The following is a 57,671-nucleotide window of genomic DNA, read 5'->3' on the forward strand; positions in this document are numbered from 1 at the left end:
ACGGAAAAAAACGGCACACGCTTGTCGACCAAATGCTACGTTGAGTTACTCCCAGTCATTTTTGGTCGACGTGCCGTTTTGTGAAGTGGAGACGGCCAGTCCAGCTCCCCCGCTGGCGTGCCACGAACGAAGCGAGCCCATTTTTCTCGGTCTCACGGCCTATGTTTACCATAAGCCAAAAACAAAAAACGCGAGGTGCAAAACTGAACTGCACCCCGCGTTTTCACATTTCAACCACAACTATGCCGACCGCTTTTCCGGCCGCCCCGGCCGCTGCCCTCTCCATTGCCTGACCCAAGCGTTGATCGGCAGCTCCGCCAGGATCATCCCGCTGAGGATTAAAGCGCAGCCCACCAATTGCGTCGTCGTAAGAATTTCGTTGATCCACAGATAAGAGGTGATTGCAGCGAACACCGGCTCCAAGGAATAGATCAGCGCCACGCGGGTCGGAGACGTCTTCTTTTGCAGCGTCGTCTGCGCCAAAAAGGCCAAGGCCGTACCAGGTATGGCGGTGACGAACAAGCCCCAGGCTACTTCCGGTTTCGCCAGCGTGCCGATGTCAAAGGCCAGATGCCAGTCTTCAAAGCAGAAAGCGTACACGAAACTGAGCGCGGAAACTGTCAAAAGCTGCACAATTGCCAGCAGAAACGCCGAATAGTGCGGGGCGTACTTGCCGGTGAAGACGATCTGCAGGGCAAAACAGATCGTACAGCCGAAGACCAGCAGATCCCCCAGGTTGATCGTCAGCGAGTCGCTGAGCGTCAAGAAGTACAAACCGCACGCCGCCAGCACCACGCCAAACACTGCCGGCAGCTTTACCTTCTGCTTTAACAGCAGGAAGGCCAGCAGCGGGACGAGCACAACCGACAATCCCGTGATAAATCCGGCCTTTGACGGAGTCGTATAGAGCAGGCCGACGGTTTGAAATGCGTAGCCGCCGAACAGCCAAACGCCGAGAAAGGCGCCTGCTCCGACAAGCCGCCACGAGATGGTCGACCAGGCATTGCGGAAAAACAAACTCATGATAACGATTAAAAAAATGGAGGCAACCAAAAAGCGAACAGCGTTAAAGGTATTGGGGGGCAAAAGTCCGATGGCGTTTTGCACGACCACAAAAGTCGCACCCCAAACAAGTACGACCAGCCCCAGAATCATATCGGCAAGGATTGAATTTTTCAACGTTTTGCACCCCATGTTCCACAGTTAATAGAGCCATTTTATCACTTTTTTGCCAGAATGGTTACTCCCTTTTTTGTGGTGCCGGGTTCGAACTGCCGGGCTTGACAATCCCCAATCTGCAAGCTTAATAAACTTTTCACATTTGAAAGTGGCCTTCTCGGGACATAATGTTATAATAAGAGTGCATTTTACGAGAAGAAAACGCATGGAAATCTGGGAGGAAGCTATGGAAATTCTGCTCTTAGGCCTTAATTATAAAACGGCACCTGTTGAAATCAGGGAAAAGTTCACGTTCAATGACGACAGCACCCCAAGGGCTTTGCATCTCCTCTCCCAGACAAAAAGCGTTGTGGAAAGTGTCATCCTCGGTACCTGTAACCGCACGGAAATCTACGTTATCTGCGATCAGCTGCACACAGGCCGTTTTTACACGCGCAATTTTTTGGCGGAATGGTTTGGCGTCGACAAAGAAGCAATCCAGCCGCATTTGTATATAAAGGAAAACGATGAAGCGATAGAGCATCTGTTCCGGGTCACCTGCGGACTTGACTCCATGGTGATGGGCGAGACGCAGATTTTGGGGCAGGTGCGCGACGCTTTTCTTCTGGCCCAGCAGAACGGCACGACCGGGACCGTGTTCAACACGCTGTTCAAACAGGCCGTCACCCTGGCCAAGCGGGCTCACACCGAAACGGAGATCGGCCAAAACGCGGTATCTGTCAGCTACGCCGCAATCGAACTGGGCAAAAAGATCTTCGGATCCTTCCAGGGCAAGGAAGTCCTGATTATTGGGGCCGGCAAGATGAGCGAGCTGGCGGCCAAACACCTGCACAGCAACGGCGTGTCTCGCGTCCGTGTCGCCAACCGGACACTGGAGCGGGCTGCCCAGCTGGCGGAGAAATTCCACGGACAGGCATGCGGGCTGGATCAACTGCCCGACTTGCTGCAGTCGGCCGATATTGTGATCAGCTCTACCGGAGCCAGCGGCTACGTCGTGACCAAGGAGCAGTTGAAGCCGATCATGAAGCAGCGAAAGCAGCGCCCGCTGTTTATGATCGACATCGCCGTGCCGCGTGACTTGGATCCGGGACTGCACGAGCTGGACAACGTTTTCCTCTACGACATCGACGATCTGGAAGGCATTGTCGCCAGCAACCTGGAGGAGCGGTCCAAGGAGGCGGTGCGGATTGAAGCGATGATCGGCGAGGAAATGGTCGCCTTCAAGAGCTGGTTCCAGACGCTGGGCGTGGTGCCGCTGATCTCGGCGCTGCGCGAGAAGGCGTTGGACATTCACAGCGATGCGATGCGCAAAATCGAGAATAAGCTTCCCGACTTGACCGAGCAGGAGCTTCACATCATTCGCAAACACACTCGCGGCATCATCAACCAACTGCTGCATTCGCCGATGGTTCGCCTGAAGGAACTGGCGGTGCAAAAACGCGCAGACGAGGTCTTTGAGATTTTCTCCTCGATTTTTGCTCTGGAAGAGATCATGGAACGCCGTGAACAAGAGGCGGCATGGGAAGAGAGAAAGAAACAGGCTGCAGGGCCTGAACATGGGTTGGCGACCCAAACGGGCAAACAGTTTTAGGTGATACAAGGGGGAGGGTGCGATGGCGGAAGCGAGATGGATCTACGATCTGACGATCTTTCTCTACGCAGCGAGCGTTCTCTTCTACTTTAACGACTTCTTGCTGAGCAACCGGAAAGCGAACCGTATCGCTTTCGGGTTGCTTGCTGTCGTTTGGGCGCTGCAAACCGTGTTCTTCGTTTCGCAAATGGCGGCGAAACCTTACTTTCCGGTGCTGACCCTATTTGAGACGCTCTTTTTTTATTCGTGGATACTGGTAACGGTTTCCTTGGCAATCAATTACTTTTTCCGCATCGATTTGCTGATATTTTTTCTCAACGTGATTGGCTTTGTCGTCTTGACGGCTTCCATGTTCTTTCCGGAAACGTCAAGCGCTGCCCACTCCAAAGTGATATCCGAGCTGCTGTTTATCCACGTTACGCTGGCTATGTTCAGCTATGCCGCTTTCGCGCTGTCGATGATTCTGTCGGTGCTGTACCTCCTGCAAAACAAGCTGCTCAAGCAGAAGCGCTGGACGCCTCTCTTGCGGCGGCTGCCCAGTTTGGATAAGCTGGAGCTCTTCTCGTACTGGACCAATATGGTCGGAGTTCCGCTCCTCTTGATGTCGCTGCTGCTGGGGGCGATTTGGGCCCAGTTGGTGGAAACCGGGGGGTTCTGGACGGACGCAAAAGTTTGGATGTCGCTTTTGGTACTGCTTGCTTACTCCATTTTGCTGTACAAACGGTTTACCGAGGACTGGCTGGGACGCAAACTGGCTTGGGGAAATCTCGTCGCATTTGTTATTCTACTCTTAAATTTTGTTTTTACTGATGTCATTTCCAACTTCCACCGCTGGATGTAAAAAAGAGGTGACAGCGATGAAAAAACAGTATCCTTTGATGATCGATCTGACGGGGCGTGACTGCCTGGTGGTCGGCGGCGGTGGAGTTGCCCTTCGCAAAGCAGCTTCACTGGCTGCAGCTGGCGCGATTGTCACGCTGATCTCGCCGGAACTGCATCCCGATCTTGCAGAGATGGTTGCATGCGGTCAGGTACATTGGCGAAAGGAGCCTTTTGGCGGCCAGGATGTGAGCGGCTATGACCTGGTTGTGGCGGCGACCGATCAACCGGAGGTGAATTTTGCCGTCTACCAGGCAGTGGCGGCCAACCGGGGCTGGATTAACATCGTCGATCGTCCCGACTTGTGTAATTTTATCGTCCCGTCTTCGGTGCATCGCGGGAAGCTGGTCATCTCCGTTTCTACATCGGGAGCCAGTCCCGCTCTGGCCAGAAAGATCAAACAGAAGATCGAGCAGGAGTTTGGCCCGGAGTACGAACAGTATCTCGACTTTCTCGCACAGATGAGACGGCGGGTGCTCGCCGAGGTGGAGAATCCCGAGAAGAGAAGACAGCTTTTTCAACAGCTGCTTGACGACGCGTTTTTACACGCGTCCAAGGAACAACAAAATCAGATGGCAGAAGCCTTGCTCGAGCGATGCAAGACGGGCGGGGCGCAGGGAGGCAACGATGAGACAGTGGAAAGTAGGTTCGCGTAAAAGCATGCTGGCCTTGACCCAGACCAACTGGGTGATCGATCAGCTGAGGAAGCTTGCGCCAAGCGATTCTTTTGAGATACATGAGATCGTGACCAAAGGGGACGTCATCCTGGACGTCACGTTGTCCAAGGTAGGCGGCAAAGGGCTGTTCGTCAAGGAAATCGAACAGTCGCTGCTGGACAAGAAAACCGACATGGCTGTCCACAGCATGAAAGACATGCCGTCGGAACTGCCTCCCGGACTTGTGATCGGGGCCGTTCCGAAGCGTGTCGACCCCAGGGATGTGCTTCTGTCCAAGGAAGGCAAAACGCTGGGCGAATTGCCGCAGGGGGCGCTGGTCGGGACAAGCAGTTTGCGGCGGGCCGCCCAACTGCTCGCTTACCGTCCGGATCTTCGAATCGAGCCGATTCGCGGCAACATCGACACCCGCATGCGAAAACTGCGGGAAGGCCATTTTGACGCGATCGTACTGGCAGCAGCCGGACTGGAGCGGGTCAACTGGGAGGGGACGGTCGATCAGTTCCTCCCGGTCGAGATCAGTCTACCCGCCGTGGGCCAAGGGGCCCTTGCCATTGAATGCCGCGAGGACGACGAAGAGATGCTGGCGCTCTTGTCCCACTTCGATCACGCGCCCACCCGGCTGGCAGTGACGGCGGAGCGAACGCTGCTGTACAAACTGCAGGGCAGCTGCCAGGTGCCGATCGGCGGGTACGCAACAGTGGAGGAGGGTCATGCCGAAGGCGGCGGGCCGCTGATCCGCTTGACCGGCTTGGTGGCCGATCCCTCGGGCAAGGAGGTATACAAAGAGACGCTGGTCGGCAGCGACCCGGCGGCATTGGGATTGCAAGTTGCCGAGCGGTTGCTGGCAAGCGGTGCTGGCGACGTGCTGGCAAAGGTGACGGAGGAGAATCAGCAATGAGCAGAAGCAAAGTCTTTTTGGTCGGAGCGGGTCCCGGTGATCCCAAGTTGATCACGGTGCGCGGATTGGAAGCAATTCGGCTCGCTGACTGTATCGTTTACGACCGGTTGGCCAGTTCGCAGCTGCTCTCCCATGCCAAGCCGGCCGCTGAACTGATCTACTGCGGCAAGCTTCCCGACCGGCACACTTTGACACAGGAAGAGATCAACCAGTTGCTGGTCGAGAAAGCACAGGAAGGAAAAGTGGTGACACGGCTAAAAGGGGGCGACCCGTCCGTCTTTGGCCGTGTCGGCGAAGAGGCGGAAGAACTGGCCAAACACGATATCCCCTTTGAGATCGTGCCGGGGATTACTTCCGGCATCGCCGTCCCGGCATACGCGGGGATTCCCGTCACTCACCGCAATTTCAATTCCGCTTTCGCCTTCGTCACCGGCCATGAACGGCCGGAGAAGACGGCGTCGAGCATCAATTGGGAAAAATTGTCTACTGCCGTCGAGACGATTATTTTTTACATGGGCGTTGCCAACCTGCCGTTCATCTGCGAGCAATTGATCAAGTACGGACGCTCGCCGAAGACCCCTGTCGCCCTGATCCGCTGGGGCACGACTGTCGATCAGGAGACGCTGGTCGGCACCTTGGAGGACATTGTCGAGAAGCGTGAAGCGGTCGGGCTGACGAATCCGGCGATCATCATCGTCGGCGAGGTCGTCCGCTTGCGAGACAAGCTGCAGTGGTTTGAGAAAAAACCGCTGTTCGGCAAGCGCGTGTTGGTGACGCGCGCCCGCAGCCAAGCGAGTGAATTGAGCGAAAAGATCGTCGAGTTGGGCGGAGAGGCGTACGAGTTTCCGCTGATCAAAATGGTGCCGCCCAAAGAGAGCAGGCCGCTTGACGAGGCGCTGTCCAACCTGGGATCGTACGACTGGGTGATGTTTACCAGCGTGAACGGGGTATCCTTTTTCTTCCAAAGGATGCGCGAGCTGGGCATTGACATTCGCACGCTTTCGGGAAAAGTGGCGGCAGTCGGTCCCAAGACGGCGGAAGCGCTCCGCGAGCGGGGGCTGACAGTCGCCGTGCTGCCGGGCGACTTTACCGCTGAAGGACTGCTGGAGAGTCTTGAAGGCCAATTGAATCCCGGCGAAAAGGTGCTCCTGCCGCGCGCAGACATCGCCCGGAAGACGCTGCCGCGCGAGCTGCGCAAGCTGGGGCTGGAAGTGACGGAAGCCGATACTTATGATACAGTGATAGATGCGGAGAATGCAGCGGAAATGGCGCAATTGCTGGAAAAAAAGGCGATCCAGCTGATCACTTTCGCCAGTTCGTCCACTGTGAAAAACTTTGTGAAGGCGATGGCCGGACACGACTTGACCCGCTTGCTTGAAGGGGTTCAAATCGCCTGCATCGGCCCGATAACGGCGGGGACGGCAAAAGATTTGGGTCTGCCCGTTCACGTCGTCGCCAAGGAATACACGATTCAGGGACTGCTTGACGCTGTCCTGCAAAATGGAGAATAAACAACCTGATAACCGTTTGGGGGGAGAGAATATGGCTATACAGTTTGATCGTCACCGCCGGCTGCGCACCAGTCAGGGAATGCGCAGCCTCGTCCGCGAGCACTACGTACGGACAGAGGATTTGATGTATCCGCTATTCGTCGTCGAAGGGGAGAACATCAAGGAAGAGATTCCGTCAATGCCGGGAGTCTTCCACTTCTCGTTGGATCGGCTAAAAGAGGAAATGGCGGAGGTGGCCGCTCTTGGGATTCCGTCTGTGATGCTGTTTGGCGTCCCGAACCACAAAGACGCCTGCGGGTCGGAGGCGTACGCTGACACGGGAATCGTGCAGCGGGCGATTCGCCAGATCAAGGCCGACCATCCGGATATGATCATTGCCGCCGACAACTGTTTGTGCCAGTTTACCGATCACGGCCACTGCGGCGTGCTGACTGACGACGGACAGATCGACAACGACGAATCCTTGACCTTGCTCGCGAAGACGGCTGTCTCCCAGGCCAAGGCCGGTGCCGATATCATCGCTCCGTCCAACATGATGGACGGCTTCGTGGCAGCGATCCGCGAAGCGCTGGATGAGGCCGGATTGGTTCATGTTCCGATCATGTCGTACGCTGTGAAGTACGCTTCCTCGTTCTATGGTCCATTCCGCGATGCTGCTCATTCGTCGCCGAAGTCGGGGGACCGCAAGACGTATCAGATGGATCCGGGCAATGCCCGCGAAGGGCTGCGCGAGGCGGCGTCTGACGTCATGGAGGGGGCCGACTTCCTGATGGTAAAACCGGGGCTCGCTTACCTCGACATGGTGCACCGCCTGAAGGAAAGCTTTGATTTGCCGCTCGTCGTCTACAACGTCAGCGGCGAGTACTCGATGGTCAAAGCGGCGGCCGAAAAGGGCTGGATCGACGAAGAGAAGATCGTGATGGAAATGATGACGGGATTTAAGCGGGCCGGAGCGGATATCATTATAACGTATCACGCCAAAGACGTGGCCGGTTGGCTGCAAGGAGGGAAATAAGATGTCTGTTGAAGTATTGGACGCGTTGGACCGTGAGATTCTCGATGTGGTACAAAAAGAGATTCCGCTCGTCGCCCAGCCGTTCAAGGTGATCGCCGAACAGATTGGCACGACGGAGGACATTTTGCTCGAACGTCTGCACAAGATGAAGGGCGACACGATCCGACAGACATCGGCGATCTTTGACACCAAGGCGCTCGGTTACAAATCCAGCCTGGTTGCCGCCCGCATCACACCAGAGAAGCTTGATGAGCGGGCGAAGGTGTTCAACCAACATCCGGGTATCACCCACAACTACAAACGCAACCACGACTATAACCTCTGGTTTACGATCGCTGTCCCTCCGAACAGCCGATTCGGCTTGGAAAAGACGGTAGACATCCTGGGCGAGCTGGCGGAAGTGGAGTCGATCCGCATCCTGCCCACCTTGAAGCTGTTTAAAATCGGCGTCCAGCTTGATGTGAAAAAGGAAGCGGCAGCAGCAGACAAAGCGGCTCCCACCTACAGCGAGGAAATGCGCCAAGCGGCGATGCAGATTCCCGTGAACGATCAGGATATCGCCGTCATCCTCGAACTGCAGAAGGACTTGCCGTTCATCAAGCGGCCGTTTGACGCGTGGGCCGAGAACATCAACATGACGCCTGACGAGCTGTTTGCCCACGCGCAAAAACTGGTTGACTCCGGCAAAATGCGCCGCTTCTCTGCCGTTCTGAACCACCGCAAAGCTGGATTCAGGGCAAACGGAATGGGCGTCTGGAACGTACCGGTTGAGAAAACAGACGAAATCGGCATGAAGATGGGATCGTTCCGCGCTGTCAGCCACTGCTATCTGCGCCCGACCTATCCGGATTGGAAGTACAACATCTTTACGATGGTGCATGGACGGGATCTGGAGGAGTGCGAATCGATTCTGCAGGCGATCGAAGACGAGACAGGCATTACCGATCGGATCACCTTGTACTCGACCAAGGAGTACAAAAAGACCCGCGTCTCTTACTTCACGCCGGAAATTTACGAGTGGGAAGCGGAAGTGGCAGAGCGCCTCGGTTTGTAAGGGAGAAGTGCAAAGCGCTTGTTTGGAAAAACAGGCGCTTTTTTCCACATTGGGAAGTGCAGGGATTATCGATCATACTTTTAGAGGTGGTCAGGATGAATATCAATGTAGAGAATTCGAAACAGCTTTTTGACGAAGCGAGGCAGTACATACCAGGCGGAGTCAACAGCCCTGTTCGGGCGTTTGGCAGCGTCGGCGGAACCCCTGTGTTTATTCAAAAAGGGGAAGGCTCCAGGATGACCGATGTCGATGGAAATACGTATATCGATTACATTGGTTCCTGGGGTCCGCTCATCCTCGGCCACTCGCATCCGCGTGTTTTGGCTGCGATCCAAGAGGCGGCAGTGCTTGGAACCAGTTTTGGTGCGCCGACGGAGCGGGAGACACAGATGGCGAAGCTGGTCTGTGAAATCGTCCCGTCGGTCGAAGTGGTGCGCATGGTCAACTCCGGTACGGAGGCGACGATGAGCGCGCTGCGGCTGGCCCGCGGATACACCAAACGGGATAAAATCATGAAGTTTGAGGGCTGCTACCACGGCCACGCCGACAGTCTTTTGATCAAGGCCGGTTCCGGCGTGGCTACGCTGGGGCTGCCGGACAGCCCCGGTGTCCCGCAGTCAACGGCAGTCAACACGATCACGGTGCCGTACAACGATCTGGACAGCGTGCGGCTGGCATTTGAACAGTTCGGCGCAGAAATTGCTGCGGTGATCGTCGAACCGGTCGGCGGCAATATGGGCGTCGTTCCTCCGCTTCCGGAGTTTTTGCCGGGACTCAGGGAAATCACCCAGTCTTACGGCGCGCTGCTGATCTTCGACGAAGTGATGACCGGATTCCGCGTCGCCCGCGGCGGAGCGCAGGAACTGTACGGAATCAAGCCGGACTTGACGACGATGGGAAAAGTGATCGGCGGCGGCTTGCCGGTCGGTGCGTACGGCGGCAGACGGGAGATCATGGAGCAGATCGCTCCGGCAGGTCCGATCTACCAAGCGGGAACGCTTTCCGGAAATCCCTTGGCGATGGCAGCCGGACTTGCTACGCTGCAGGAGCTCGGCAAACCCGGCGCTTACGAACAGCTGGAAGCGCGCTCTGCCCGCCTGGCAGAAGGGCTTGGCGACAATGCCCGCAAACTGGGGATCGTCCATACGGTGAACCGCGTCGGATCGATGGTCTGTCTCTTCTTTACCGATACGCCGGTGGTCAACTATGAAACGGCGAAAAAGTCTGATGTAAAGCTGTTCTCCGCTTACTTCCACAACATGCTGGCAGAAGGCGTCATGCTGCCGCCGTCCCAGTTTGAGGGAATGTTTGTCTCGCTCGCTCATACAGAGGAGGATATTGAGCGGACGATTGACGCCAGCTACAAGGCGATGGAAAAAGCAATCAGCAGACCGTAGGAAAAAAAGGGCTGAACCCTGAAGCAGAAAATCTTCTACTTCAAGGTCAGCCCTTTCAGTTTGTTCCTGGCCCGATTGCCGTCGTACAGTCCGCCTCTTGGCCCTCTCGCCTGCAGCAGGCAATACAGTCCTTCCAGGTGATCGCCAAGGATCCGCTCTACGGCAGGGGGGTAGCCTGCGGCTGCAAAGTGCTGGTCCGGACGAATCCGGTTGAGCCGATCCGCCTCGACGCGATGAACGCAGCGAACAGAGAATCCGGCCAAGGCGGCCATGACCTGTGCCGCAACGGGCGTGAGCAGCAGCTCCCAGCCGATCTGCCGGACGGCGCGGCGGCTCATCGCATGAGGTACGGCAATCATCGAGCCGGCCCCGAGATCCTGGCGATCCAGAGCCAGATTCACCGCGTATTTGCAGGCTGTCACGATATGCAGCGGGAAGCGCAGGTCCAGGTAGTAGCTCAAGTCGTTCAAAGCGACATCCACACCTTGGGCGACAAAAGCGGCAAACGGGTAGAGATCGGCTGGAGGGATCGCGAAGTCCCCGTCGATGAAGAGCAATATATCGCCAACAGCCGCCTTTGCGCCGACGGCCCGGCCCACGTCATTGCCCAAGGCTTCTTCAAACAGGATCGTTTTTGCCCCGAGCCGGGCGGCAATCTGTGCTGTCTCATCGCCGGAGCCGTTGACCACGACGATGATTTCTTTCGGTTCGATTTTTCGCGCTTGGAGGATGACCTCTCCGATGGCGGCTGCTTCGTTTTGCGCCGGGATGATCACGGACAGGCTCCGCCCGCCGTACAGGGATGACTGTACGCCCCACCCGGGCGATACCACCGGAATGGACCGGCTGCCCGAGCTAATCTGCCGGATGAGGTCCCTTTGCCTGTTGCCGTCGGAAAATCCTCCGCGCGGTACGGTTAAAAACTCCGCCAGCGCCGCCAGATGATCGCCTACCATCCGCTTCTCGGCCCGCGGCAGGGTATGATCATACCGGCCGTGCTCATTGGGGCGGAACCGATTCGGGGTGATGACGTCGATCGCATAGCGGTGGGCGATGCGAAATCCCGCCTGGACCAGCCGCAGATGGGCGACGATCGGATCAGCCAGGGTCTCTACGCCTATCGTTCGAAGGGCCTTTCTGGTGATCGCATGGGGCACTGACAGCAGAGAATCGATCTTGAGATCGCGGCGTCCGATCAGTTCGTTCAACACCTGGCGCCAGACGGTGGCAGAATGCGGCCGGCGGTTGGCAGTGAAGAGGTCATCCAGATCATTTAGAACCACATCGGCGTGTCCGTACCGGATCGGTTCCAGAAAACACTGCAAACTTTTGGAAGGAATGACAAAGTCAGCATCGACAAAGAGCAGGATTTCACCGGTGGCTGCTGCCGCGCCGACAGCCCGCCCCACGTCGTTTCCGAGCGGCTTCTCTTCTTCGATTACGATACACCCGCCCGAGCGGCGGGCAATCTCTGCCGTGTCGTCTGTACAGCCGTTGGCGACGATGATAATCTCATGAGGGCACAGTTGTTTGATGGAGCAAATCACTTCAGCGATGGCATCTGCTTCATTGCAGGCCGGAACAACGACGGAGATCAACTTCGTTTTCCGCCTCCTTGCGCCCGGTACCAGTCGATGGTTTGGGCCAAGCCTTCTTCTAAGCCGATCCGAGCCGAAAAACCGAGTAGCCGCTTCGCCTTCCGCATATCCGGAAACCGGTTGGGAATCTCTTCAAAGCCGGACGGATACACCTGCTCAAACGGCACATGGACTATCTGCGATGGCGACCCCGTCAGGCGTTTGACCATAACGGCCAGCGCGCCGATACTGATCGGATGGGCGGAGCCGACGTTGAGAATTTCCTGATCGGCTTTGGGATCCATGGCACTGGCGGTCGCACGGACGGCGTCGCCGACATACGTAAAGCATCTCGTTTGCGTACCGTCTCCGTAGACCGGCATGTCGTCTCCCTCAAGGGACGCGCGGATAAATCGGGGAATGACCCCGGCATATGGGCCTTCCTTGGCCCGCGGCCCATATATGTTAAAATACCTCAGGATGGTGACGGGAAGCCCCTTGGCACCGTATCCCAGGCATAGTGTTTCCTCCAGAGTTTTTGCAACAGCGTAGCTCCAGCGCAGTTTGGCAGTTGCGCCATACACCCTGTCATTCTCTTCGGCAAAGGGAGGTGCTCCCTTCCCGTAGACCTCTGAGCTGGATGCGAATACGACCTTGCAGCCGGAACGGTACGCTGCTCTCAATACGTTGCGGGTTCCTTCGACATTGGATTCAATCATCTCGACAGGCCGGGTCATGGTCGTCTTCACCCCCAAGATCGCCGCCAGGTGAAAGACGACATCAAACTCGGGGATAATCGCGTCCATGAGCTGTTTATCTGTCGTACTTCCCCCGATCAATGGTATTGGTCCCTGCTCCTTGGGCCGATCGCAAGGGACTTCTCCGTAAAAACTGTCTACGACGACCACCTCATGGCCGAGTTCCAAAAGATGCTCTGCGAGATGAGATCCGATAAATCCGGCACCGCCGGTCACCAAACAGCGTTTCCGGTTCATGCCCATCGAACCACCTTCTCGTGGGATTCCGGATAAATTCCCCTCGTATCCAGGATGAACCGGGAGTGCCGACCGATAAAATCCCAAGGAAAGGAAGAGTGATCCGTAATGACGACGACCAGATCCGCCGCTCTGAGCCGTTCGGCTGTAAGCGGAATGGAGGTGTACTTCTGTCCGGCCAGCTCCATTTCAGGGATGAGGGGATCGTGGTAGGCTACCTGAATGCCCGCTTCCTGAAGCAGGGCAAAAATATCGAATGCAGGTGATTCGCGAAGATCGCTCACGTCTTTTTTATAGGCGACGCCGAGGAGAAGAACAGACGGTTGGCTGTTCGGACCGTCTTTCCGCTTCAACAGCTCAGTGACCAGAGAGACGATCTCCTTGGGCATTTGCTCGTTGACCGTTTTGGCGGCTTCGATCATGCGGCTCGACAATCCGAACTGGGCGGCCCGCCATTGGAAGTAAAGCGGGTCGACAGGGATACAGTGTCCGCCGATGCCTGGTCCCGGTTTGAACGGCGTAAATCCGAACGGCTTGGTTGCGGCCGCTTGCAGCGTCTCGCGGAAGCTGATGTTCATCTTCCGGCACATAATCAGCATTTCATTGACGAGCGAAATGTTGATGAAGCGATAGATGTTCTCGAACAGCTTGCACATCTCGGCTACTTTGGGCGAACTGACGGGGACGACGGTATCGAACAGCGTGACGTACAGCTCTTTCACCTTCTTGCAGCAGGCGGGTGTGAGTCCGCTGATGACTTTCGGAATCTGTCTGATACCAAACTGCCTGTTTCCGGGATCGATCCTCTCCGGCGAATACCCCAGGAAAAAATCCTTTCCCGCCTGTAAGCCCGACGTAGCGAGAATCGGCAGGATCACTTCCTCCAGCGTTCCCGGATAGGTGGAACTCTCAAATACCACAGTCTGACCCCGCCGCAAGTGCCGGGCGATATATTGTGCAGCCGAAACCAGCGCTTCAAGATCGGGTTTCTTGTTCTGCTCATCCATTGGCGTGGGCACGGCAACGATAACGTAATCGGCTTTGCCCACTTGTCCGGAAGGCAGTCCGGCGGAAAAGCGTTTTGCTTGCACCACCTCTTTCACACGGTCTGACGGCACGTCAGGGATGTAACTGTGGCCGAGATGGAGCTTTTCAATTTTATCAGAATCCATGTCAATGCCGAGGACGATGCAGTTGCGCCGGGCCATATGCACGGCAAGCGGCAGCCCGACAAAACCAAGTCCGACGACCGCGACATTGACGGAAGTACTGCCCAAGTTAATTCCTCCTTTGTAAAGTTTCAATCAGCTGCCGATCCCGTCCTCCATCGTGAAATCCGCCTCGTGCGTCAGTTTTGGACAGGAGGTAGTGCAGCGCCTCTACGTGGTCTCCGTAAATCCGGTCGAACGCAGGCAGCCTGCCGTTTTGCCGTTGGTGCTCCGGGCGCAAGCGATTGGGCCCGACGACATCCACATAGTGGACGGCTGCGATGCTGTACCCGGCCAGAATGGCCATTACCTGTGCCAACGGAGGCAGCATCAGCATCCGGTAGCCGAGCCGGTCAATCACTCGGCGATGGATCGCATGTGGGACGGCAGTCAATGAATTGTTCAATAGATCCGGCCGCTTAACAGCCATGTTGAGAAAATACTTCACGCTGCTGACCGCATCGATGGGGTGGAATAAGTCCAGGAGCTTCTGTAAATCGTTTAATGCAATATCTGTCCCCTGTTCGGCCGCTTCCACGAAGGGGATGAGATCCTGCGGCGGTATGACAAAATCACCGTCGACGAACAGCAGTACCTCGCCGCTGCTGTGGGCGGCGCCAATGGCCCTGCCGACGTTGTGGCCGAGACGCTTCGCGAACCGCAGCACGGTAGCGCCGGCTTCCAGCGCTTTGTGGATCGTCTCGCGATCCGCACCATTGGCGACGACGATGATTTCATCTGCGACGTTTCTGACGGAAGCGACCACTTCAGCGATCGTCGCCCTTTCCTCGCCAACGGGAACAATCGCGCTTCGTCTGACCCGCCTGCTGCCCGGGGCAGGAACATACGTCTCCAAAAATGGGCGGTCGCGCCAGCCGTCGGTAAATCCGCCGCGAGGACCGGCTGTCTTCATCACCCGATCGATCGCAGCCAGGTGATCGCCGAGAATTCGGCTGGTCGTACGAGGAAAAGGCGAGCCTTCTTCGGCTGAAAGGTGAACGGGGCGCACTTTGTTGCGATTGATTACATCGATTGAAACAGGGGCACTGATGGAGAGGTTTTGCTCGAGAGCCGCGGCCATCGCGACCACGGGATCGGCCAAGTTCTGCCAGCCGATCGCCTCTAGCGCCCGCCTGCTGAGCGCATGCGGAACCGCGAGCAATGAGTTTACATCAGGGGTCATTTTCTTCAGTAAATAATGAGTGGCGATTTTACTAACCGTCGTGTAGTGCGGACGAATCGGCAGTCTGGCCGACCAGTTGAGATCGTTTAGCGCAATCTGGCTTCCCTGCCGGACCGCTGTGACAAACGGCAGGAGCTGCTGGCCGGGAATCGGGATATCTCCGTCCAGGAAGAGGAGGATTTCGCCTTTTGCATGGTACGCTCCAACAGCTCTGCCGACGTCATTCCCCAGAGCTTGCGGATACTCAATGACGAAGCAGCCCGTGTCTTTGGCGATCTGCCCAGTCGCATCCCTGCTTCCGTTGACGACCACGATCACTTCGAGGGGATCGAGCTTTTTTGCTTCGGCAATCACTGCGGAAATCGTCTCTTCCTCATTTTGAGCAGGGATGATGACGGATACCGTTTGCTCTCGGTTCATTGATCTCACGTAAAAAGCCTGACGTAGGCGATAGAATTGGTGGGAATGGCGACATCCTTAGGGTTTCCGTAGCCGACACCGGGCGTTCTCACGGTGACAGATCCCTCTGATACGGACATCAACACTCCTGCAGTCATCTCCAGCGGCGTAATAACTTCAACGGGCTCTCCCACATGGGTTCGCAGTGCGTTTTCAAACATATTCTTTTCTCCTTTCTACTTGCTTGCCCGAATCGACAAAAGACTTCGATACGGGATTAAAAGATACGAAGTGGCAGTTTCTTGCAGGCGAAAATAGTCTTCGAAAGCGCCTGTCACCGTACCTGTCAGCGTTCCTGCCGTCGTCGTTACTTCAACACTTTTAAATACATACTGCTTGACTACCGCCCGCAGCGGATGTTCATTTGCCTGCTCGATTACATCGCGAAGAAATGAGGCGAACTCACTTGAGAACAACACTTCTCTTACAGCGTTTTTCACTATGCCCTTCCATCTGTAACTGAACCACATGGCTGTCTCTCTCCTTTCTTCGTTGTGATTGGGTCGACAGCTCGTTTATTTGTTCAAGCTCTCTAACAGCAATATATATTTTCATTTCTGATATGGTGAGTACTAGATACCTATTTTCTCTTTCACTTAACAAAATTATATTTTTTAACCAGATAATCCGTCCCAGCTAAAAATGCTTGGATGTTAGCCAGCAGACGCTTGACTGATGAATCCAAATGGTCTAAACACTTCCTTCTGTCCATATAGTAATAGGGAAAAGTTTTTACCTGAAAGGAGGAGCAAGTGTGTCGTTACAAGATGGCATGTTGACGTTTCGCATTAAGGAGACCATCTTCCTCTCAGCAGATAAAGCAGGCATCGGGGAGTTAAAAGAATTGGAACTGCTTCCTGATGTGGAAATTATAGAGAATACCCAGGACATCTCCATTACAGGCTGCCTGCATCTTCAGGGAAAGTATCTGGTGGCGAAGGAAGGCCAGGAAACAGAGGACGAAGGGGACTCCTTGCTGACAGCGATGAAATTTCCCCCCTTCCATCTGGAGACCGGATCGGAGCTGCCGTTTCTCTATGACGCCGAACAGGAGCTGACCCACAGAATTCCGCTCAATATTACCATCCCTTTGTCGCGCGTTGCGGAAGTCGGGGAAATTTTTGCGGTTGTGGACGGATTGGACTACGAGTTAAAAGCGAACAATCAGCTTCAGATTGAAGCCGAATTAAAGCTTACGGGAATCACCTTGATTGAACCGGAGGCTGCGAGAGCGGCCGAGGAAGAGTGGGAGTTTGTCCATGTCGCGAACGAAGATGACGAGCGGGGAGAGCAGGATGTTCCAACCTCTTCCCTGGAGGAAATTGAAGAGAAACTGGAAGCGTTGGAGCGGGCGGTAGAGGCGCACGAGGAGTGGCAGACGGAGCCGATCCAACCACCACCGCCCCCTTTTCTGCCGGTTTGGGAGAAGTTGAACAGGATTGAATCTTCCGACATTCGTCCTGTTTTTGGCGGATACTCTCAAGCGGATTCGGATGAGCCAGAAGAGCAGGAGGGAGGCGCTAGTCGAGAAGCGCAAGCTACTGCATCCGCAGCGGGTGGCTCCGTTGGCGATGCGGATGAGGAATTGGCCTATGATGTGTCGGGTGATCAGTCAGAGGCGGAGCCGACAACCGCTCGTGAAGAGGAGCCGGCAATCGAGGTCCTGGCAGAAAATGCAGCGGAGTTTGCAGTACAGGAGATGAATGAGGAAGAAACTGTTCAGCAGGAGGCAGCCGAAGCGGCAGTGATTGCGGAGGCGGACGCGGAAGAAGTGAGCACCGAAGAAGTGAGTGCCGAAGAGACCATGACACAGCCGGACGCCCCGCAAGAGGCGGAACTGCGGGTTGCGATCAGCGGCAAACCGGCCAGGGAGAGCGGAGAGGAGCTCAATTTGACCTCGATCTTTACCCAGTCAAAACGCCAGTCTGCACCTTCCCCCGAGGCGACCGAACAGGTCTTCCAATCCGACGTGCAGGACAGCGAGACGGCAAGCAGTACATTGGCAGCGGTCGGCAGTCTCAGCTCGTTCGTCCGCGAAGAAGAGCAGCCGTTCAGCCGGCTGAAGATGTGCATCATTCAACGAGAAGAGACCCTGCAGTCCATTTCCGAGCGTTATTCCGTGCCCATCTCCCGTTTGATGGAGGCCAACAGCCTCGAATCAGACCGCATCACAGAGGGGCAAGTTCTATACATTCCCCAATGAGGGGGGAGTGAAGACAAGTGCTAACGGATGAAAGAGAGTTGAACCGGATTTGCCAGCGATACCGCATGCGGGTGATCCGCATCCAGCCGCAGAAGGATTTCTATCTGTTGGAAACCAATCGCGGCCCGAAGGAACTGCGGGTTTGGCCGCGGGTGGATGTGCTGCGCTGGTCATTTATGTGGAGGGAGCAGCTTGCCAGGCAGGGATTTCGCGATGTGGAACGATTTATTCGGACGCGCGATGCAAAACCGTATGTCGTATCAGGCAGAAAGGGATACACCTTAACCGATCATGTCCGCTCCTGGGTCCCGCTGACGCCGACAGTAGAGCAAGCGAATCTCAGCGGACAATTGGTCGCTTCCATGCATCTAGCGCAGAGCAGCCAATCTGCCCCGGCCGCGGTAGAACTGTTAAACCGGGAACAGGCCCAGGTTGCGGCGGAAACAGAGCGGGTTCGCAACCTTTACGATGCCTTTACCAGCCGTTCGCGGCTATGGCGGCCTGAAGACAAATGGGTTGCCAGCCAATTCAGACCGCTGTTGGAGAGGATGGAACGCGGCACCAGGCTGCTATCGCCGGAAGCGTTCGACGTGACGTCACTGGCTGTGTCACACCGATTTATGGATCGGGGGAACCTCGGTCTAAACAAGGAGCGCATTTATCTGCGCGGCTTTTACAGCCCCTCCCTCTCGGTTCAGCAGCGGGATACGGCGCATTTTTTGCGAGATTTGCTGTTCTGCGGGGACGGTGCCGAACGGGACCGAATTGACGCTTTTTTGGACGGATACGAGGCGGTAAAGCCGCTTGCACATTCCGAGTACCGCTTGCTGCTCGCGTTCATGGTTCCGCCGCAAGAGCTGTGGCAGACATTGCAAGAGTATGTCCATTCCGCTTCGGCAGGGCAGCTGGAGGAATGCGACACAGCCCAGATAGCCGAGTCCATCCGCCGGCAGCAATTCGTCGATGAACTGCTTGCCCACATTGCCCAGCGAGCGGAAGGCGCGCAAAGAGGTCATGTCGTATGAGCCGATTTGACGATATCTATCCGTTGTTTCCTGAATACGACATGTTTGCCCAGACGATCGACGTGTTAAAGGCGCCCAATGTATATAAAGTGATGACTCCGTACGGATCTTATGTAGTCAAGCGAACCTCGGCTTCGCCGGGACGTTTGTCGTTTGTTTCAGGGCTGCTGCGCAACTTGCAGCAGCGCGGTTGGGACGGAGCTGTTCCGCTTGCCTACACCAAGTACGACGAACCTTACGTCCAACGAGACGAACAGTACTACTACCTTACCGGGTGGCGGCCATCTGCGGCGATTGGCGAAGAGCAAATCCCCGTCTGGGGGAGGGCCGCCTTGGTTCGTTTAGCAGAGCTGCACCACTTGACGCAGAATTATCGCTTTGACGATCCCCGTCAAGTAGAACCGTTGGTTGATTCCCTGCTGGCCCGCTGGGAAAAATGGCTCGGGCTGTTGGAGAAGAACGCCGCCATTGCCAGGGCTCGAAGCTACCCTTCCCCCTTCGACACCGTTTTCCTGGCGAACCAGGGGTATCTCAGGGAAACTGCGGCCACAGCGATCTCCTCCTTGCGCCGGTGGGGGGAGCAGCACCGCACGTATGCCCACTTTCGCTTGAGCCTGGTTCACGGTGCGCCATATCCGGCCCACACGCTGCTCGACTCTTCCGGAAATGTTCAGTTCATCAATTTTGACCGGGCTGTTTTTGATACCCCAGCTCGTGACGTCAGCACGTTTTACCGGGCGTATTTTCACTTGGGAGGAGAAGGTGCGGCAGCGTCTGAACTATTTTCAGCGTATCAGTCAGTTTTCCCCTGGCGGCCGGAGGAAGTGAACTTGCTCAAGGTCTTCCTCTTTTTTCCCGAGCGGATCATGGGCGACCTCGAACTGTATTACAGGGGCGCGAGGGATTGGTCAGAACTGTATGCCGTCCGCCGCCTGGAAAAAGATCTGGACCGCTACATGCGGATGCAGCGGTGGATGCAGCAAGCTTTTTGATGTTACTGGAAGGTAAGATCCCCCTTCTCTGGCGTGCGGCATCGATCCAGCTGCAAGAGACGGAAGGGGGATTTTTTGACGTTCTCTTCATATCCAGTCAAAGGTAATGGCTAAATGAACCGCCGCCAACAGGCCGAGAATGATCACGTCAAACGTGGTGGGAAAGATGATGGTGCGTACGAATTGGAAGATGATCAGCGGTACGATAATCTGACGGCAAACGTTCTTGATGCGGTACAAATGGTGGTTAAACTTCCAACGCTGATTCACGGTCATCACCTCATTTCAGCTTATGCACGCGTACGGATACCGGTACCTTAAAGCGAAATATGCCCTGCAGAGAGTTCAAGTTTAGCGCTAGGCGGAAAATTACGGTATAATGGTATTATGTAATCTGGAGCAGGAGGAGTGTTTCTTGGAATGTCAGAAAATGGTATTAGAGACTTAAAAAAACATCACCCGCATACGATTGCCTCAATTTTCAGACGTGCCGTTTTTATTGTAATTGGCGCAATCTTGTACTCGGTCAGCCTGGAGGTTTTCCTGGTTCCCAACAACATTATTGACGGCGGGATTACCGGCATCTCCATCATCTTGGCACACTTTACGCACATGCAATTGGGGATTTTCCTGTTCGTGATCAACCTTCCTTTCCTGATCATTGGATATAAACAGATCGGCAAAACGTTTGCAATATCCACCCTGTTCGGGGTCGCGGTCATGTCGGTAGGAACCTACCTGCTTGGCCCGGTAACCGCCTTTACGGAGGACCCCCTCTTGGCGGCGGTGTTTGGCGGAGTCATTATGGGAATCGGCATCGGGTTAGTCATCCGCAACGGCGGCTCGCTTGACGGGACGGAGATCATCGCGATCTTATTTAACAAAAAGACCCCGTTTTCCGTCGGCGAAATCGTCATGTTTTTAAACCTGTTCATCCTTGGCAGCGCCGGCTTTGTCTTTTCGTGGAACAGCGCGATGTACTCGCTGATCGCCTATTTTATCGCCTATAAGATGATCGACGTCACGATCGAGGGGCTCGATCAGTCCAAGTCTGTCTGGATTATCAGCGAAAAATTTCAGGAGATCGGCGATACGCTGCTGGCCCGTCTCGGCCGGGGAGTTACCTACCTTCACGGTGAAGGCGGATACTCGGGAGATGACAAGAAGGTCGTATTTTGCGTCATCACCCGCCTGGAGGAAGCGAAGTTGAAAACGATCGTAGAGGATACCGATCCCAATGCGTTTCTGGCGATCGGAAACATTCACGACGTAAAAGGGGGACGTTTCAAAAAGAAGGATATCCACTAAATTTGTCAAATTAAAGGATGTTGTGTCGCTTGGAAGCGGGGCAGCCATCCGCTGCAGCCCCAAGGGACCGTATGGAAGGGGTTGAAGTAGTGGTTTGGCAGACAATGTTGTATGCCTTCAGCCTGTTTGTTTCACTTTACGTTCTGCTTTCATCCCGTTTGACAGGTGGACGCAGCATCCGGTATGGCTATGGATTTTTGCTGGGAGGAGCTTTTTTCTTCTGGGGTCTTGGCGGACTCTTTTCACCGGACAGCTCCTCCTCGCACACGATCGTATCCTTTCTCGCGAACTGCCTTGCCTGTGCATTTGCCTTGCTGGCTTTCCGCAGGTATCCGCTGCTGCCGCCCTCCTATTTTGATCGCTGGAAAAGCGCATGCGATGTCGGTTTGCTGATTCTTCTGCACTTTGCTTTCGGCGATGACGTCCTTCCTCGGTTGTTCCTTGCCGGTTCGGGTATTGCCGCCCTGGTTTTTGTCAGCCGGGAACACAGGCTTCGAGTGTACAGCCTGCTGCCATTAGCGGGGACGATTGCGTTTTGGCTGGTCATGGCGCTGGTACCCTGGCTATCCGGTCCGCTTCTGTTTTTCCTCGGTGCTGCCTGTCTCGTCGCCGTCTGTGCAGGATGGGAAAAACAGCCTGCACAGGGACAGGAATGCGGATGCGACGTATCACGTCATACTCATGAACAGATCCTTGTCTACAGCCACTATCAGGGATTGATCTTTTTCTATTCCGCGATAGCTGTATTTGGCGTGCTTGTCTATCCGGCTGACGCCATCCGGGATTGGGGATTAGGATTGTACGCTGTCTTATTGACGCTCAGGTGGCTGACTTTGCATTACGAAAAGCAAGGAGCTTTGCAGCAGTCGTTTCAATTCACCCGTAATCTGGAAAGGCACTTCGAGACAAATTTGGCGCAAATTCGCAAAAAAAATGAAGATTTGTCCCGGGTGCTGAAGTTAAAACAAAGCTATGAGGAACTGCTGCTGAAAAGCAATGAACATACCATGCAGCCGATCAGCTATGAAAACCTGCATCAAAAAATCGAACAGATCGTCGACGTCTGGTATATGACGATGATCGGTATGCGATTTCTGCGGGTTTCCCTGCAATCCGAACGAGGGGAAATTTACTATCAGACGGAACGCGGTGCACAGTCCGAGCGGTATAAAGAGGGCTACGTGCTGGTTCGCTTGATCGTCGACAAGGAGCGCGACACCCCGCTGTCTCCCCGGTATGTGGCGGTGGAAGCACTGACGGACGAATCGACGGAGGAAGTCAGATCGTTTTATCAGCTGCTGGCGATATACGTCAGCCGCCTGATCATGCGCTGTCTGCAGGAGCAGCAGTCCCTGGGAATTCGCCTGATGGAACAGGAGATGGAGCTGGCTTCGCGCATTCAATTTTCCCTACTCCCTAAAAATCGGCTGGTTTTGCCAGACGTGCAAGCGAAGGCAGTCTATATCCCCGCCGCTTACATCGGCGGCGATTACGTAGACTACTTTTCCATAAACGAGCGCTACACTTGTTTTCTCATCGCCGACATCTCGGGACACGGCATCCCTGCCAGCCTGCTGACGACGGGGATCCGCAATTCCTTTCGGGCTGTGGTGCAGATGTGTATTTCTCCTGACGAGATGCTGGTCAGGCTGAATCACCTGTTGTATGAAGACTTGTCGGAAATTCGCTCCTACATCACGATGCTGATTGCGGTTTTCGATCATCAGGAAATGGTCCTGCGGATTAGCCGGGCCGGTCATCCCGCCCCGTTTTACCTGTCGGGCACAAAGCAGACACAACTCGCCTGTGCCAGAGGAATGGGGCTGGGTCTGTCGCTTGCGGCAGAGTATCAACTGGACGAATGGAAGGTGGAAGAAGATTTCACCTTGCTCTTGTATACGGATGGATTGATTAATCTTGGACGGGGGAAACAGGCACCCGACTCCGAAAAGTGGCTGAAGCTGTTAGGACGAGTGTTGAAGGCGGATCAAGCCAGGGAGAAGGACCGAATCGCTCTGCTCGAGCGGGAGATCTGGAAGAAGACCAGACAGCAGCAGCAGAATGACGATATCTCGGTCCTGATCCTTGACGTGAAGGCCCCTGAAAAGGGAGAGAGAGGAGGAAACGAGGATGTTTCTGTGTGATCAATGTCCCACTCATCCGTCCTGCCGCAGATGCTTGGATCTTCTTAACTGTGGAGATATGGCATACAAAGTGCTTCCTCCTCGCCCCGTTTCACTGCTTCGTCTGTCGACGGGAGAGCGCGTTTCGGGCGAATTGAGGGCAGTCAGCCGTCTGGCCATTGGCATCGCGTCGATAGAGCCGCTTGAAAACGACCGCTACGAAGTGGATTTGGCCACCGATTTTCGCATAATCGGCTCGACCGTTTCCGCTCCGCGCGATTCCTGTTACATGGTTCTCGACATCGAAAAGGTACTGCGCAAGGAAGAGGTTTTAGAGCGGCTTTTGCTGGAGGAGTTTCAACACTGGCACCTGACCCACGAACTGGAGCCGGCGGCCATACTGGAGCGGGCGTCCGGGCTGAACAAAAAACAGCTGGAAGCGGTCAAGCGCGAATTGGACAAGCTTTCGATCCTTCGGCAAATTCACGACATCTACATGTTCGTCTGGGACAAAGGGCAGTTTCGTTCACTGGGTGACATCCCGCTTGGCGGCGCCAATTGGGACCAGCTGAAACGGCTCTGCAAAGATTCCGTAGCCAGCGGAAATCCGATCCGGGAACAGCTTTTTTCCGAACAGTTCAACAAGGTCTTCGATACCCACATCGTGCCGATGTCAGACCGTTCCTGCGGCATAGCGATCATCGACGTGACGGAGGCGATTCTCGCCGAGCGCATCCGAAAACAGCAGGAATGGCAGCTGTACAAAGACATCCTGTCCGTCGTCACCGGCGAAAAGCTGATGCTTTTGCAGGACGAGCAATTGTACGAGCTGATTCGCTCCAGCAAGAAGTACGGCACCGTCCACATGCAGCACCCGGCGGATCTGGCTCACTTGCGGAAAGTACTGCGCGATCTGCTTGGTCCGTTTGGGCTCCCGTCGAAAAAGCTGCTCCATTTTGTGGTCGCGGTCAATGAGGCGGCGACCAATACGCTGACACACGGACAAAGCGGAAGCGTGGAGATTTACATCAATGAAGCGGAGCGGGTGTGCCGTGCAGTCGTTTTTGACAAGGGACAGGGCATCTCTCTCGCCGATCTGCCAAAAGCCGCTCTGGTCCACGGTTTTTCCACCCGGGCATCGCTTGGTGCCGGATTTCACGTCATGCTGCAATATGCCGATAAATTAATGATAAACTCGACTCAGCAAGGGACAAAACTCGTTTTAGAGCTTCTTCTGGGATAAATTCGGACCGTACACACCGCAACCGAACGGAGGGGAACGTTTTAACAACCTCTTTTCGGGGAATTGAACTATACATCAGGTTAAAAGTGTTACTTTGGATTGTTCAGAAACTTGATACACACAATTTTGAAAGAAGCAGAAAAAGAGAGATCAGCTAATTTAAGTTGAGGTGAAAGGAGATCAAGTGATGAACTATCAAGTGCAGGAGAGTGAAAAGCAGGCATTGGTTACAATTAAAGGAGAACTTGACATGGCTGTCGGCGAGAAACTAGGCAATCTGATCCGCGAGGTAGGACAACGGAAGCAATCCGTCATCCTCGATTTCCAAGGGGTGACGTTCGTAGATTCGTCGGGGATCGGCAATCTGTTCTACACCACCAAAGAACTGCTGGCCAGCGGAAAGCACGTAGAGATCGTGAATGTCCAGGAGGATATTCTTGATATATTGCGGGTGCTTGGCTTCGTCGAAGCGCTCGGAGTCAAAGTAAGCACCTGCGGATATGAGCGGTAAAAATTGACGAAGCCGGGAGTGTCGCTTATAATATCGTAGAGAAAACGATGCATAGAAGAGATGCGATGAACGGGAAGAGTAGACTTTTACCCCTTGTCAGAGAGGGAGAATCAATTGCTGCGAGATTCTCTAAGGTGTGATGAGTCGAAGGTCGCCTGTGAGCAGCTCCGGCGAACTCATGAGTAGCCGGGGGCGGTGTACAGCCGTTATCAGGTAAAAGTGAGTGCAACAGGGTCGGTTTTTGGCTGTCTGCTGCACTAACAAAGGTGGTACCGCGGAATAACTCCTTTCGTCCTTTGGATGAGAGGAGTTTTTATTATTTTAATAAGGAGGAACGTTATGCAAGCCCAATCCGATTCACATGACCAACAGCTGCCAAAAAACTACGACCCTAAGGCGGCTGAGGCGAAATGGTATCCGTACTGGATCCAAAATAACTTTTTTCAGGCAGAACGCGACCCGGACAAAGTTCCGTTTACGATCGTGATCCCGCCTCCCAACGTGACGGGAAAGCTTCACCTCGGACACGCTCTTGACACCACCTTGCAGGACATCATCACTCGGGCCAAGCGCATGCAGGGCTACAGTGCTCTCTTTTTGCCGGGGATGGACCACGCCGGCATTGCCACTCAGACGAAAGTGGAAGCCAATCTGCGGGAAGAAGGGATTTCCCGCCACGACCTGGGACGGGAAAAATTCCTGGAGAAGGTCTGGGAGTGGAAGCATGTCTACGCCCAGCATATTCGTGAACAATGGGAAAAACTGGGACTGGCACTCGATTATTCCCGCGAGCGGTTTACCATGGATGAGGGGCTTTCCCGCGCCGTTCGTGAAGTGTTTGTCCGCTTGTACGAAAAAGGGCTGATCTACCGCGGCAATCGGATTATCAACTGGGATCCGGCGGCCCGCACGGCTCTGTCCGACATCGAAGTCATCTACAAAGAAGTAAAAGGCGCCCTGCACCACATGCGATATCCACTCGCGGACGGCACCGGCTTCATCGAGGTTGCCACCACCCGTCCGGAGACAATGCTGGGTGATACCGCCGTCGCTGTGCACCCGGACGACGACCGCTACCGGCACCTCGTCGGCAAGACGGTCATCCTGCCAATTGTCGGCCGTGAAATTCCGATCGTGGCGGACGACTACGTCGATCCCGAATTCGGTTCCGGTGCCGTGAAAATTACGCCGGCGCACGACCCGAACGACTTTGAGCTGGGCCTGCGCCACAATCTCCCGCAGATTATCGTCATGGATGAGACGGGCACGATGAATGAAAACGCCGGGGCTTACCAGGGGCTTGACCGCTTTGCCTGCCGCAAGCAGATCATACGCGATCTGACCGAGCAGGGCGTGATGTTCAAGATTGAAGAACACATTCACCAGGTTGGCCACAGCGAACGCAGCGATGCGGTCGTAGAACCGTACCTGTCCACCCAGTGGTTTGTCAAAATGCAGCCGCTGGCCGATGCCGCATTAGCCAACGCTGCCAGCGACGAGGGCGTCAAGTTCGTGCCCGAACGCTTTAAGAATACCTACCTGCGCTGGATCGAGAACATCCGCGACTGGTGCATCTCTCGGCAGCTTTGGTGGGGACACCGGATTCCTGCTTGGTATTGCGGCGACTGCGGCAGCGAGATCGTGTCGCGAACGGACGTCAGCGAGTGCCCGAACTGCCACGGCCACAACCTGAAACAGGATGAAGACGTATTGGACACCTGGTTCAGCTCGGCGCTTTGGCCCCTCTCCACGCTTGGCTGGCCGGATGAGACAGAGGACCTGAAGTACTTTTATCCGACCAATGTGCTGGTTACGGGCTACGATATCATCTTCTTCTGGGTGGCGAGAATGATCTTCAGCGGCCTGGAATTTACCGGGCAAAAGCCGTTTGACACGGTGCTGATTCACGGCATCATCCGCGATTCGGAGGGCCGAAAGATGTCCAAGTCGCTCGGCAATGGCGTCGATCCGATGGAAGTGATCGAAAAGTACGGGGCTGACGCGCTTCGCTTTACGCTGGCGACCGGCAACTCCCCGGGAAATGATCAGCGCTTTTACTGGGAGAAGGTGGAGTCCAACCGCAACTTCGCCAATAAAATCTGGAATGCTTCGCGCTTTGCCCTGATGAATCTGCAAGGATTTACTCACCAGGACATCGATTTGTCGGGAGAGCTTTCTACGCCTGACAAGTGGATTTTTACCCGGCTGCAATCGACGATCAGCGATGTTACCCGCCTGATGGACGCATATGAATTCGGCGAAGCGGGCCGGGTCTTGTACAACTTCATCTGGGACGATCTGTGCGACTGGTATATCGAAATGGCCAAGCTGCCGCTCTACGGCACCGACGCAGCGGCCAAGCGGACGACGCAATCCGTGCTCGTCACGGTCCTCGACCAGACGCTGCGCCTGCTGCACCCGTTCATGCCGTTTATTACCGAGGAAATTTGGCAGGCGCTGCCCCACGAAGGCGACAGCATCACGGTCGCTCCGTGGCCGCAGGCAGATGAGGGACGAAGCTTCCCTGAGGCAGAAGCGGAGATGACCCTCTTGATGGATGTCATCCGCAGCGTCCGCAACATCCGCGCTGAAGTGAACGTGCCGATGTCCAAGAAAATCGAGCTGTTGATCAAAGCGGGCGATGCCGTGTCACTGGAGCGGCTGAAGCGCGGAGAGGAGTTCCTCGTCCGCTTCTGCAACCCGGAAAAACTGGAGATCGAACAGGAGCTGGACGCGCCGGAAAAAGCGATGTCTGCTGTCGTGACAGGAGCGGAGCTGTTCCTCCCGCTGGCCGGTTTGATCGACCTCGACCAGGAGCGGAAGCGCCTGGAAAAAGAGCTTGCCACGCTGCGAGGAGAAGTAGAGCGCATCGAGAAGAAGCTGAACAATCCCGGTTTTATCGCCAAAGCCCCGGCCAAAGTGATCGAGGAAGAGAAAGTGAAAATGGCCGATTACATCGATAAACGCGACAAAGTGATTGCGCGGCTGGCCGAACTAGAGGCTTAGGTATGAACCTGGATGTACGTTCATATTTATGAGAATGGAGTTAATTTACAATGGGGCATCGATTGTTTTCCAGCTATGACGAGGCGCTAGAGTGGATCCACAGCCTGCTCCGTTTTGGGCAGAGACCGGGTTTGGAGCGAATGAACTGGATGCTGGAGCAGCTTTCGCATCCTGAGCGCCGCCTGTCATTTGTCCACGTGGCCGGGACCAATGGCAAAGGATCCACGTGCGCGATGCTTTCCCAGGTACTGCGGGAAGCCAACTACAGCGTTGGGATGTTTACTTCACCGTACTTGCTTGATTTCCGCGAGCGGATCCGTTATAACAACGAGATGATTTCGGAAGAGGATTTGCTTGCGTTGGCCAATCAAATAAAACCGCTCGTTGACCGATGCTGCGCCGAAACGGAGTACGGATCGCCGACCGAATTTGAAGTGATTACCGTCATGGCCCTGCTCTACTTTGCCCATGTGGCGCGTCCGGCGGTAGTGATTTGGGAAACCGGCCTGGGTGGACGGCTGGATTCGACCAATGTCGTCCACCCGCTGGTCTCGGTGATTACCAATGTAGGGACTGACCATGCGGATGTCCTCGGTCCGACGATTGCGGACATTGCCCGGGAAAAAGCCGGGATCATCAAACAGGGAGTTCCCGTCGTGGCCGGCGAAACAGGGACAGAGGCACTGGCTGAGATCGAACGAATCGCTCAAGAAAAGCGGGCGACCCTGTATCAGCTGGGCCGGGATTTTCACGTGCAGACAGAGCGGATCGAAGGATTGGAGGGGCAGTCCTTTCGCTACCGCAGCTGCCATCGGCGAGGTGAATCCGAGTACCTCCTCCACCTGCCGGGCCTGCATCAATTGAAAAATGCCGCCGTTGCCTTAATGGTGCTGGATTTGCTGCGCCAGTTTTTCGCTTACCTCATCGAAGAAGAAGAAATTTCGAGCGGACTGCAACAAACTCGGTGGCCGGGACGTCTAGAAGTCGTTGCAAAACACCCGTTGATTCTGTTGGACGGTGCACACAACAGAGAGGGCATGACGGCCTTGGTCCAAAGCGTATCAGCACTGCTGCCTGAGGAGGCCAGGCTGCACGTGCTGATTGCCGCACTGGCCGATAAACCGCTCGCCGACATGGCGGCTGCCTGGAAGCAGCTGGACAGCCGCCTGGAGCGGGTGTACGTCACGTCCTTTGAGTTTCACCGCGCCGCTCCCCCAAGTATGCTTACAGATGCCTTTTTGACGGCCGGGATGACCGCCGATCGAGTGACAGAGGCGCCCGATTGGCGCTCCTTGCTCCGCCATTGGCAGCATGAGACGAAGCACCGGGATGATGTGTTCATCGTCTGCGGATCGCTTTACTTTATCGCACAAGTGCGCTCTTTCTTCCCCATTCCCATAGAAGAGGCAGGTGAATAGGGTGGATCAGACAAATCACGTCCACTTTGTAGGCATCGGCGGCTATGGCATGAGTGCCATCGCCCGCGTCCTGATTGACCTTGGCTTTAAAGTGACCGGCTCCGACGTCGCCTTGAACGATTTAGCGCAAAAATTGCAAGCGCGGGGAGCTTTCATTACGGTGGGTCACGATCCTGCCAATGTCAACGGTGCCGATCTCGTGGTCTATTCCACTAGTATCCCAAAAGACAACCCAGAAGTAATCGAAGCACAGGCAAAAGGGATTCCCCTATTGCACCGTTCACAAATGCTGGCCAAGATGTTAAATGAAAAAACCGGGGTGGCAGTCGCCGGAGCGCACGGCAAAACTACGACTACTTCGATGATTGCTCACGTTTTGGAGGTGTGCGGCGTAGACCCCACGTATATCATCGGCGGCGAATTAATGAATGCCGGGACGAACGCGAAGGCGGGGAAGAGCGAATACGTCATCGCCGAAGCGGATGAGAGCGACGGGTCGTTTCTGGAATACCGCCCCCAGGTTGCTGTTGTGACGAATATTGAGGCGGACCACCTCGAGCATTTTGACGGTCAATTCGCCAATCTGAAAGCGGCATATGTCAAGTTTTTGAGCCATCTGAAACCGGACGGCACAGCGGTCTTGTGCGTGGATGATCCGCATGTCCGCGAGCTCGTGCCGCAACTGGCGGGCAAGGCGGTGACGTACGCGATTCAGCCTGACAAGGCCAATGCCGCCGACTACACCGCCACAGATATAGTCTGCGGAGACCGGCGAACCGCTTGCCAGGTGTGGTCGGGAGAGAACTGCTTGGGCGAGCTTGTCCTGCATATTCCCGGCGAACACAACGTCGCCAATGCGCTGGCAGCGATCATCGTCTGTATGCGAACCGGTCTGTCCTTTTCCCAGATCGCCAAAGCGCTGGAGACGTTTCGCGGGGCGAAGCGTCGTTTTCAAGTCATCGGCGAAGCGAGCGGCGTCCTGGTGGTGGACGACTACGCCCATCACCCGACTGAGATCATGGCAACCCTGGGGGGTGCGCGTGCTTCCGGACGGAGGGTCATCTGCGTATTCCAGCCGCAACGGTATACCCGAACCTATTTTTTAATGGAAGAATTTAGCCGCGCTTTCCGGGAAGCGGATGAAGTGATTATCACGGACATATACTCTCCGGCCGGCGAAAAAAGAATTGACGGCGTCAATTCGCAAGTGCTGGTAGAGAAGATTCGCGCGAACAGCCATCCGGGCGCCCAGTACATCCCGACAAAGGAAGAAGTGCAGGAACATCTGCTCCGGCACCTTCGCCCGGGTGATCTGGTGATTACGATGGGGGCGGGCGACATCTGGAAGTCAGCCTATTGGTTTGTGGAACAATTAGGGAAACTCGCATAAGAGAGAAGACCGTGCAGAAGGGCAAGCTGCACGGTTTTTTTTTGTGCCATCGGCAAGGCTATAATGTCTCCGCGGACTGCACGCGGATTGCAGGTTAAAAAGGGGGAATAGCATGCCGGCTTCCCAATTTCTGCTCGCTTTCTTTCTGTTGGGCCTGCTCGCCGGCGCCTTCTGCTGCCGGCTGGCGATGAGCGCGGGAGGCGACAGCGACAAGGAGCAGCGCCAGAAGAGCGGTCTTTTCATACTGCTGACAGCGCTTGTCTCCGGCGGTGTCTTTGCGGGGATCGGCGTCGTATACGGGCCCGGCCGGGAGGCGCTCTTGGGCGCTTTGTTCGCCGCGATGCTGGCAACCGTCAGCGTTACCGATTTGCGTTTTCGCCTGATCCAGAACCGGGTGATTGTTCCTTATGGGGCGGTCTTTTTTCTCCTGCGCTGCTTCTTCCCGGCTGATCGCACCGTCATGCTGCACCTGATGGCGATGACGGCCAGTTTTGTTCTGCTGCTTTTGCTGGCAAGGCTGCCCGCCGGCGGCATAGGAGGCGGGGATGTAAAGCTGTACGCTGTGGTCGCACTCTTTTTGGGCATGGCGAAGTTTGCCTGGGCTGTCTTGCTGTCTGCCGGGCTTGGCTGTCTGTACGGGCTCATCCGCTGCGCTGTCGAAGGCAGGGGAAAAAGCATCGAAGTGCCGATGGCCCCTTTCATTGCCGCAGGCTCGCTCGCCGTTTACCTAGGCAGCCCCTTTCTTGCAGTGTGTATGCCCTACTTTTTGTCCGCGTGATTGGCATAACCTCCTGTTTGTCCTCGTATGCTAGTACTACTAGAGCTCTAAGGCGAGGAGGTTTTGGGATTGGAGCCAAAACGGACCGGACGGATTTCGATTAAATTGAATGGCGCGGATATTTCCGAGCGGCAAAAGCAAACGGAGGAGCAGGCCGCTCCTGCTCACACATCTGCAGCCCCGGAGCCAAAGCGGTGGACGCTTCCTGCGGGGGACAGAGGCGGCGAACTGATCGGGCCGCAGCCCGGACTGCCGAAGGCGGAGGACGCATTTACCCGCCTCAGGAAGCTGCAGCTGGAAGTCCCGGCATCAGAGCAGCGGGAGTACGTCGCGGTGGACGAGGGCAGCATGGAAGAGAAAGAGACGTACAGCGGGCAAATCGGGCAGGCGGCGGATGATCCCCCGCGTTTTTCCTGGGAAAGCTGGCGGCCGTCAAAAAGACCGCCATTCTCGCTGCTCTTAGCCGCAGCAAGCGCCGTAACGCTGGGGCTTCTCTTCGGCTTTGGAGCGATGTCTGTGTTTCAGCAGGAGCAGGTGACAAAAACGTACCAGATGGTATTGGACGGCACCTTCCAGACCTTGACTGCCGCGAATCCGGCCGGCACGCCTTCCGGCCAAAAGACCGTGGACAATCCAACCGTGCCGGTGAACGCAGCGCCTGCCGCGGAAAATCCAGCCGATGCACCAGCCAGCCTTCACCTGCCGCAGTTTTCGGTTTACATGGCACAAGTAGGCGTATTCAAGGACAAGGCGAACGCCCAAGCCGCGGTCGACAGCCTGCAAAAGCAGGGATTGCCCCATCTCCTGTACGAACATCAGGGAGATCAGTACGTCTTTGTCGCGACAGCTCCGACGCGCGACGACATTCTCGGACTCGGTTCTGCGCTGAAAAATAAGCAATTGGAAGTGCACGTCAGGGAATTTGCCTTCCCCGCAGGTGTCATGCAGTCGGAATCGAACCAGGCCGCCGGAGCATTGGCCAAAGGCTCTGCCGTTGAACCCATGGAGCGGTTTTTTGCAACGGGAAGCGAATTGGCCCGGAATCTGTCAGTCCTCTCGAGCCGCGTCGCAAACGACAGCCAGGGCCAAAAGCGAATCACCCAGGAGGAAGAAGCAAACGTGAAGGAACTTCACCTGAGGTTCCTCGAGGAGAGCCGGGCTTGCGAGGCGGTGATTCCCGAGCAGTGGAAGCCGTTTTTCACGGAGATGGTAAACGGCATCAATCAGGCGTTTACCGCGATGACGAAGGCGAAGACGGACAACGCGCAGTCCTATGCCTGGCAGGCTCAAGGCGGAATCCTCCGCTATTATGAAAATTACCTGAATGTTACCCGGCAGCTTGGATAGCTTTTTGGCAAAAAGACCCTCTCGCAGAAACATTGCAGGAGGGTCTGTCTTTTTGTAGTATAGGATTGTCCTCCCCACCTCCATTTGCTACACTAAGTGTTGGTTACGAAGTGCACGATCAACCTTTAGCTGAGGAATTGAAGGAAGAGGAGAATGAAGGGAAAAGAGACGCTGAAGTTCCTGATTCTGCTCGTTTTGGGCATGATCCTGGGCAGCATTTTGGGGGAAGTGCTGGGACCGTACTTGCCGTTTTTAAACGTAACCAAGGTGATTTCTTGGTCGCCGGCAGCGGACTTGGTCGTTTTGCAGTATGATTTACACTTTCAGGTAAAACTAAGTTTAGCGAGATTGTTAGGACTGGCTCTTGGTTTTTGGGCATATCGCAGATTGAAGTAGGATGTGAACAAGATGCAAAAGCAGGGTGCGGCAACGATCATATTAGCCTCGACATCACCCAGACGCAAGGAACTCCTGGAAGCGATCGGGCTGCCATTTACGGTAATCGCCAGCAACGTCGATGAAACCGTGCCTCCTGAAATGCAGCCTGACCAGGTAGTAGAGTACCTCGCACTGAAAAAGGCCCGGGAAGTTGCCGGGAAAAACGATTTCGGACTGGTCATCGGTTCGGATACGATCGTATTTTTGGATGGCGAGATCCTGGGGAAGCCTCGCGATGAAGAGCACGCGTTTGCCATGCTGCAATCCCTGCAGGGCAGGCAGCATACGGTGTACAGCGGAGTTGCCGTCGTCGAGGCGGATACAGGGCGCACAGAGGTATCGCACAGTGCTGCCAAAGTAAACATTCGACCGATGACAGATAGGGAGATCCGCGCCTATATCGCCACCGGCGAGCCGATGGACAAAGCAGGATCATACGCTATTCAGGGCATCGGCTCTACGATTGTTGAGGGAATTGTCGGAGATTACTTTGCCGTCGTCGGTCTGCCTTTGCATCTCACGGCGCGGCTGTTGGCCAGGTTTGGCGTAAGCCTTCTGTAAGCGGCAGATACCCGCATCCTAGACTGTTCTCATTTGACATGCCGTTATGATGATAACAGGGAGCGGAGAGATATGGAAATTATTTCCTGCAACAAATGGAGCATGAAAAACGTCCCTATGTATGAACGCCCGCGGGAGAGGCTGCTGCATAAAGGAGCAGGCCAGCTTGCTGATGCCGAACTGCTTGCCATCCTGCTGCGGACCGGTTCGGAGAAGGAGACGGCATTTGATCTTGCCCAGCGGCTGCTCTCCGTATTTGGAGATTTGCAAGGGATCGTCCAGGCGTCGCATGAAGAATTGAGACGGATCAAAGGGATCGGCCCGGTAAAAGCGGTTGAATTGCACGCCGCACTGGAGTTGGGACGGAGGTTGGTTCAGCGCCCCCAAAAGAGGCGGGTCGCGATTCGCCTGCCCCGTGACGTTGCAGAATTGATGATGCCGGAAATGCAGCATTTGACACAGGAACATTTTGTCTGCCTTTACCTCAACACCAAAAATCAAGTCATCGGCAAGCAGACCGTGTTTGTCGGAAGTCTTGATGCCTCTATCGTACATCCTCGGGAAGTTTTCAAGGAAGCGATCAAGCGCAGCAGCGCTTCTATTATTTGCCTACATAACCATCCCAGCGGCGACCCGACGCCGAGCCGCGAGGATATCGCGGTCACCCGGACTTTACGGGAAGCCGGCGATCTGATCGGCATCGCCCTGCTGGATCACGTCATCATCGGTGACGGTCGTTATGTCAGCTTGAAGGAACAAGGATATTTCCATTAATACACACAACTGGCGGCGAGCGGACAGCAATGTTTTGCCAGAGGTTTGGCCTGGGCCAAGTTTTCAAATACGGAAGGAGTTTTCTTATGTTAGGCGGTTTTTCGCGTGATCTGGGGATTGACCTCGGCACTGCCAATACCCTCGTATATGTAAAAGGAAAAGGAATCGTCGTTCGCGAGCCCTCGGTGGTGGCGATTCGCACGGATACCAATACGATTGAAGCCGTCGGAAATGCGGCGAAGAGCATGATTGGCCGGACGCCGGGCAACATCGTGGCCCTTCGCCCGATGAAGGACGGTGTCATTGCCGATTTTGATACGACCGCCACGATGATGCGGTATTTTATTCGCCAGGCGCAAAAAAATCAGGGTATGTTCTCTCGGCGTCCCAGCGTGATGGTCTGCGTGCCGTCGGGGATTACGGCGGTGGAAAAGCGTGCCGTAGAAGATGCGACCAAACAAGCCGGCGCCAAGGAGGCCTTTACCATTGAGGAGCCGTTTGCCGCAGCGATCGGTGCCGATCTGCCTGTTTGGGAGCCGACGGGAAGCATGGTCGTCGACATCGGCGGAGGAACGACAGAAGTGGCGATCATCTCCCTCGGGGGGATCGTTACCAGCCGCTCGATTCGCGTGGCCGGTGACGAGATGGACCAGGCGATCATCCAGTACATCAAACGCCGCTACAACCTGATGATCGGGGAGCGCACCTCCGAATGGCTCAAGATGGAGATCGGTTCGGCGATGGCACCGGAGGAACCTGAATCCGTGGAAATCCGCGGCCGTGACCTCGTCTCCGGTCTGCCGAAGACGATTTCCGTCACCAGCACGGAGATCGCCGAAGCCCTTTCGGAAACCGTGGTAGCGATCGTGGATGCGGTGAAGATCACGCTGGAGAAGAGTCCGCCTGAATTGGCCGCCGATATCATGGACCGCGGCATTGTGCTGACCGGCGGCGGCGCCCTGCTGCGCTTCATGGACCGGCTGCTCAGCAAAGAGACGGGGATGCCGGTTCACGTCGCGGAAAATGCGCTCGACTGCGTAGCGATCGGGACAGGCCGCGCCCTGGAAAACATCCACCTCTTCAAATCAAAACACGGAATAACCTCGTCTCGCATCAAGCGGGGAAGGTAAAAACAGGAGATCAGAAAGAATGTCGTTCTTCGGAAATAAGCGACTAATTATACTTCTCGTCGGGTTGGTGCTGCTCATCTCGGTGATCGGGTTCACCTCTCGGGAACGGGCCAGTCTGACGTGGCCAGAGAAATTTTTAAAGGATACGTTCAGCGTGGTGCAGGGTTTTTTCTATCGCCCTGCCCAGGCTTTTTCTGGTTTTTTAAAAGATGTAGAAGATGCGTACAACGTTTATCAGGAAAACCGCCAGTTAAAAGCCAACCTGGACGAGTTTGCAGAAATGTCGGCCCAGCTTAAACTGCTGGAGACGGAAAATGAACGCCTGCGTGCGCTGCTTCAGGCCAAATCGCAGTTGAAGAACTACGAGTTTCGCGTCGCTGAGGTAGTCGCCCGCAATATGGAACAGTGGAACGATGTCATTACCATCGACAAGGGGAGCAAGAACGGAATCAAGAAAGACATGGCAGTGATTTCCTCATCCGGATTGGTCGGCCGGGTGAAGAGCGTTGCGAACTTTTCCTCGACGGTGGAATTGTTGACAGCGGCCAACCGAAGCAATCACATCTCTGCCCTGATTCTCGGCAAACCGGAGCTAAACGGGATCATCGACGAGTACGATCCCCGTGAACACCTTTTGATCATGCGGAAAATTCCGCTCGGCCCCAAAATCCAGGAAAAAGCGCAGGTTGTCACTTCCGGACTCGGCGGGGTAACTCCCAAAGGGCTCTTGATCGGGGAAGTCGTCAGAGTCGAGCCGGGCGATTACGGCCTGACTCAGACCGCCTACATCAAGCCGAGCGCCGACTTCTCCCAATTGAACGAGGTCTTGGTAGTGGAGCGGGCATTTGTGACGACCGGGAGCGGAGAGCTGGTTCCCTCCTCGCAAGTAGATGCCTCGGGACAAACCCCTCCATCTGACGCCGGCAGCGGTTCGGGCAGCAATACGGCTGGTCCGGGGGGAGGTCGTTGATGCCCCGGTTTGTTCTGACACTTACCATTCTGATTTTGTTCCTGTTGGAGGGGACGGTCTTGCAGCTGATCTCGCCGACCGCTTGGGGCCTGTCGGTGGTGACGGTTCCCCGCTTTGCGCTGGTTAGCATCATCATGGTCGCTCTCTTTCTCGGGCGGCGGGAAGGCCTTCTCTACGGCATGTGCTTCGGTTTTTTGCAGGATGTGCTGTACGGTCAGGTCATCGGCGTTTACACGCTGTCGATGATGGTTGCCGGCTACTTTGCCGGACTCGTGCTGCTGTTGTTTCACCGCAGCTTCGCCGTCGTGGTCGCGACAGCGGCTGTGATCCTGTTCGGACACGAATGGCTGCTGTACAGCTTGTTCCGATTGTTTTCCGGTACAGCAGTTGATGTACAGTGGATGTTGACGGAGAGAATTTTACCCAGTGTGGGATTGAACCTTGTGTTTGCCTTGCTCATCTACGTGCCGATGGCAAAAACGTGCGAAGCGGTGCTGGCGCGCAAGGACAGACAGCATGATTAACCCCTGTGGGTATCGGAGGTGGGGCCAATGGGAGAGCAGGAAAAAGAGAAGTCCCATATTCCAACGAGATTAAATATCTTGTTTTTGCTCGTCTTTTTGTTTTTTGCGGCGATTATCCTTCGCCTTGCTTACGTGCAGCTGGTAGAGGGAGAACAGTACATGCACGATCTCGAGAAGTACAGTACGCGCGAGCTGTCCATCCCCGCTCCGCGGGGGCGAATCGTCGACAGCAACGGCGTGGTGCTCGTCGACAACAAGCCGGTCTTTACGGTGACGTACGTGAAAGAACAGGGACAGGATATCGACGAAGAGCAGCTCGCTGACAAGCTTGCACAGATCTTGAAGATGGATGACGTAGAGCCGGGGACGGACTCAGAGCTGTTGAAAAAAGTCGTCGAGCTGCACGCAACCCTTCCGGTTTCGCTGAAGCCAAATGAGACGAACGCCCTGATCGCCAAAATTGCTCCCAAGCTGAGCAGCTTGCCAAAAGCGGCACAGGTGGATCCATTTTCCGATCCCGAATTAGCCAAGACGGCGATCGAAGTGGGGATGCGGGTCAATGCCTCCCTCGACAAGGCGACCCAAGACAAGCTGATCAAGCAGCTCAAACCGCTGGTCAAGCCGGCGCTTGCCGATGATAAGTGGAACAACATGTCCAATGCCGATCTGCTGAAATACGCAGTGGCCCATAACCTGTCTTTTTCCTTGTCCTTTGCCGACGACGATAGGAAAAATCTGGTAAAAAACCTCAAGGAGGAGCTTCGCCTGCTTCCGGACGCGTCAGACCTGGGGAAAAAGAGCGACATGGACCTGCTTCGGCTGGCGTCCCAGTTTGACATCGAGGTCAGCCTGCCGTTCAACGACGCACAGCGTCAGTTCCAGTGGCGCAAAATGGCGATTCTGAACGAAATTCGCTCCTACGGGATTGCCAGCTACATCCCGCGGCGGATTAAAGTCAACATTACCCCGGAAGAAGACGCCAAAATCGAAGAGCGCTTGTCTGAGCTTCCGGGAATCAGCGTCATCTCGGAGCCGATCCGCCAGATCAGGCGGGATCCTGACGGCACGCCTTTTGCCACCCATATCCTCGGCTACACCAACACGATCAGCGAAAGCCGCCTGAACGAATACCTGGCGCAAGGCTACAAGCAGACCGACCGCGTTGGCGTATCCGGATTGGAAGGGTATTACGAGCGGCAGTTGAGGGGCAAAGACGGGGCGATGGAGGTCCAGGTCAACAAGAACAGCCAGATGGTGGAGAAGAGCCTGAAACGGCCGGCTGAACCGGGGAATGACCTCGTCCTCGCTCTCGACTGGCGCTTCCAGAGTGCAGTGGAAGCTGCGCTCAAGGAAAAAGTGGAAGAGATGAAAAAGGATCCGAAGGTTCCCAAGGAAGCGACGGAAGCCCATGCCGTCGTCATGGACGTCCATACGGGCGGAGTTCTCGCGATGGCCAGCTATCCCGACTACGACCTGAACCTGCATTACGATCGCAAGGCATTTAACGAGAACTACGATACCCTGATCCGTAATGTGGAGGAAAACAAGCTGATCCGCGGAGCGTGGCCGCCCGGGTCGACAGCAAAGCCGCTGACTGTCATGCTGGCTTTGCAGGAAGGGCTGGTCACGCCGAACGAGACGATCTACGACCCCGGCTACTGGATCGTCGGGCGGGACACCAAGAAGTACAACTGGAGACGCAGCGGCCACGGCTATGTCAACGCCAGACGCGCTTTGCAGGTATCCAACAACACGTACATGTATGCGATGGCGATGCGCCTTGCCGATGTCGGATATAAAAAATACGGCAGCTACAAGCCGATGTTTTCAGTCTTTGACTTTTACAATGCCCAGTTTGGCTTAGGGGTGAAGACGGGCATTGACTTGCCGGGCGAGCTGGCCGGGTGGTTCTCGCAGTACCAAGAGGTCGGGAACCTGGCGGACGCGTCTATCGGCCAGTACAACTCGTTTACGCCAATGCAGTTGGCGCAGTACGTTGCGACGATTGCCAACGGGGGTTACCGCCTGCGCCCCCACCTGGTTGAAGAGATTCGCAAAGGGACGGTTGATCCCAAACAACCCGGCCAGGTATTAAGTACAATCGAACCGGAAGTACTCAACCGAGCAAATATTGACCCGAAATGGATCAAGCTCGTTCAGGAAGGGATGTTCATGGTAACGCAGGGAGACGGGACGGCCTCCCGCACGTTTACGGGACTGCCGTTTCACGTGGCGGCCAAGACTGGTACAGCCCAGACCGGAACGGGGGCCGACAACGCGATCATGGTCGGATTTGCTCCCTATGAAAATCCGCAGATCGCATTTGCCGTCGTCGTTCCGAAATCCTTGTTAGACGGATTCCACAGTGCTGATACGTCAGGTGCGATCGCCCGCAAGATCCTGGAGGCTTATAATTCCATCTATCTGGAAAAGCAGCCCGCCCAATAAGGGAACGATCATACGGTGCGACACCATCCGGCAAATTTTTCCCGTTCAGCAGGAATTCTTCCTTTCCGTGGCGAATGGTAACGGTCGAGGTGAATCGGGACCATGACGATAACAAAAAGCAAAGTGACGATAAAAGGCACGAAAAACGGGCTTGTCTTTTATATGGACGATACGTGTTCCTTTGACGAGCTGGTCGCCGATTTGCGCGAAAAAATTGAGCATAGTCACCAACAGATCCTGAGCGGACCGCTGATACGCGTCACGGTCAAGCTGGGCAAGCGGTACTGCACGCCGGAGGAGCAAGAGATGCTGACGCAGATTATCCGGCAGCGGGGAAACCTGGTGATTCATCTGATAGATGCCGACGTCATCTCGAAGGAAGAGGCGTTTGCGGAGCTGTTAAAATCCACCTTTACAATAGAGACCCGGACGGTCAGGTCCGGCCAGGTACTGGAGTTTGACGGTGATATTCTGCTGCTCGGCGATGTAAATCCCAGCGGCGCAGTAAAGTGCACGGGCAGCATCTTTGTGCTGGGCAACCTGCGAGGGGTTGCTCACGCCGGATGCAGCGGCAACAGAGAGGCGATCATCGCTGCATCTTTGATGAACCCGACCCAACTGCGGATTGGGGATGTCATCAGCCGGCCTGGAGAAGAGTGGGCCAAAACGACGGGAAGCGCAGAGTTTGCCTACCTGGAGGATGACAAGATGCTGGTGGCCAAGATGAATTACTTGCACCGCGTCCGGCCCGACCTGGGAAGAAAGAAAGCTTGAGGCGGCATGAAGAGGGGGAAGACAAAGTGGGTATCGCAATTGTCGTAACTTCTGGCAAGGGGGGAGTGGGAAAAACCACCACCTCGGCAAATATCGGAAGTGCTTTGGCGCTGAACGGACAAAAAGTGTGTTTGGTGGATACAGATATTGGATTACGCAATTTAGACGTAGTAATGGGACTCGAAAACCGCATACTGTTCGATTTGATCGATGTAGCTGAAGGAACGTGCGCACTGCAAAAGGCGCTGATTGCAGACAAACGCTTTGAGAATTTGGCCCTTTTGCCTGCTGCCCAGACCAGGGACAAAAACGCGATCACCCCGGAGCAGATGAGTGAAATTGTCACCCAATTGAAGCGCGAATTCGACTATGTCATCGTCGATTGTCCGGCAGGGATCGAGCAGGGGTTCCGCAATGCCGTCGCCGGCGCCGATCAGGCGATCGTCGTTACGACACCGGAAAAAGCTGCCGTACGGGACGCGGACCGGATCATCGGTTTGCTGGAGCGGGAGCGCGTCGGGATGCCGAAGCTGATCATCAATCGGGTTCGCTCGCATATGGTAAAAAGCGGAGATATGTTGGATGTAGAAGATATATTGGCTGTTTTAGCCATTGACTTGGTTGGCGTTGTACCCGATGATGATTTTATCATCAAGTCAGCCAACTCGGGTGAACCGGCAGTGATGAACCACGAGGCCCGCGCTTCGATTGCTTACCGCAACATAGCGAGACGGCTGCTGGGTGAATCGGTTCCTCTGCTGCCTCTCGAAGAGAAAAAAGGCGTGTTTACCAAAATGCGCAAGTTCTTCGGATTTAAATAGGGCTGAGGGGAAAACGGGACAGGGGAGGCCTCCTGTTTCTTTTTTTGGAGGAGAATGAATGGGTCTGGAAAAACGCTACCTCAAGGAACTTGATTGGGTGATACTTGCCATATTGGTCTGCCTGGGCGTATTTAGTTACCTCGGGATTTCCGGGTCAGGCAAAGCTCCCGAAGTCGCAATGAAACAGATTATCTGGTATGTCGTTGGTTTTATCATCTTGTTTGGTACACTCCTGTTTGATTACCGCGTGTACCAGGGCTTTGTGACCTATGTGGCCTATGGGATTGGAATTGTCCTGTTGATCGGAGTATTGTTTACCGAACCGATCTACGGCGCACACAGTTGGTACAGGATAGGACCGGTTTTGTTCCAACCCTCGGAACCGATGAAATTGTTCGTCATTCTCACAGTGGCCCGGATGATGGCCAAACAGCAGGAGAATCATCTGCGACCAGTTCAAACACTCCCCCAGCTTCTGACCGTCTGCGCGGTGGTTGGAGTTCCGATGCTGCTCATTTTGAAGCAGTCTGATTTGGGGACGTCGATGGTGTATGCCGGATTCCTGGCGACGATGCTGATCGTCGGCGGGATTCGGCTGCGGCATGTGGCCTTGATCGGCTGCTGCGTCGGCCTGTTTTTCGCCGCGATGGTGCTGATGTACGAGTACGATCAGAGCCTGTTTTTCAAGATCATCAAACCGTATCAGTGGGACCGTGTCGTCTACTGGATTGACCCCTATGAGGATGCAAAAGGATCCGGATTTCAATTGATTCAGTCGCTGATCGCCATCGGATCGGGACAGCTGTCGGGCAAGGGCTTCACGACTGCCACCCAGGCGAGCTACGGCTGGGTGCCTGTAGGTGAAAGCGACTTTATCTTTACCGTTCTGGGGGAAAAGATGGGATTTATCGGCGGCGGGCTTTTGATGATCCTGTTCTTCCTGCTGATCTATCGCCTGATCCGGATCGCGATGGAGGCGCGTGATCCGTTCGGGACCTACATCGTGGCAGGGGTAGTGGGAATGCTGACATTCCAAGTGTTTGAAAACATCGGCATGACCATCCAGCTGATGCCGATCACCGGGATCCCGCTGCCGTTTATCAGCTACGGCGGCAGCTCGATTGTTACCAACTTTTTCATCATGGGGATTGTCCTCAACATCGGGATGCGAAAAAAGGCGCTGATGTTTGATTAATGGCGCGTGACAAAAGCGTAGATGTATGCTATTATCAGGAGTAAGTTAACCATTTTACTTACTAATATAAGTGATTTGATGGATTGGTTGATAAGCCGTACCTGTTAAGAGATACGTCACCATGTGATCAAATCTCTTTTGGGACGGCTTTTTTCCATACATGAAAGAACATCAGGTAAAAAGGTTAACGCATTTCTCGTCCAGAAATGGACGACAATTTTTGGGAGGTTTTTCCATGCAACAAGGTACTGTAAAATGGTTTAACGCAGAAAAAGGTTTTGGTTTCATTCAAGTAGAAGGCGGCGAAGATGTATTCGTCCACTACAGTGCAATCCAAACCCAAGGCTTCAAAACCTTGGAAGAAGGCCAAAAGGTTGAATTCGAAATCGTACAAGGAAGCCGTGGACCGCAAGCGGCTAACGTTGTAAAACTGTAAGCTAAACACGACAAGCAAAGGCAGTCTCTCTTCGGAGGGACTGCCTTTTTTGGTTGACCCCGATCCAAGGACAGCCCCTTGTCCCCTTCTGACAGCATAAAGCAGGTAGACAAGTCATATGATGTACAAAGCTCGGCCTTAAGGGGAGATGACTGATGTTTGGAGAAGTGGACCGCGTAAAAGAGCGGCGGCACGAACGAATGGAGCGGATCAGATTGCAGATGAGAGACAGCCTGCCTCCCCATCTGCACGAGCTGAGCGACCCTGCCGACGAGCCGTTTACAGTGAGCCCGGCTGAGTTCCGTTCCCGCAAGGAGATGCCGCCGCAAGAGAGGATTAGCATTCAGCTGGCTGTTTCCCTGCTGCTCGTAGGCGTTGCCTTTGTCATCTTCAAAACATCACTGCCTCTGCCGGAGGCCTGGAGGGCGGCGGCTCGCGACGTCATGCAGCGGGAGTTTAATTTTGAGGGCTCGGCAGTCTGGCTTCAATCAAAACTGGGTTTGTCGCCAAGCGTTTTGCCCGCGCTGCAATCGTCCAAAACGGCGGCTGCGCCGACCACTGCGAAAGTGGCCCTCTGGCAGATGCCGCATGAGTGGAAACTGGTCAAGCCGTTTGATCCGACGAGCGTACACGTCGTGTTTGACCTCGGGTCAGAGAGCGATGTCATCAATAAAGAGCCCGGTTGGGTCACGTTCATCGGCGAGAAACCGGGCTTAGGTGAAACGGTGATCGTACAGTACGGCAGAGGGCGTGAAGTCTGGTACGGAAATTTATCCCAGGTGCACGTCGCTGTCAATGACTGGGTCAAGCAAGGGGATCTGCTCGGGGCGGCCAAGACGGTCGACGAATCGTCGTGCTACCTCTTTGTCGCTCTGAAGGAGAGGGATACTTTTATCAATCCGCTGGACGTGATCGCGGTTGACTGAATGGAGATGCTTCGGTGTCGTCATCCGCATCCATCTGCTGTTTTGGGCCGTGATTGGCGTATCCTTGGCAGCCGGATACTTTTTGGAGACATTGACGTTGTTCGTGATCGTGATCATCCACGAACTGGGCCATATTGCCGCAGCCCGCGAATTGGGGTGGCGGGTGGCGCAGATCCAGCTGCTGCCCTTTGGCGGGGTGGCGACCATGGAGGAGGACCTTGCCGCCGATCCGCTTGAAGAGATTGTCATTGCACTGGCCGGCCCATTTATGAATGTCGCGATGATTTTTTGCTCGCTGCTGTTCTGGTGGTTGGGGATTTGGTCCGAGGCCTGGACCGTTTTTTTTATCAACAGCAATCTGATGATCGCCGGCTTCAATCTGCTGCCGATCTGGCCCCTCGACGGGGGGAGGATTCTTCAGGCGCTGCTCTGTTATCGCTTGCCTTACAGAAAGGCGGGATTGCTCTCGATCGGGGCAAGCGTCTTGTTTGCCGCTGCCCTGTTCGGGCTCGGCCTGCTCTACTGGCATCTCAACCTCATGGCTGTCGCCGTATACCTGACAGTCGTCAACGCGCAGGCGTTCGTCCGCTTTCCCTATCAGTTTCTCCGCTTTCTCATGGGAAAACACGCAATCAATCCTGAACTGTCCCATCTCCGCTCCGTTTCGCTGGCTCCGACCGTTACTGCGATGGAAGCATCCCACCTTTTAAGGCGGGGCTACTACCATCTGTTTTTCATCGAGGGCGGAAATGGCGCCCTGCTGTGGGAAGAGCAGCTGCTAAATGCCCTCTTGTTTGAGCAAAAGCATCACGTCCCCTTGAGCAAATTGATCTGACAAAGGCGAATCTCGATGTGGGATTCGTTTTTTCATGTCGGAAAAAGTTATATTTCTGAATATTTACAATTATATGATTATATAATAACTTTAATATATGCATGAGTGAATATTGCCAGTCCGAAGGGGGGAAAGCATGCCTTTACTTGAGATTGATCGGATATCGCTTCGCTTTGGCGGTGTCACCGCTCTGTCCGAAGTCAGTTTTCACGTGAACAAGGGGGAAATCTTTGCATTGATCGGTCCGAATGGCGCAGGAAAAACAAGCATGCTGAACTGTATCAGCGGATTGTACAAGCCTGCATCGGGAAGCATCCGGTTTTGCGGTGATGAGATTGTCTCTTTGCCTCCTGCGCAGCGGGCGGCAAGGGGGATTGCCCGGTCATTTCAAAATATCGAACTGTTTAAACATATGACCGTTTTGGACAATCTGATGCTCGGACGGCACGTGCGGATGCGCTCCGGGATTATCTCCTGCGGCTTATACTGGGGCAGGGCCCAGAAAGAGGAGATTGCCCATCGGGAGGTTGTAGAGGAGATCATCCGCTTCTTGGAAATCCAGGCGTATCGAAACAAACCGGTTGGCACTCTGGCCTACGGCTTGCAAAAACGCGTCGAAATGGGGCGGGCTCTCGCTCTGGAGCCGGAATTGTTGCTGCTTGACGAACCGATGGCGGGGATGAACAGCGAAGAAAAGGAGGATATGGCGCGTTTCATTCTGGATATCAACGATGAACGGGGGACGACGATTATCCTGATAGAACACGACATGGGCGTGGTGATGGACCTGTCCCAACATATCGCCGTACTGGATTTCGGACGCTGTATCGGGTTTGGCACTCCCCAACAAATTCAGGAAAACCCCCTGGTGATCCAGGCTTATCTCGGGCAAGAGGCCTAAGGCGGAGGGAGGAAAACATGAAGAAGGAGACAATTCCACAGTACCTGGCAGCACGGGCGATCGAAAGACCTGATCAAGTGGCCATGCGCAGCAAAACGTCCGGTATTTGGCGGCAACTGAGCTGGCAACAACTATGGGAACAGGTAAAGGCGCTATCCATCGGGCTCAGTCAGCTTGACTTTCATCGCGGGGACAATCTGGCCATTATCGGTGACAATCGGCCCGAGTGGGTTGTCTCGGAGATGGCAGCGCAGGCAGTCGGCGGAACCGTTTTGGGTATCTACCAGGACTCATCTCCGGAAGAGATCGCCGAGATGCTTGTTCATTGCGATGTCAAAATCGTCATCGCGGACGGACAGGAGCAGGTCGACAAACTCCTGGAGATCACCGCAGAGCTTCCTCTGATGAAGCGAATCATTTTTTGCGATCCGAGAGGGATGCGCGGATACAGTCACCCCTTGCTACTCCCCTATAGCGAACTCCTCGCACAAGGTAAACAAAGTCCACTCTGGTCTACCGACTGCTTCCAGGAAATGATCCAGGACGGGTCAGCAGAAGATATTGCTATTCTTTGTTATACAGCCGGTACGACAGCCGCGCCAAAAGCAGCCATGCTTTCCCACCGCAATCTGCTGACAATGGCGGAGAGTCTCTTCTCTCTCGATCGGCAACAGGCTGTCAGGGAGTACGTTTCCTTTCTGCCGCTGGCATGGATCGGCGAACAGATGATGGGGATTGCGGGCTTTGTCCTGATGGGCTATACCGTCAATTTTCCCGAAGACACGGCTACCGTCGAGGCAGACCTGCGCGAGATCGGACCCGATTTGATATTTTGCCCGCCGCGCATATGGGAGGACATTACTTCCCGTATCCAACTGCGGATTCAGGGTGCTGGATGGTTGAGAAGGAACTTGTACGAGTGGTTCAGGCCCTATGGCGAAGCAATGGCGCAGTCCACGCGAACCAATGTCCGTTTGCCTTTTTGGCAGCGGCTGATGTACAGGTTGGGCGATTATCTGGTCTTTTCGGCAATGAAGGATCATATCGGCCTTCTGCGGACCAGAAGGGCTTATACGAGCGGCGGCATGCTGGGGACAGATGTTTGCCAATTTTTTCATAGCCTTGGCATTGAGTTGAGACAAGTGTACGGCCAAACGGAGGTATGCGGCATGACTGCCGCCCAGCGGAAAGGCAGGATTCGACCGGAGACGGTGGGCGAGCCGCTGTCTGGGACGGAAATAAAAATTTCCCAGGAGGGGGAAATTCTAGTAAAAAGTCCAGGCGTATTTGCCGGCTACTACAAAGACGAACAAGCGACGTGCTCAGCCTTCGCCGAGGGCTGGTTCCGCACGGGGGACAGCGGGCACATCGACAGCGAGGGGCAGCTGACAGTGCACGGCCGGCTGCAGGATGTCATCCGCCTGTCTTCCGGCGAGACGGTGCCGGCCCAGCTTGTCGAAAACAAGCTGAAGTTCAGCCCATTCATCCGTGAAGCCATTGCCCTTGGAACGGATAGGCCGTATGTGACGGCGCTTGTAAACATTGACATGGAGAGTGTCGGCCGCTGGGCTTCGCTTCGCCAGCTCGCCTATACCACCTATGCCGATCTGACGCAAAAGCCGGAGGTACTCTCGCTCATCCTCGCGGAAGTGAAGCGAATCAATGCCCAAGTGCCGAAGACAGCGCAGGTCAAGCGGTTTGTCTTGCTGTACAAGGAATTGGATGCGGATGACGGCGAATTGACCCGGACGAAGAAAGTCAGGAGAGAATTTGTCGCGAAGAAGTACGAGGAGATTATAAGAAGCTTGTATACGGAAGACAGTATGCTGCAGGTGGAAGGGACGGTCCGGTATCGCGACGGGAGAGAATCGGCCGTTCGTACGCAGCTGACGGTCATGCACGTAGAAAACCTGTGTTCGTCATCGGACGAGGAGGTCGCCTGATGGATATTTTTTGGCAGCTGCTGGTAATCGGAATTGCCATTGGAAGCATTTATGCACTGATCGCCTTGGGTTTTGTCCTCATCTACAAAGCGAGTGATGCGATCAATTTTGCGCAAGGGGAATTTGTGTTAATCGGGACGTATGTGTGTCTGACGTTCATTTCAAGCTATCAGATCTCCTTTTTTCCTGCGCTGTTGCTGACGGTTCTGTTCAGCGCGCTGCTTGGCCTTGCGGTTGAGCGGGTGGTGCTGCGTCCCTTTATCGGCGAGCCGGTCATCTCGATGATTATGGCAACCATCGGATTATCCAGCGTATTGGCGGGAGTGGTGCACCTTTTTTGGGGAACAGAAACACGGGTGTTTGCAGGGATTTTTCCCGACGCACCTCTGCAGCTGGGCAGTGTCGTTGTTTCCCAGGTCTACATTTGGTCGCTGGTTACGGTGTTGGTTCTGCTCATCATTTTCACCCTGCTGTTTAAATATTCCAAACTCGGGATCGCCATGCGGGCGACGGCAGACGATCAACAGGCGGCATTGTCCGTAGGGATTAGCGTGAAAATGGTATTTGCCGTCACCTGGGCCATTTCGGCCATCGTCTCATCGGCTGGCGGAGTGCTGCTCGGCAACATCAACGGGGTCAATTCATCGCTGGCGCTGATTGGACTAAAAGTACTTCCGGTTGCCCTGTTGGGAGGATTGGACAGCATCCCGGGCGCCATCGTCGGCGGCTTTATCATCGGCGTACTGGAGAGCTTTGCCGGCGGTTATCTTGATCCGATTATGGGCGGAGGAGTAAAAGAAGTGCTGCCCTTTGTCGTGCTGGTCTTTATTTTGATGTTTCGCCCGTATGGACTCTTTGGCAAACGCGGAATCGAAAGGGTGTGAATGGCATGCGAAGCCCATTTGTCAGTGAGTGCGGCGAATTTTGTACCAGCTATGTTCAGGATACAGCCTTGTATAAGGTGCCGAGGATCCGGTATCGGGTATATGGCGTAGTTGGTTTGTTTCTTCTGTTCCCGTGGATTGCCTCAGAGTACGCCATCAGTCTGGCAACCCTTTGCGCCATTGCTTCGATAGGCGCGATCGGACTTAATATCTTGACGGGATATACCGGACAAATTTCGATTGGGGTCGGCGCGTTTCTGGGTGTGGGGGGATACGCATCGGCCATACTCACTTCATCACTCGGACTGACCTTCTGGATTTCCCTGCCGCTCGCCGGTATTGTGACAGCCGTTGTCGGAGCGCTGTTCGGGATTCCCTCCCTGCGACTGAAAGGGTTGTACCTGGCGATGGCTACTCTGGCCGCCCAAGTCGTTATCCTCTATGTGATCAATCACTGGAACTCTTTGACCGGAGGCACGGCAGGGATGATCCTCTCGCGGCCGAGTATCGGCGCCTTCTCATTTGACTCGGAGATGAGCTACTACTATTTGGCACTGGTCATCTTGATCGCTGCCTTTGTCTTTGCTTCCAACCTGTTCCGTTCCCGTACCGGAAGAGCGTTTGTCGCAGTCCGGGATCGGGATGTGGCGGCAGAAGTGATGGGGATCAATCTGTTTCACTACAAGGTGCTGTCCTTTGCCGTCAGCTCGTTTTTTATCGGGATTGCCGGCTCCCTGATGGCCCACTACACGATGGTGATCTCGCCTGAACATTTTTCCATCGGGGTGTCGATCGAGTATCTCGCGATGATTTTGATTGGGGGGCTGGGCAGTGTGGTCGGTTCGATCTTCGGTGCTGTTTTTATTACACTGCTGCCGGTTCTGCTGCGGGAATTGATCGGGCTGGTGATCATCTTCATCCCCCATGTGACCGAATACTTCGGGGCACTCAGGCAGATCATCTTCGGGGGGATTATTATTGCATTTCTTGTGTACGAACCTGAGGGGCTCGCCAAAATATGGCGCAACTTCAAGGATAAGTGCAAGCTGTGGCCATTCTCCTACTAGGCGGAATGGCCTGTAAAACAATGATGGGGGGTCAGGAAACATGGGGAAAAACAAAAAGTGGGGGAGTGTTCTGTCGTCAGGATTGCTTTCGATTGTCCTCTTGGCGGGATGTGGAGGCGGCGGTCAGCAGGCCGGCGCGCCAGCAGCAGGATCCGGCCAAACGTCGGCTGATTCAACAGCGCCGGCACCGGCTGCGACTGCCGAACCTGCTGCCAACAAGGGAACGATCAAAATCGGCGGATTGTTTGACGAGACCGGGGCGACTGGCGACGTGGGCAAGCCGTATGCCGAGGGGGAGCGGGCGTATATCGATTACCTGAACGGCAAGGGAGGACTAGACGGGCTTAAGGTGGAACTGGTTGGGGCCGATTATGCCTACAGCGTGCCGGAGGCAGTAAAAATCTACCAAAAATTTATCAAACAGGACAAGGTGTCAGCCATTCTCGGATGGGGGACAGGCGATACGGAAGCCATGAAAGAGCTGATCGCCAAGGACAAGATTCCGTTTATTTCCGCATCCTACTCGGAGGCGCTGACCCGGGTCGATCAGCACCCGTTTAACTTTATGGCGGCAGCCACCTATTCGGACCAGGCCAAGGTGGCGATCAAATGGTTCAAGGACAACTGGCAGGGCAGCGGCAATCCCAAACTGGCTTTCATCTACAACGACAGCCCTTTTGGCAAATCTCCGATTGAAGATGCGAAAGCGTACGCCGCTTCGGTCGGCGTAGACGTCGTCGACGAGCAAATCGTCGATCTGAAAGCGTTGGACGCTACCTCCCAATTGCTGAATATGCAGAAGAAACAGCCTGATTTTGCGATCATCCAGCAAACCTGGGGAGCTACTGCCACGATCATTAAGGACGCCAAAAAGTTGGGCATCAAAACACAGTTCATCGGACTAAACTGGGCAGCAGGAGAAGGAGTCATCTCGCTGGCTGGCGATGCCGCCGAGGGATACATCGGCGTGATCACCCACGCTTTCCCGTACGAGGACCTGCAGGGATTGAAGGAGATCGAGGAGTATTTGGCGGCTAAGGGTGAAAAACTTTCGGACAAAAATCAAAAGTACATTCAGGGATGGGTTGCAGCGAAGATCATGGTCGAAGGCATCAAAAACGCGGGGGACAATCTGACCGGCGAAGGCATCAAGAGTGGTCTCGAAAGGATCTCCAACCTGGAATTTGGCGGTTTGGCCGCTCCTGTCACCTTTACACCCGATAACCATCGCGGAACCAACCAGATCAGATTGGGTCAGGTAAAAAATGGGAAGTTCGAGATTATTACAGACTACATCGGCTATTAAACGCAGGCAGGTGGAGGGATTACATGCTGACGTTAAACAACGTACAAGTCGTGTACGACAAAGTGATTCTCGTTCTGCGGGGGATGTCGATGCATGTACCGGAGGGAAAAATAGTCGCCCTCCTCGGCAATAACGGGGCGGGGAAAACGACGACGTTAAAGGCGGTCTCCGGTCTTTTGAAAAGTGAAAACGGGATCGTGACGGAAGGAACGATCACATACGGGGATGAGCCGGTTAGCGGCAGGGAGCCGGAAGAGATTGTGAAAAAGGGAATCTCTCAGGTGATGGAAGGGAGGCGTGTATTCAAGCACTTAAGCGTAGAGGAGAATCTGATCGCAGGCGCCCATACACGCAAAGATCGCTCAGCTCTCAAGGAGGACATGGGACGGGTGTATCACTACTTTCCCAAATTGAAGGTGCTCTCGGCGCGAACAGCCGGATATTTAAGCGGCGGCGAACAGCAGATGTTGGCCATCGGCCGTGCTTTGATGGCCAGACCGCGGCTGATCCTGCTTGACGAGCCTTCACTTGGGCTGGCTCCGCTGATGGTGAAGGAAATATTCGCGATTATCAAGCAGATCAACCGTGAATCCGGCACATCGATGCTTGTCGTGGAACAGAATGCCAACGTCGCCCTGTCGATTGCCGATTACGGATACATCATGGAAAACGGCAGGATTGTCCTGGAAGGGGATGCGGACACGCTGCGAAACAATGCAGATGTTCGCGAGTTTTACCTGGGAATCAGTGAAGGAAGACACAAGAGCTTTCGGGAAGTGAAACACTATAAGCGCCGAAAGCGCTGGCTCTGACTCGGATGCGGCCGGCACCATCGATCGCAAGCTTTCGCAGGATCATTTTGCGAAAGCTTTTTTGCTGTCGCCTATCGTCGAAACCTTTTTCTTCCTGAGGGGTCTAATGTGTAGGTAAACAACACGGGAGTAAGGAGGGATTCGATGATTTCAGACGCTTTTTTCAAGCTGCGGCGGCAGCTTTTGCTGGCGCTGGTTCCGATTGTTTTGGATCTGTTCGGTTTTTTGGTAGGGTTGGCGCTCTACGGATTTCCCGGGGGTTCGAAATTTACGCTCAAATTGACCCTTGCCATCGGGCTGCCGTCTGTCAGTTCCCTGCTGGACAGACAATTTATGCCCGGGGGCATTCAATTCAACTTTGGTGAATCGACTCCGCTTGCGGTCATCTTGTTATTTGTCCTGTTTATGATACTGAGCGCCTTCTTTCAAGGGGGATTTATCTCTTTGCTGCATAAAGCGGCGGAAGACCGCCGGATATCGATTGAACAATTTTTTAAAGGAGCAGTCCATTACTTTGCGCGGTTTTTTGTTTTGCAGTTGCTCATCATGCTTGTCTTCCTTGTCGCGGGAAGCCTGTTTTTGATTACGTTGGGCCTGATTGGCGGACTGCTTTTCCTGGTGATCTTCCTGTGGCTTCGGATACTGTTCGTCTACCTGGAATTTACCATCGTGACAGATGACTTGACACTTGCCGCCTCGTTTGGGCAGGCGAGACACTACTTTCGCCGCCGACTGCCCGAGACCGCCTTCATCATCGTCGCCATGATCGCCGTTGGCACCTTGTTTTCCATGGTGATCAATGCACTGTGGTTTCCGCTGCTGTTTTTGATCTTGCTCATCGCTTACGACTACGTGGCCGCCGGGCTGCAGCTTGCCCTGATGCTTTCGCTGCTGCGCATCCGCGGCTAGGTAGGGTCACGCGAATGTGAATGCGAATGCCTGCGGCTTTGTTCTCTTTCCTTGCGCCATGGTAAGATAGTGGGTGGGATACGAGCGAAGGAGGTTTCTTTTGAAGCAGATACTGATCAGCAGTGAAAACAGCCTGTCGCGGATCGCCGTCCTCGTTTCGGGACGGCTCGAAGACCTGCATGTGGAGACGGGCCAAACAGACCAGCTTGTCGGCAACATCTACCGCGCCCGCGTCGTCAACGTGCTGCCCTCGGCACAAGCGGCGTTTGTCGACATCGGTGCGGATAAAAATGCCTACCTGTACATAGACGACGCCATTCCCCCCGGTCAGAAAGCAAATCGCCAGGCCAGGGAGAAGCCCAACATTCGCCAGCTCGTGCAAGTCGGGGAAGAGCGGCTGGTCCAGGTGATGAAGGAAGCACAGGGGACAAAAGCGGCCCGGGTCACGACGGAAATCAGCATACCGGGACGAATGCTTGTCTATCTGCCCGATTCGGCCCGCATTTCGATCTCCCGGCGCATTCAGGACCCGGCGGAGCGGAAACGGCTGGAGCAAACGACAGCCCGGCTGCTCGCAGGTTCGGAGGGTGTCATTTTGCGGACACAGGCAGGGGGAGCCGATGAACAGCGGGTCGCTGACGAACTGAGCTATTTGAGATCCGTCTGGAGGGAGGCGCTGGCCGCTTCAGCATCCAAAAAGCTGCCTGTACTGGTGCACCAGGGGGACGACCTGGTTACGCGCGCGGTACGGGACTTGTTTTCTGCAGATGTGGACGAGCTGATCGTTGATCATTGGCCCACTTTTCAGCGAGTCAAACAAATGCTGCTCTCTTTTTACCCCGATCTGGCCGACCGCCTGTCGCTTTACCAAGGGAAGCTGCCGCTGTTTGAGCAGTACAGAGTGGAGGCGGAGATCGACAAGGCGCTGCGGCGCCAAGTCTGGTTGAAGAGCGGCGGTTCCATCGTGATCGACCGGACGGAAGCGATGACCGTGATCGATGTCAATACCGGCAAGTTCACCGGGGGAGCTTCGATGCAATTGGAGGAGCTGGTCACCCGGACCAATCTGGAGGCAGCCAGGGAGATTGCCCGCCAGCTGCGGCTGAGAGACATCGGCGGGATTGTGATCATCGACTTTATCGACATGAAGTCAGCCGCCAATCAGGCGCGCCTGCTCGCCGAACTGGAGAGCGAGCTGGCGAAGGACCGCACAGTCACCAGCGTGCTTGGCTTGACCAAACTGGGGCTGGTGGAATTGACCCGCAAAAAAGTCCGGCAGAGCCTGTCTGAAGCACTGACCACACCGTGTTCGACCTGCGGCGGAAAAGGCAGGGTACTGTCACTTGATGAGGTCAGCCGCAGGCTGGAGCGGGAGATCCGTGCCCTGGCAAAGACAGGGGAGGCTGAGGCCGTAGTAGTCGAACTGTCTTCCCAGCTGGCCCGCCACTGGCAGGAGCCTGTTGACGGCATTGTGCGCAGTCAGCGCATCGAACAGGACTTGCAGATCCAGCTTCACCTGCTGGCCGAAGCAGAGCCGGTACACGCATACCGGGTGCGCTACGCAGGAACGAAGCAGGAGGCGGACCGACTGCTTGCTTTAGAGGCAGGCGAGGCAAAATCCATAGGCGATTCATGCGGACATCGTGAATAGCTGCCCCATCCCCGCGCTTTGCGGGGAATTTTTTTAGGGAAAATACGTCGTTCTGAAGCCTGTCCGGCGATGGTTAAAGCTTGTTTTTTCCAAAAGTCCAAAATAATCAGGTTTCGATTGTCGAAAGAAAGGTTATAGAAATGGTAGTAACTTTAGGCTGTCGCATCGTATCAAGGGGGTTAACCGGATTGAAGGACTTATTTCGTAAACCAACAAAAGAATTAAAATGGAAGCTGCCAAAAGCTCCAAGCAAGAACCGTTTTTCACTTGGCAAACTCTTCGGCAAGAAAACAGAGGTCATGCCTGGGCAGCCGGGAGATGGCAGAAGTGCTGCAGCTGTTCCAACTGCAGGCGGGCCAGAAGGAGGACAAGGCGGTGCGGCCAAAAATCCCAGGAAGGGCATGAAGCTGATCTTCAGACTGTACGGATCATACGCCCTGATCCTGTGCATTTTGCTTGCGGTCGGCGGGGCAGGCTTGTACTCCGGCTCAAAATCGCTGCAAGTCATCGAGGACATGTATGAAAACCGCTTGATTTCCGTATCTGAAATGATGCATCTTGCTTCCGATTTCGAGAAGCTGAACGGAACGATCGCCTCTGCGCTGCTGCTGCATTCCGGGATGGCGGTCAACCAGGTCAAGCCGATACAGGAAATCCGCGATACAGTCAAGCAGGAGATTGAATTGTTGAAGAACAAGCAGGAGATCTACGGGATCAGCCAGGATGACCTGGATACCTTCAACATCATCTGGACCGGTTACGAAAGCGATCTGAACAAAATTCTCGAGTGGATCCAGAAGGGCAATGAGGTGGTCGGCAGCGGCACAGGCATGAGCATCGCCATCAGCACCTATAATACCAACCTTGCGGCGAAAATCAGCGCGCTGACGAAATACCTGCAGGACGTGGTCGCGAGCAACAGCAACATGGCAGAGGCAAACTACCACGAAGCGCAGGCGCTGCAGCAAAAAATCTTCATCGTGCAAATTTCTCTCGCGATCATCGCTGCCGTGTTGACAGTCGTGGTCGGAGGCATGGTGAGCAAATCGATATTGGAGCCGCTGCGTCGTGTCGGCACGGCCGCCCAGGAAATCGCCCGCGGCAAGCTTAACCAGCAGATTGACGTCAAGCGCATGGACGAATTGGGCATGTTGGCCGTCTCCTTCAATCAGATGGCTGCGAACATCCGGGATCTGATCATGCAGGTGCAGCAAGCAAGCGGAAAAGTGGCCGCTTCTTCGGATGAACTGTCGCAAAGTACGGAACAGACGAAAGTGGCTATCAACCAGATTGCCGAGATGATCGAAGAGGTAGCGACGGGCGCCGACGCACAGGTGCAGAGCGTGGAGGAAAGCAAGCAAGCCATCACCGAGATGGTCAGCGGAATCATGAACATCAGCGAATCCTCTTCCCAGGTCGCGGAAGCCTCGCAGGAGACGGCCAGAGAAGCCGAGCAGGGGAATTATTCGCTGCAGCGGGCCGTCAACCAGATGGGGACGATCAAATCCTCTGTGGGGGACACGGCTGTCATGGTCAAGGCGCTGAACGAGCGTTCCCGCGATATCGGCAAGATCGTCGGCACGATTACGGACATTTCGGCACAGACCAACCTGCTGGCGCTCAACGCCACCATCGAAGCGGCACGGGCCGGAGAACACGGCAGAGGATTTGCCGTCGTCGCGGACGAAGTCCGCAAGCTGGCCGAACAGACAGGTGAATCGGCTCGTCAGATCACGGGCATGATCACAGAAATCCAGACAGACACCAACCGGGCCGTGGAAGCGATGAACAAAGGCACGCAAGAGGTAGATCTGGGCATGGGAATCATCAACGAAGCAGGTGAGGCGTTCCAGCGGATCTACGCTTCGATCCAGAATGTCGCTTCGCAAATCCAGCAGGTCACCGCCGTGACGGAAACTCTCTCGGCCAGTTCAGAGGAGGTGGCCGCTACAGTCGAGGAGCTGGCCCGGATCGCCAGGGATTCCTCAGCCAACACCCAGGGTGTCGCCGCCACGACGGAGGAGCAGCTGGCCTATATCGAAGAAATTTCATCTGCTGTGCATCAGCTGAACCAAATGGCAAATGACATGCAGTCGGTGATCAACAAGTTTGAAGTATAGACGGGACAAGATCCTTGACGAAAGCACCCGCCTGTGTTATCCTATTGTTTGTTATCCAAGGATGCTTGACACCTCAAGCATGCTGTAACCGCACGAAACGGGTCTGCAAGCTTGACTTCTTCGTGAAGTCACACCTGAATGAGGCGAGTCTAAGTATAGGGAGGTGCAAAGAGAATGTACGCAATCATTGAAACTGGCGGCAAACAGTACAAAGTGGAAGAGGGCAGCGTGCTCTTCATCGAGAAGCTGGCTTCCGGTGAAGGAGAGACTGTCACTTTCGACAAAGTGTTGCTGGTCAGCAAAGACGGCAAGGTAGCAGCTGGTACTCCTGCTGTAGCAGGAGCAACGGTTACGGGCAAAGTGGAAAAACACGGCAAAGGTGAGAAAATCACCGTGTTTAAATACAAAGCCAAGAAGAACTACCGCCGCAAACAAGGCCATCGTCAACCGTACTCCAAAGTTGTGATTGAAAAAATCAACGCGTAATTTTGGTGAGAAGATGATTCTGGCAACGGTTAAGCGAGATGGCGGAGATATTGAAGAAATTACCATCTCGGGACATGCTGATGCAGCCGAGTATGGGAAAGATATCGTCTGTTCCGCTGTATCAGCGATCAGCTTTGGCATGTTGAACGCCGTCCACGCTTTGCTGGGGATTACTCCTCAAGTAGAGCAGGCGGAACGTGAAGGCGGGTTTCTCCGCTGGCGTCTGGAGCGTACAGCCGACCAGGCGGTCCACGAGAAACAGCAGCTGCTGGCCGAAAGTTTGATCGTCTCTTTATACAGCGTGTCTCAGCAGTACGGAACGTTTCTTACTGTCAACGATACCAAATGGCAAGGAGGTGCTACAACATGAACATGCTTTTTACTGTTGATCTGCAGTATTTCGCCTCGAAAAAAGGGGTAGGTTCCACGAAAAACGGTCGCGATTCGATCGCGAAACGACTGGGTACCAAACGCGGTGACGGTCAATTTGTTCTGGCAGGCAACATCCTCGTTCGCCAACGCGGAACGAAAATCTACCCTGGTGCGAACGTAGGCATCGGCGGCGACGACACACTGTTTGCCAAAGTGGATGGTGTTGTTCGCTTTAAGCGCCTGGGCCGCGATCGTAAACAAGTTGTGATCGAACCCGTAGCGGTTGAAGCCTAAAATCGTGACGATCAAGAAAAACCCAGCCTAGACGCTGGGTTTTCTTTTTGCGCGGACCATCTTGTGATAGAATAGACAAATCAGCCTAGTATAACCTTGCTGATACGGTAAAAAATACGAGTGTTTG

53 protein-coding genes and 2 other annotated features are annotated in these 57,671 nt (G+C 54.9%); of the genes, 45 read left to right on the forward strand and 8 right to left on the reverse strand.

Annotated elements, in window-relative coordinates; translation table 11 throughout:
• Positions 1–240 precede the first annotated feature (240 nt).
• Positions 241–1,179, reverse strand: coding sequence for a DMT family transporter (locus ACI7RC_RS09515; protein ID WP_408108006.1), 939 nt, complete (start codon positions 1,177–1,179; stop codon positions 241–243).
• 226 nt (positions 1,180–1,405) lie between these two features.
• Between ACI7RC_RS09515 and hemA the strand changes: the two genes are divergently transcribed.
• From hemA to hemL, 8 genes are all read left to right on the forward strand, one after another.
• A complete protein-coding gene (gene hemA / locus ACI7RC_RS09520) occupies positions 1,406–2,770 on the forward strand; it encodes a glutamyl-tRNA reductase (protein ID WP_408108007.1) in 1,365 nt (454 codons plus the stop codon).
• A 22-nt stretch (positions 2,771–2,792) separates the two neighbouring features.
• Complete coding sequence (locus tag ACI7RC_RS09525; RefSeq protein WP_408108008.1) at positions 2,793–3,611, forward strand: cytochrome C assembly family protein; 819 nt, start codon at positions 2,793–2,795, stop codon at positions 3,609–3,611.
• A gap of 16 nt (positions 3,612–3,627) precedes the next feature.
• The gene (locus ACI7RC_RS09530; protein ID WP_408108009.1) at positions 3,628–4,305 is read left to right on the forward strand and encodes a precorrin-2 dehydrogenase/sirohydrochlorin ferrochelatase family protein; all 678 of its coding nucleotides are present in this window, start codon (positions 3,628–3,630) and stop codon (positions 4,303–4,305) included.
• Positions 4,277–5,224 (forward strand): hydroxymethylbilane synthase, encoded by a 948-nt coding sequence (gene hemC, locus ACI7RC_RS09535; protein ID WP_408108010.1) that lies wholly within the window; start codon positions 4,277–4,279, stop codon positions 5,222–5,224. Before ACI7RC_RS09530 ends, hemC begins: the two co-directional genes overlap by 29 nt.
• Positions 5,221–6,735, forward strand: a complete 1,515-nt coding sequence (gene cobA, locus ACI7RC_RS09540) for a uroporphyrinogen-III C-methyltransferase (protein WP_408108011.1) — start codon at positions 5,221–5,223, stop codon at positions 6,733–6,735. The genes hemC and cobA overlap by 4 nt, the downstream gene beginning before the upstream one ends.
• 31 nt (positions 6,736–6,766) lie before the next feature.
• Positions 6,767–7,750 carry a porphobilinogen synthase gene (gene hemB / locus ACI7RC_RS09545; RefSeq protein WP_408108012.1) on the forward strand — a complete coding sequence of 328 codons (984 nt, stop codon included), beginning with the start codon at positions 6,767–6,769 and terminating at the stop codon, positions 7,748–7,750.
• A gap of 1 nt (position 7,751) precedes the next feature.
• The gene (gene ahbA / locus ACI7RC_RS09550; RefSeq protein ID WP_408108013.1) at positions 7,752–8,804 is read left to right on the forward strand and encodes a siroheme decarboxylase subunit alpha; all 1,053 of its coding nucleotides are present in this window, start codon (positions 7,752–7,754) and stop codon (positions 8,802–8,804) included.
• Positions 8,805–8,899: 95 nt separating this feature from the next.
• Entirely contained in the window at positions 8,900–10,201 is a 1,302-nt protein-coding gene (hemL, locus tag ACI7RC_RS09555) for a glutamate-1-semialdehyde 2,1-aminomutase (RefSeq protein WP_408108014.1), read from the forward strand.
• Positions 10,202–10,236: 35 nt separating this feature from the next.
• Here hemL and ACI7RC_RS09560 read toward each other — a convergent pair whose 3' ends face one another.
• From ACI7RC_RS09560 to ACI7RC_RS09585, 6 genes are read right to left on the reverse strand one after another with little or no spacing between them, the layout of a single operon-like run.
• A complete protein-coding gene (locus ACI7RC_RS09560; RefSeq protein WP_408108015.1) occupies positions 10,237–11,799 on the reverse strand; it encodes a glycosyltransferase family 2 protein in 1,563 nt (520 codons plus the stop codon).
• Entirely contained in the window at positions 11,796–12,773 is a 978-nt protein-coding gene (locus tag ACI7RC_RS09565) for an NAD-dependent epimerase/dehydratase family protein (protein WP_408108016.1), read from the reverse strand. The genes ACI7RC_RS09560 and ACI7RC_RS09565 overlap by 4 nt, the downstream gene beginning before the upstream one ends.
• On the reverse strand, positions 12,770–14,050 hold the full coding sequence (locus ACI7RC_RS09570) for a nucleotide sugar dehydrogenase (RefSeq protein WP_408108017.1): 1,281 nt from the start codon (positions 14,048–14,050) through the stop codon (positions 12,770–12,772). The genes ACI7RC_RS09565 and ACI7RC_RS09570 overlap by 4 nt, the downstream gene beginning before the upstream one ends.
• 1 nt (position 14,051) lies before the next feature.
• On the reverse strand, positions 14,052–15,584 hold the full coding sequence (locus ACI7RC_RS09575; RefSeq protein WP_408108018.1) for a glycosyltransferase: 1,533 nt from the start codon (positions 15,582–15,584) through the stop codon (positions 14,052–14,054).
• 5 nt (positions 15,585–15,589) lie between these two features.
• Positions 15,590–15,784 (reverse strand): hypothetical protein, encoded by a 195-nt coding sequence (locus tag ACI7RC_RS09580; RefSeq protein ID WP_408108019.1) that lies wholly within the window; start codon positions 15,782–15,784, stop codon positions 15,590–15,592.
• 15 nt (positions 15,785–15,799) lie between these two features.
• Entirely contained in the window at positions 15,800–16,093 is a 294-nt protein-coding gene (locus ACI7RC_RS09585; RefSeq protein WP_408108020.1) for a hypothetical protein, read from the reverse strand.
• Positions 16,094–16,377: 284 nt separating this feature from the next.
• Here ACI7RC_RS09585 and ACI7RC_RS09590 point away from each other — a divergent pair, with 284 nt between their 5' ends.
• The 3 genes from ACI7RC_RS09590 to ACI7RC_RS09600 are packed head-to-tail and all read left to right on the forward strand — an operon-like array spanning position 16,378 to position 19,843.
• Positions 16,378–17,826, forward strand: a complete 1,449-nt coding sequence (locus tag ACI7RC_RS09590) for a LysM peptidoglycan-binding domain-containing protein (protein ID WP_408108021.1) — start codon at positions 16,378–16,380, stop codon at positions 17,824–17,826.
• Between the two features lie 17 nt (positions 17,827–17,843).
• Positions 17,844–18,851: a phosphotransferase gene (locus tag ACI7RC_RS09595; protein ID WP_408108022.1), complete on the forward strand. Its 1,008-nt coding sequence runs from the start codon at positions 17,844–17,846 to the stop codon at positions 18,849–18,851.
• Entirely contained in the window at positions 18,848–19,843 is a 996-nt protein-coding gene (locus ACI7RC_RS09600; protein WP_408108023.1) for a hypothetical protein, read from the forward strand. The genes ACI7RC_RS09595 and ACI7RC_RS09600 overlap by 4 nt, the downstream gene beginning before the upstream one ends.
• 87 nt (positions 19,844–19,930) lie before the next feature.
• On the opposite strand, the gene ACI7RC_RS09605 is transcribed toward ACI7RC_RS09600, so the two are convergent.
• Entirely contained in the window at positions 19,931–20,113 is a 183-nt protein-coding gene (locus tag ACI7RC_RS09605) for a hypothetical protein (RefSeq protein ID WP_408108024.1), read from the reverse strand.
• Positions 20,114–20,263: 150 nt separating this feature from the next.
• Here ACI7RC_RS09605 and ACI7RC_RS09610 point away from each other — a divergent pair, with 150 nt between their 5' ends.
• The 34 genes from ACI7RC_RS09610 (at position 20,264) to rpmA (ending at position 57,544) form a co-directional block, all read left to right on the forward strand.
• Positions 20,264–21,151 (forward strand): YitT family protein, encoded by an 888-nt coding sequence (locus ACI7RC_RS09610; protein ID WP_408108025.1) that lies wholly within the window; start codon positions 20,264–20,266, stop codon positions 21,149–21,151.
• An 89-nt stretch (positions 21,152–21,240) separates the two neighbouring features.
• Positions 21,241–23,295, forward strand: a complete 2,055-nt coding sequence (locus ACI7RC_RS09615) for a PP2C family protein-serine/threonine phosphatase (RefSeq protein WP_408108026.1) — start codon at positions 21,241–21,243, stop codon at positions 23,293–23,295.
• A gap of 58 nt (positions 23,296–23,353) precedes the next feature.
• Positions 23,354–24,517, forward strand: coding sequence for an ATP-binding protein (locus tag ACI7RC_RS09620; RefSeq protein ID WP_408108027.1), 1,164 nt, complete (start codon positions 23,354–23,356; stop codon positions 24,515–24,517).
• 187 nt (positions 24,518–24,704) lie between these two features.
• The gene (locus tag ACI7RC_RS09625; RefSeq protein WP_408108028.1) at positions 24,705–25,028 is read left to right on the forward strand and encodes an STAS domain-containing protein; all 324 of its coding nucleotides are present in this window, start codon (positions 24,705–24,707) and stop codon (positions 25,026–25,028) included.
• Between the two features lie 56 nt (positions 25,029–25,084).
• Positions 25,085–25,328, forward strand: a binding site (T-box leader).
• A 39-nt stretch (positions 25,329–25,367) separates the two neighbouring features.
• On the forward strand, positions 25,368–28,034 hold the full coding sequence (locus ACI7RC_RS09630; protein WP_408108029.1) for a valine--tRNA ligase: 2,667 nt from the start codon (positions 25,368–25,370) through the stop codon (positions 28,032–28,034).
• Positions 28,035–28,084: 50 nt separating this feature from the next.
• The gene (locus ACI7RC_RS09635) at positions 28,085–29,452 is read left to right on the forward strand and encodes a bifunctional folylpolyglutamate synthase/dihydrofolate synthase (protein WP_408108030.1); all 1,368 of its coding nucleotides are present in this window, start codon (positions 28,085–28,087) and stop codon (positions 29,450–29,452) included.
• Position 29,453: 1 nt separating this feature from the next.
• Positions 29,454–30,842: a UDP-N-acetylmuramate--L-alanine ligase gene (murC, locus tag ACI7RC_RS09640; RefSeq protein ID WP_408108031.1), complete on the forward strand. Its 1,389-nt coding sequence runs from the start codon at positions 29,454–29,456 to the stop codon at positions 30,840–30,842.
• Between the two features lie 112 nt (positions 30,843–30,954).
• Positions 30,955–31,620, forward strand: a complete 666-nt coding sequence (locus tag ACI7RC_RS09645) for a prepilin peptidase (RefSeq protein WP_408108032.1) — start codon at positions 30,955–30,957, stop codon at positions 31,618–31,620.
• 69 nt (positions 31,621–31,689) lie between these two features.
• Positions 31,690–32,967 carry an SPOR domain-containing protein gene (locus tag ACI7RC_RS09650; RefSeq protein WP_408108033.1) on the forward strand — a complete coding sequence of 426 codons (1,278 nt, stop codon included), beginning with the start codon at positions 31,690–31,692 and terminating at the stop codon, positions 32,965–32,967.
• Between the two features lie 153 nt (positions 32,968–33,120).
• Entirely contained in the window at positions 33,121–33,363 is a 243-nt protein-coding gene (locus tag ACI7RC_RS09655; protein ID WP_408108034.1) for a DUF4321 domain-containing protein, read from the forward strand.
• Positions 33,364–33,375: 12 nt separating this feature from the next.
• Positions 33,376–33,966 (forward strand): Maf family protein, encoded by a 591-nt coding sequence (locus ACI7RC_RS09660; protein WP_408108035.1) that lies wholly within the window; start codon positions 33,376–33,378, stop codon positions 33,964–33,966.
• Positions 33,967–34,038: 72 nt separating this feature from the next.
• Positions 34,039–34,740, forward strand: coding sequence for a RadC family protein (gene radC / locus ACI7RC_RS09665; RefSeq protein ID WP_408108036.1), 702 nt, complete (start codon positions 34,039–34,041; stop codon positions 34,738–34,740).
• An 86-nt stretch (positions 34,741–34,826) separates the two neighbouring features.
• A complete protein-coding gene (locus ACI7RC_RS09670; protein WP_408108037.1) occupies positions 34,827–35,870 on the forward strand; it encodes a rod shape-determining protein in 1,044 nt (347 codons plus the stop codon).
• Between the two features lie 19 nt (positions 35,871–35,889).
• Complete coding sequence (gene mreC, locus ACI7RC_RS09675; RefSeq protein WP_408108038.1) at positions 35,890–36,840, forward strand: rod shape-determining protein MreC; 951 nt, start codon at positions 35,890–35,892, stop codon at positions 36,838–36,840.
• Complete coding sequence (gene mreD, locus ACI7RC_RS09680) at positions 36,840–37,364, forward strand: rod shape-determining protein MreD (RefSeq protein WP_408108039.1); 525 nt, start codon at positions 36,840–36,842, stop codon at positions 37,362–37,364. Before mreC ends, mreD begins: the two co-directional genes overlap by 1 nt.
• Positions 37,365–37,391: 27 nt before the next feature.
• Entirely contained in the window at positions 37,392–39,812 is a 2,421-nt protein-coding gene (locus ACI7RC_RS09685; protein WP_408108040.1) for a penicillin-binding transpeptidase domain-containing protein, read from the forward strand.
• A gap of 102 nt (positions 39,813–39,914) precedes the next feature.
• Complete coding sequence (gene minC / locus ACI7RC_RS09690) at positions 39,915–40,586, forward strand: septum site-determining protein MinC (RefSeq protein ID WP_408108041.1); 672 nt, start codon at positions 39,915–39,917, stop codon at positions 40,584–40,586.
• A 26-nt stretch (positions 40,587–40,612) separates the two neighbouring features.
• Positions 40,613–41,407, forward strand: a complete 795-nt coding sequence (gene minD / locus ACI7RC_RS09695) for a septum site-determining protein MinD (protein ID WP_408108042.1) — start codon at positions 40,613–40,615, stop codon at positions 41,405–41,407.
• A 58-nt stretch (positions 41,408–41,465) separates the two neighbouring features.
• Positions 41,466–42,602: a rod shape-determining protein RodA gene (gene rodA / locus ACI7RC_RS09700; protein ID WP_408108043.1), complete on the forward strand. Its 1,137-nt coding sequence runs from the start codon at positions 41,466–41,468 to the stop codon at positions 42,600–42,602.
• Positions 42,603–42,837: 235 nt separating this feature from the next.
• Entirely contained in the window at positions 42,838–43,038 is a 201-nt protein-coding gene (locus ACI7RC_RS09705; protein ID WP_408108044.1) for a cold-shock protein, read from the forward strand.
• A gap of 155 nt (positions 43,039–43,193) precedes the next feature.
• On the forward strand, positions 43,194–43,964 hold the full coding sequence (locus ACI7RC_RS09710) for a peptidoglycan DD-metalloendopeptidase family protein (RefSeq protein WP_408108045.1): 771 nt from the start codon (positions 43,194–43,196) through the stop codon (positions 43,962–43,964).
• Entirely contained in the window at positions 43,957–44,799 is an 843-nt protein-coding gene (locus ACI7RC_RS09715) for a M50 family metallopeptidase (protein ID WP_408108046.1), read from the forward strand. Before ACI7RC_RS09710 ends, ACI7RC_RS09715 begins: the two co-directional genes overlap by 8 nt.
• Before the next feature lie 136 nt (positions 44,800–44,935).
• Positions 44,936–45,700 (forward strand): ABC transporter ATP-binding protein, encoded by a 765-nt coding sequence (locus ACI7RC_RS09720; protein ID WP_408108047.1) that lies wholly within the window; start codon positions 44,936–44,938, stop codon positions 45,698–45,700.
• A gap of 17 nt (positions 45,701–45,717) precedes the next feature.
• The gene (locus tag ACI7RC_RS09725; RefSeq protein WP_408108048.1) at positions 45,718–47,643 is read left to right on the forward strand and encodes an AMP-dependent synthetase/ligase; all 1,926 of its coding nucleotides are present in this window, start codon (positions 45,718–45,720) and stop codon (positions 47,641–47,643) included.
• Complete coding sequence (locus ACI7RC_RS09730; protein WP_408108049.1) at positions 47,643–48,527, forward strand: branched-chain amino acid ABC transporter permease; 885 nt, start codon at positions 47,643–47,645, stop codon at positions 48,525–48,527. Before ACI7RC_RS09725 ends, ACI7RC_RS09730 begins: the two co-directional genes overlap by 1 nt.
• A gap of 5 nt (positions 48,528–48,532) precedes the next feature.
• Positions 48,533–49,594 carry a branched-chain amino acid ABC transporter permease gene (locus tag ACI7RC_RS09735; RefSeq protein ID WP_408108050.1) on the forward strand — a complete coding sequence of 354 codons (1,062 nt, stop codon included), beginning with the start codon at positions 48,533–48,535 and terminating at the stop codon, positions 49,592–49,594.
• A 40-nt stretch (positions 49,595–49,634) separates the two neighbouring features.
• A complete protein-coding gene (locus tag ACI7RC_RS09740; protein ID WP_408108051.1) occupies positions 49,635–50,900 on the forward strand; it encodes an ABC transporter substrate-binding protein in 1,266 nt (421 codons plus the stop codon).
• A 23-nt stretch (positions 50,901–50,923) separates the two neighbouring features.
• The gene (locus tag ACI7RC_RS09745) at positions 50,924–51,712 is read left to right on the forward strand and encodes an ABC transporter ATP-binding protein (protein WP_408108052.1); all 789 of its coding nucleotides are present in this window, start codon (positions 50,924–50,926) and stop codon (positions 51,710–51,712) included.
• Positions 51,713–51,856: 144 nt separating this feature from the next.
• Entirely contained in the window at positions 51,857–52,621 is a 765-nt protein-coding gene (locus ACI7RC_RS09750) for a hypothetical protein (RefSeq protein ID WP_408108053.1), read from the forward strand.
• A gap of 100 nt (positions 52,622–52,721) precedes the next feature.
• A complete protein-coding gene (locus ACI7RC_RS09755) occupies positions 52,722–54,272 on the forward strand; it encodes an Rne/Rng family ribonuclease (RefSeq protein WP_408108054.1) in 1,551 nt (516 codons plus the stop codon).
• A 188-nt stretch (positions 54,273–54,460) separates the two neighbouring features.
• Positions 54,461–56,392, forward strand: coding sequence for a methyl-accepting chemotaxis protein (locus ACI7RC_RS09760; protein ID WP_408108055.1), 1,932 nt, complete (start codon positions 54,461–54,463; stop codon positions 56,390–56,392).
• Between the two features lie 76 nt (positions 56,393–56,468).
• Positions 56,469–56,553: a sequence feature (ribosomal protein L21 leader region), on the forward strand.
• Positions 56,554–56,566: 13 nt separating this feature from the next.
• Entirely contained in the window at positions 56,567–56,878 is a 312-nt protein-coding gene (gene rplU / locus ACI7RC_RS09765) for a 50S ribosomal protein L21 (protein WP_408108056.1), read from the forward strand.
• A gap of 13 nt (positions 56,879–56,891) precedes the next feature.
• Entirely contained in the window at positions 56,892–57,248 is a 357-nt protein-coding gene (locus tag ACI7RC_RS09770) for a ribosomal-processing cysteine protease Prp (protein WP_408108057.1), read from the forward strand.
• A 2-nt stretch (positions 57,249–57,250) separates the two neighbouring features.
• The gene (gene rpmA, locus ACI7RC_RS09775) at positions 57,251–57,544 is read left to right on the forward strand and encodes a 50S ribosomal protein L27 (protein WP_026074235.1); all 294 of its coding nucleotides are present in this window, start codon (positions 57,251–57,253) and stop codon (positions 57,542–57,544) included.
• Positions 57,545–57,671 lie beyond the last annotated feature (127 nt).

Source organism: Brevibacillus sp. B_LB10_24 (assembly GCF_046036945.1).
Lineage (GTDB): Bacteria > Bacillota > Bacilli > Brevibacillales > Brevibacillaceae > Brevibacillus_C.

Excerpts from the sequence above, each read along its gene's own strand:
- hemA (WP_408108007.1), top strand. The coding sequence starts at position 1,406 with ATGGAAATTCTGCTCTTAGGCCTTAATTATAAAACGGCACCTGTTGAA.
- ACI7RC_RS09525 (WP_408108008.1), top strand. The coding sequence starts at position 2,793 with ATGGCGGAAGCGAGATGGATCTACGATCTGACGATCTTTCTCTACGCA.
- ACI7RC_RS09530 (WP_408108009.1), top strand. The coding sequence starts at position 3,628 with ATGAAAAAACAGTATCCTTTGATGATCGATCTGACGGGGCGTGACTGC.
- hemC (WP_408108010.1), top strand. The coding sequence starts at position 4,277 with ATGAGACAGTGGAAAGTAGGTTCGCGTAAAAGCATGCTGGCCTTGACC.
- cobA (WP_408108011.1), top strand. The coding sequence starts at position 5,221 with ATGAGCAGAAGCAAAGTCTTTTTGGTCGGAGCGGGTCCCGGTGATCCC.
- hemB (WP_408108012.1), top strand. The coding sequence starts at position 6,767 with ATGGCTATACAGTTTGATCGTCACCGCCGGCTGCGCACCAGTCAGGGA.
- ahbA (WP_408108013.1), top strand. The coding sequence starts at position 7,752 with ATGTCTGTTGAAGTATTGGACGCGTTGGACCGTGAGATTCTCGATGTG.
- hemL (WP_408108014.1), top strand. The coding sequence starts at position 8,900 with ATGAATATCAATGTAGAGAATTCGAAACAGCTTTTTGACGAAGCGAGG.
- ACI7RC_RS09565 (WP_408108016.1), bottom strand. The coding sequence starts at position 12,773 with ATGAACCGGAAACGCTGTTTGGTGACCGGCGGTGCCGGATTTATCGGA.
- ACI7RC_RS09575 (WP_408108018.1), bottom strand. The coding sequence starts at position 15,584 with ATGAACCGAGAGCAAACGGTATCCGTCATCATCCCTGCTCAAAATGAG.
- ACI7RC_RS09580 (WP_408108019.1), bottom strand. The coding sequence starts at position 15,784 with ATGTTTGAAAACGCACTGCGAACCCATGTGGGAGAGCCCGTTGAAGTT.
- ACI7RC_RS09585 (WP_408108020.1), bottom strand. The coding sequence starts at position 16,093 with ATGTGGTTCAGTTACAGATGGAAGGGCATAGTGAAAAACGCTGTAAGA.
- ACI7RC_RS09600 (WP_408108023.1), top strand. The coding sequence starts at position 18,848 with ATGAGCCGATTTGACGATATCTATCCGTTGTTTCCTGAATACGACATG.
- ACI7RC_RS09610 (WP_408108025.1), top strand. The coding sequence starts at position 20,264 with ATGTCAGAAAATGGTATTAGAGACTTAAAAAAACATCACCCGCATACG.
- ACI7RC_RS09620 (WP_408108027.1), top strand. The coding sequence starts at position 23,354 with ATGGCATACAAAGTGCTTCCTCCTCGCCCCGTTTCACTGCTTCGTCTG.
- ACI7RC_RS09625 (WP_408108028.1), top strand. The coding sequence starts at position 24,705 with ATGAACTATCAAGTGCAGGAGAGTGAAAAGCAGGCATTGGTTACAATT.
- ACI7RC_RS09630 (WP_408108029.1), top strand. The coding sequence starts at position 25,368 with ATGCAAGCCCAATCCGATTCACATGACCAACAGCTGCCAAAAAACTAC.
- ACI7RC_RS09635 (WP_408108030.1), top strand. The coding sequence starts at position 28,085 with ATGGGGCATCGATTGTTTTCCAGCTATGACGAGGCGCTAGAGTGGATC.
- ACI7RC_RS09645 (WP_408108032.1), top strand. The coding sequence starts at position 30,955 with ATGCCGGCTTCCCAATTTCTGCTCGCTTTCTTTCTGTTGGGCCTGCTC.
- ACI7RC_RS09655 (WP_408108034.1), top strand. The coding sequence starts at position 33,121 with ATGAAGGGAAAAGAGACGCTGAAGTTCCTGATTCTGCTCGTTTTGGGC.
- ACI7RC_RS09660 (WP_408108035.1), top strand. The coding sequence starts at position 33,376 with ATGCAAAAGCAGGGTGCGGCAACGATCATATTAGCCTCGACATCACCC.
- radC (WP_408108036.1), top strand. The coding sequence starts at position 34,039 with ATGGAAATTATTTCCTGCAACAAATGGAGCATGAAAAACGTCCCTATG.
- ACI7RC_RS09670 (WP_408108037.1), top strand. The coding sequence starts at position 34,827 with ATGTTAGGCGGTTTTTCGCGTGATCTGGGGATTGACCTCGGCACTGCC.
- mreC (WP_408108038.1), top strand. The coding sequence starts at position 35,890 with ATGTCGTTCTTCGGAAATAAGCGACTAATTATACTTCTCGTCGGGTTG.
- mreD (WP_408108039.1), top strand. The coding sequence starts at position 36,840 with ATGCCCCGGTTTGTTCTGACACTTACCATTCTGATTTTGTTCCTGTTG.
- ACI7RC_RS09685 (WP_408108040.1), top strand. The coding sequence starts at position 37,392 with ATGGGAGAGCAGGAAAAAGAGAAGTCCCATATTCCAACGAGATTAAAT.
- minC (WP_408108041.1), top strand. The coding sequence starts at position 39,915 with ATGACGATAACAAAAAGCAAAGTGACGATAAAAGGCACGAAAAACGGG.
- rodA (WP_408108043.1), top strand. The coding sequence starts at position 41,466 with ATGGGTCTGGAAAAACGCTACCTCAAGGAACTTGATTGGGTGATACTT.
- ACI7RC_RS09705 (WP_408108044.1), top strand. The coding sequence starts at position 42,838 with ATGCAACAAGGTACTGTAAAATGGTTTAACGCAGAAAAAGGTTTTGGT.
- ACI7RC_RS09710 (WP_408108045.1), top strand. The coding sequence starts at position 43,194 with ATGTTTGGAGAAGTGGACCGCGTAAAAGAGCGGCGGCACGAACGAATG.
- ACI7RC_RS09720 (WP_408108047.1), top strand. The coding sequence starts at position 44,936 with ATGCCTTTACTTGAGATTGATCGGATATCGCTTCGCTTTGGCGGTGTC.
- ACI7RC_RS09725 (WP_408108048.1), top strand. The coding sequence starts at position 45,718 with ATGAAGAAGGAGACAATTCCACAGTACCTGGCAGCACGGGCGATCGAA.
- ACI7RC_RS09730 (WP_408108049.1), top strand. The coding sequence starts at position 47,643 with ATGGATATTTTTTGGCAGCTGCTGGTAATCGGAATTGCCATTGGAAGC.
- ACI7RC_RS09735 (WP_408108050.1), top strand. The coding sequence starts at position 48,533 with ATGCGAAGCCCATTTGTCAGTGAGTGCGGCGAATTTTGTACCAGCTAT.
- ACI7RC_RS09740 (WP_408108051.1), top strand. The coding sequence starts at position 49,635 with ATGGGGAAAAACAAAAAGTGGGGGAGTGTTCTGTCGTCAGGATTGCTT.
- ACI7RC_RS09745 (WP_408108052.1), top strand. The coding sequence starts at position 50,924 with ATGCTGACGTTAAACAACGTACAAGTCGTGTACGACAAAGTGATTCTC.
- ACI7RC_RS09750 (WP_408108053.1), top strand. The coding sequence starts at position 51,857 with ATGATTTCAGACGCTTTTTTCAAGCTGCGGCGGCAGCTTTTGCTGGCG.
- rplU (WP_408108056.1), top strand. The coding sequence starts at position 56,567 with ATGTACGCAATCATTGAAACTGGCGGCAAACAGTACAAAGTGGAAGAG.
- ACI7RC_RS09770 (WP_408108057.1), top strand. The coding sequence starts at position 56,892 with ATGATTCTGGCAACGGTTAAGCGAGATGGCGGAGATATTGAAGAAATT.
- rpmA (WP_026074235.1), top strand. The coding sequence starts at position 57,251 with ATGCTTTTTACTGTTGATCTGCAGTATTTCGCCTCGAAAAAAGGGGTA.